At 67.7% G+C, this 57,671-nt stretch carries 44 protein-coding genes and 1 tRNA gene; 16 read left to right on the top strand and 29 right to left on the bottom strand.

Annotation, left to right across the window (positions count from 1 at the left end):
- Nucleotides 1–35 precede the first annotated feature (35 nt).
- A complete protein-coding gene (locus ABD747_RS22200; protein ID WP_344808872.1) occupies nucleotides 36–713 on the top strand; it encodes a Crp/Fnr family transcriptional regulator in 678 nt (225 codons plus the stop codon).
- A 72-nt stretch (nucleotides 714–785) separates the two neighbouring features.
- On the opposite strand, the gene ABD747_RS22195 is transcribed toward ABD747_RS22200, so the two are convergent.
- Genes ABD747_RS22195 through ABD747_RS22170 form a run of 6 tightly spaced genes read right to left on the bottom strand, consistent with a single transcriptional unit; the run spans nucleotide 786 to nucleotide 4,713 of the window.
- A complete protein-coding gene (locus ABD747_RS22195; protein WP_344808754.1) occupies nucleotides 786–2,141 on the bottom strand; it encodes a trypsin-like peptidase domain-containing protein in 1,356 nt (451 codons plus the stop codon).
- Between the two features lie 57 nt (nucleotides 2,142–2,198).
- A complete protein-coding gene (locus ABD747_RS22190) occupies nucleotides 2,199–2,975 on the bottom strand; it encodes an MBL fold metallo-hydrolase (protein ID WP_344808752.1) in 777 nt (258 codons plus the stop codon).
- The gene (locus ABD747_RS22185; RefSeq protein ID WP_344808750.1) at nucleotides 2,975–3,643 is read right to left on the bottom strand and encodes an NUDIX hydrolase; all 669 of its coding nucleotides are present in this window, start codon (nucleotides 3,641–3,643) and stop codon (nucleotides 2,975–2,977) included. The genes ABD747_RS22190 and ABD747_RS22185 overlap by 1 nt, the downstream gene beginning before the upstream one ends.
- A gap of 11 nt (nucleotides 3,644–3,654) precedes the next feature.
- The gene (locus ABD747_RS22180) at nucleotides 3,655–4,146 is read right to left on the bottom strand and encodes a RidA family protein (protein WP_344808748.1); all 492 of its coding nucleotides are present in this window, start codon (nucleotides 4,144–4,146) and stop codon (nucleotides 3,655–3,657) included.
- On the bottom strand, nucleotides 4,143–4,316 hold the full coding sequence (locus ABD747_RS22175; protein WP_344808746.1) for a DUF4177 domain-containing protein: 174 nt from the start codon (nucleotides 4,314–4,316) through the stop codon (nucleotides 4,143–4,145). The genes ABD747_RS22180 and ABD747_RS22175 overlap by 4 nt, the downstream gene beginning before the upstream one ends.
- A gap of 4 nt (nucleotides 4,317–4,320) precedes the next feature.
- Entirely contained in the window at nucleotides 4,321–4,713 is a 393-nt protein-coding gene (locus ABD747_RS22170; RefSeq protein WP_344808744.1) for a VOC family protein, read from the bottom strand.
- A gap of 260 nt (nucleotides 4,714–4,973) precedes the next feature.
- Here ABD747_RS22170 and ABD747_RS22165 point away from each other — a divergent pair, with 260 nt between their 5' ends.
- Nucleotides 4,974–5,981, top strand: coding sequence for an ArsA-related P-loop ATPase (locus tag ABD747_RS22165; RefSeq protein ID WP_344808742.1), 1,008 nt, complete (start codon nucleotides 4,974–4,976; stop codon nucleotides 5,979–5,981).
- Entirely contained in the window at nucleotides 5,981–7,126 is a 1,146-nt protein-coding gene (locus ABD747_RS22160; RefSeq protein WP_344808740.1) for an ArsA family ATPase, read from the top strand. Before ABD747_RS22165 ends, ABD747_RS22160 begins: the two co-directional genes overlap by 1 nt.
- Here ABD747_RS22160 and ABD747_RS22155 read toward each other — a convergent pair.
- Nucleotides 7,064–7,348, bottom strand: a complete 285-nt coding sequence (locus tag ABD747_RS22155) for a WhiB family transcriptional regulator (RefSeq protein WP_344808870.1) — start codon at nucleotides 7,346–7,348, stop codon at nucleotides 7,064–7,066. The genes ABD747_RS22160 and ABD747_RS22155 overlap by 63 nt on opposite strands.
- 219 nt (nucleotides 7,349–7,567) lie before the next feature.
- Here ABD747_RS22155 and ABD747_RS22150 point away from each other — a divergent pair, with 219 nt between their 5' ends.
- A complete protein-coding gene (locus ABD747_RS22150) occupies nucleotides 7,568–10,015 on the top strand; it encodes a transglycosylase domain-containing protein (RefSeq protein WP_344808738.1) in 2,448 nt (815 codons plus the stop codon).
- Between the two features lie 8 nt (nucleotides 10,016–10,023).
- Here the strand turns inward: ABD747_RS22150 and ABD747_RS22145 are convergent, their stop codons facing one another.
- On the bottom strand, nucleotides 10,024–10,494 hold the full coding sequence (locus ABD747_RS22145) for a GatB/YqeY domain-containing protein (RefSeq protein WP_344808736.1): 471 nt from the start codon (nucleotides 10,492–10,494) through the stop codon (nucleotides 10,024–10,026).
- Between the two features lie 72 nt (nucleotides 10,495–10,566).
- Here ABD747_RS22145 and ABD747_RS22140 point away from each other — a divergent pair, with 72 nt between their 5' ends.
- Nucleotides 10,567–11,493, top strand: a complete 927-nt coding sequence (locus ABD747_RS22140; protein WP_344808734.1) for a metallophosphoesterase — start codon at nucleotides 10,567–10,569, stop codon at nucleotides 11,491–11,493.
- 24 nt (nucleotides 11,494–11,517) lie between these two features.
- Here the strand turns inward: ABD747_RS22140 and ABD747_RS22135 are convergent, their stop codons facing one another.
- From ABD747_RS22135 to ABD747_RS22115, 5 genes are all read right to left on the bottom strand, one after another.
- The gene (locus tag ABD747_RS22135; RefSeq protein WP_344808732.1) at nucleotides 11,518–13,626 is read right to left on the bottom strand and encodes a beta-galactosidase; all 2,109 of its coding nucleotides are present in this window, start codon (nucleotides 13,624–13,626) and stop codon (nucleotides 11,518–11,520) included.
- 25 nt (nucleotides 13,627–13,651) lie between these two features.
- On the bottom strand, nucleotides 13,652–14,557 hold the full coding sequence (locus ABD747_RS22130; protein WP_344808730.1) for a carbohydrate ABC transporter permease: 906 nt from the start codon (nucleotides 14,555–14,557) through the stop codon (nucleotides 13,652–13,654).
- Complete coding sequence (locus ABD747_RS22125; RefSeq protein WP_344808728.1) at nucleotides 14,554–15,507, bottom strand: carbohydrate ABC transporter permease; 954 nt, start codon at nucleotides 15,505–15,507, stop codon at nucleotides 14,554–14,556. The genes ABD747_RS22130 and ABD747_RS22125 overlap by 4 nt, the downstream gene beginning before the upstream one ends.
- A 63-nt stretch (nucleotides 15,508–15,570) precedes the next feature.
- Nucleotides 15,571–16,950, bottom strand: a complete 1,380-nt coding sequence (locus tag ABD747_RS22120; RefSeq protein ID WP_344808726.1) for a type 2 periplasmic-binding domain-containing protein — start codon at nucleotides 16,948–16,950, stop codon at nucleotides 15,571–15,573.
- Nucleotides 16,951–17,031: 81 nt separating this feature from the next.
- Nucleotides 17,032–18,057 (bottom strand): LacI family DNA-binding transcriptional regulator, encoded by a 1,026-nt coding sequence (locus ABD747_RS22115; protein WP_344808724.1) that lies wholly within the window; start codon nucleotides 18,055–18,057, stop codon nucleotides 17,032–17,034.
- Nucleotides 18,058–18,268: 211 nt separating this feature from the next.
- Between ABD747_RS22115 and ABD747_RS22110 the strand changes: the two genes are divergently transcribed.
- Nucleotides 18,269–18,345, top strand: a tRNA-Pro gene (locus ABD747_RS22110).
- 834 nt (nucleotides 18,346–19,179) lie between these two features.
- Here the strand turns inward: ABD747_RS22110 and ABD747_RS22105 are convergent.
- From ABD747_RS22105 to ABD747_RS22065, 9 genes are all read right to left on the bottom strand, one after another.
- Nucleotides 19,180–20,295 carry a tyrosine-type recombinase/integrase gene (locus ABD747_RS22105; protein WP_344808722.1) on the bottom strand — a complete coding sequence of 372 codons (1,116 nt, stop codon included), beginning with the start codon at nucleotides 20,293–20,295 and terminating at the stop codon, nucleotides 19,180–19,182.
- Nucleotides 20,296–20,405: 110 nt separating this feature from the next.
- The gene (locus ABD747_RS22100) at nucleotides 20,406–20,633 is read right to left on the bottom strand and encodes an excisionase family DNA-binding protein (protein WP_344808720.1); all 228 of its coding nucleotides are present in this window, start codon (nucleotides 20,631–20,633) and stop codon (nucleotides 20,406–20,408) included.
- 1 nt (nucleotide 20,634) lies between these two features.
- Nucleotides 20,635–22,020 (bottom strand): DUF3631 domain-containing protein, encoded by a 1,386-nt coding sequence (locus tag ABD747_RS22095; RefSeq protein ID WP_344808718.1) that lies wholly within the window; start codon nucleotides 22,018–22,020, stop codon nucleotides 20,635–20,637.
- On the bottom strand, nucleotides 22,017–23,006 hold the full coding sequence (locus ABD747_RS22090; RefSeq protein WP_344808716.1) for a bifunctional DNA primase/polymerase: 990 nt from the start codon (nucleotides 23,004–23,006) through the stop codon (nucleotides 22,017–22,019). The genes ABD747_RS22095 and ABD747_RS22090 overlap by 4 nt, the downstream gene beginning before the upstream one ends.
- Nucleotides 23,003–23,407: a hypothetical protein gene (locus tag ABD747_RS22085; RefSeq protein ID WP_344808714.1), complete on the bottom strand. Its 405-nt coding sequence runs from the start codon at nucleotides 23,405–23,407 to the stop codon at nucleotides 23,003–23,005. The genes ABD747_RS22090 and ABD747_RS22085 overlap by 4 nt, the downstream gene beginning before the upstream one ends.
- A gap of 172 nt (nucleotides 23,408–23,579) precedes the next feature.
- Entirely contained in the window at nucleotides 23,580–25,871 is a 2,292-nt protein-coding gene (locus ABD747_RS22080) for a cell division protein FtsK (RefSeq protein WP_344808712.1), read from the bottom strand.
- Nucleotides 25,868–26,380 (bottom strand): hypothetical protein, encoded by a 513-nt coding sequence (locus ABD747_RS22075; RefSeq protein WP_344808710.1) that lies wholly within the window; start codon nucleotides 26,378–26,380, stop codon nucleotides 25,868–25,870. The genes ABD747_RS22080 and ABD747_RS22075 overlap by 4 nt, the downstream gene beginning before the upstream one ends.
- The gene (locus ABD747_RS22070; protein WP_344808708.1) at nucleotides 26,380–26,583 is read right to left on the bottom strand and encodes a hypothetical protein; all 204 of its coding nucleotides are present in this window, start codon (nucleotides 26,581–26,583) and stop codon (nucleotides 26,380–26,382) included. Before ABD747_RS22070 ends, ABD747_RS22075 begins: the two co-directional genes overlap by 1 nt.
- A gap of 135 nt (nucleotides 26,584–26,718) precedes the next feature.
- On the bottom strand, nucleotides 26,719–27,402 hold the full coding sequence (locus ABD747_RS22065) for an HAD family hydrolase (RefSeq protein ID WP_344808706.1): 684 nt from the start codon (nucleotides 27,400–27,402) through the stop codon (nucleotides 26,719–26,721).
- Between the two features lie 75 nt (nucleotides 27,403–27,477).
- Between ABD747_RS22065 and ABD747_RS22060 the strand changes: the two genes are divergently transcribed.
- Nucleotides 27,478–28,233: an XRE family transcriptional regulator gene (locus ABD747_RS22060; protein ID WP_344808704.1), complete on the top strand. Its 756-nt coding sequence runs from the start codon at nucleotides 27,478–27,480 to the stop codon at nucleotides 28,231–28,233.
- Nucleotides 28,234–28,252: 19 nt separating this feature from the next.
- Here ABD747_RS22060 and ispF read toward each other — a convergent pair whose 3' ends face one another.
- From ispF to ABD747_RS22045, 3 genes are all read right to left on the bottom strand, one after another.
- Nucleotides 28,253–28,750, bottom strand: a complete 498-nt coding sequence (gene ispF, locus ABD747_RS22055) for a 2-C-methyl-D-erythritol 2,4-cyclodiphosphate synthase (protein WP_344808702.1) — start codon at nucleotides 28,748–28,750, stop codon at nucleotides 28,253–28,255.
- A 281-nt stretch (nucleotides 28,751–29,031) separates the two neighbouring features.
- A complete protein-coding gene (locus tag ABD747_RS22050) occupies nucleotides 29,032–32,475 on the bottom strand; it encodes an NACHT domain-containing protein (RefSeq protein WP_344808700.1) in 3,444 nt (1,147 codons plus the stop codon).
- Between the two features lie 892 nt (nucleotides 32,476–33,367).
- Entirely contained in the window at nucleotides 33,368–35,299 is a 1,932-nt protein-coding gene (locus ABD747_RS22045) for a hypothetical protein (RefSeq protein WP_344808698.1), read from the bottom strand.
- A gap of 696 nt (nucleotides 35,300–35,995) precedes the next feature.
- On the opposite strand from ABD747_RS22045, the gene ABD747_RS22040 reads away from it, so the two are divergent.
- A complete protein-coding gene (locus ABD747_RS22040) occupies nucleotides 35,996–36,838 on the top strand; it encodes a DUF2306 domain-containing protein (RefSeq protein ID WP_344808696.1) in 843 nt (280 codons plus the stop codon).
- 663 nt (nucleotides 36,839–37,501) lie between these two features.
- Here ABD747_RS22040 and ABD747_RS22035 read toward each other — a convergent pair.
- Complete coding sequence (locus ABD747_RS22035; protein ID WP_344808694.1) at nucleotides 37,502–38,500, bottom strand: hypothetical protein; 999 nt, start codon at nucleotides 38,498–38,500, stop codon at nucleotides 37,502–37,504.
- Nucleotides 38,501–38,610: 110 nt separating this feature from the next.
- On the bottom strand, nucleotides 38,611–38,940 hold the full coding sequence (locus ABD747_RS22030; protein ID WP_344808692.1) for a VOC family protein: 330 nt from the start codon (nucleotides 38,938–38,940) through the stop codon (nucleotides 38,611–38,613).
- Between the two features lie 92 nt (nucleotides 38,941–39,032).
- Here ABD747_RS22030 and ABD747_RS22025 point away from each other — a divergent pair, with 92 nt between their 5' ends.
- Nucleotides 39,033–39,896: a sigma-70 family RNA polymerase sigma factor gene (locus ABD747_RS22025; RefSeq protein ID WP_344808690.1), complete on the top strand. Its 864-nt coding sequence runs from the start codon at nucleotides 39,033–39,035 to the stop codon at nucleotides 39,894–39,896.
- A 7-nt stretch (nucleotides 39,897–39,903) separates the two neighbouring features.
- Here the strand turns inward: ABD747_RS22025 and ABD747_RS22020 are convergent, their stop codons facing one another.
- Nucleotides 39,904–41,136, bottom strand: coding sequence for an FAD-dependent monooxygenase (locus ABD747_RS22020; protein WP_344808688.1), 1,233 nt, complete (start codon nucleotides 41,134–41,136; stop codon nucleotides 39,904–39,906).
- A 69-nt stretch (nucleotides 41,137–41,205) separates the two neighbouring features.
- Between ABD747_RS22020 and ABD747_RS22015 the strand changes: the two genes are divergently transcribed.
- Nucleotides 41,206–42,102 (top strand): TetR/AcrR family transcriptional regulator C-terminal domain-containing protein, encoded by an 897-nt coding sequence (locus ABD747_RS22015; RefSeq protein ID WP_344808686.1) that lies wholly within the window; start codon nucleotides 41,206–41,208, stop codon nucleotides 42,100–42,102.
- A gap of 15 nt (nucleotides 42,103–42,117) precedes the next feature.
- Here ABD747_RS22015 and ABD747_RS22010 read toward each other — a convergent pair whose 3' ends face one another.
- Nucleotides 42,118–43,356 (bottom strand): M23 family metallopeptidase, encoded by a 1,239-nt coding sequence (locus tag ABD747_RS22010; RefSeq protein ID WP_344808684.1) that lies wholly within the window; start codon nucleotides 43,354–43,356, stop codon nucleotides 42,118–42,120.
- A 217-nt stretch (nucleotides 43,357–43,573) separates the two neighbouring features.
- Here ABD747_RS22010 and ABD747_RS22005 point away from each other — a divergent pair, with 217 nt between their 5' ends.
- From ABD747_RS22005 to ABD747_RS21980, 6 genes are all read left to right on the top strand, one after another.
- Nucleotides 43,574–44,938 carry a substrate-binding domain-containing protein gene (locus ABD747_RS22005; RefSeq protein WP_344808682.1) on the top strand — a complete coding sequence of 455 codons (1,365 nt, stop codon included), beginning with the start codon at nucleotides 43,574–43,576 and terminating at the stop codon, nucleotides 44,936–44,938.
- Nucleotides 44,939–44,963: 25 nt separating this feature from the next.
- A complete protein-coding gene (locus tag ABD747_RS22000; protein ID WP_344808680.1) occupies nucleotides 44,964–45,908 on the top strand; it encodes a carbohydrate ABC transporter permease in 945 nt (314 codons plus the stop codon).
- A gap of 1 nt (nucleotide 45,909) precedes the next feature.
- Complete coding sequence (locus tag ABD747_RS21995) at nucleotides 45,910–46,857, top strand: carbohydrate ABC transporter permease (protein ID WP_344808678.1); 948 nt, start codon at nucleotides 45,910–45,912, stop codon at nucleotides 46,855–46,857.
- Nucleotides 46,858–47,023: 166 nt separating this feature from the next.
- Nucleotides 47,024–53,776: a DUF5979 domain-containing protein gene (locus ABD747_RS21990; RefSeq protein ID WP_344808676.1), complete on the top strand. Its 6,753-nt coding sequence runs from the start codon at nucleotides 47,024–47,026 to the stop codon at nucleotides 53,774–53,776.
- A 45-nt stretch (nucleotides 53,777–53,821) separates the two neighbouring features.
- Entirely contained in the window at nucleotides 53,822–55,663 is a 1,842-nt protein-coding gene (locus ABD747_RS21985; RefSeq protein WP_344808674.1) for an alkyl/aryl-sulfatase, read from the top strand.
- A 20-nt stretch (nucleotides 55,664–55,683) separates the two neighbouring features.
- Entirely contained in the window at nucleotides 55,684–57,522 is a 1,839-nt protein-coding gene (locus ABD747_RS21980) for a SulP family inorganic anion transporter (protein WP_344808672.1), read from the top strand.
- The last annotated feature ends 149 nt before the right edge of the window (nucleotides 57,523–57,671 follow it).

The raw sequence follows: 57,671 nt of genomic DNA, 5'->3' as shown, positions 1-57,671 counted from the left end.
CCACGCGCCCAGCGATCAAGACGTCGGGTGGATCGGTGGACCCGGAGGTGCTGAAGAAGGCGCCACTGTTCGCCAATCTCGACGACGAGGCCGCGACCGCCCTGTCCCAGACGATGGGGACGATCAAGCTCAACAAGGGCGAGGTGCTGTTCCACGAGGGTGATGCGGAGGACCGGCTCTATGTGGTGATCAGCGGCAAGATCAAACTGGGGCGGAGCGGTTCGGCCGGGCGGGAGAACCTGCTCGCCATTCTCGGCCCCGGCCAGATGTTCGGCGAGCTGTCGGTGTTCGACCCCGGGCCGCGCTCCTCCACCGCGACCGCTGTCACGTCGTGCGTGATCCGGACCCTGGAGCACGAGGAGCTGATGGGCTGGCTCACCGGCCGGCCCGAGGTCGCCCTCGGCCTGCTCGCGCAGCTGGCCGGCCGGCTCCGCCGGGCCAACGACGTTCTGGCCGACCTGGTCTTCTCCGACGTACCCGGCCGGGTGGCCAAGCAGTTGCTGGAGCTCGCCTCCCGCTTCGGCGACCGGCGGGAGGACGGCATCCACGTGCACCACGACCTGACCCAGGAGGAGCTGGCCCAGCTGGTCGGCGCCTCGCGCGAGACGGTGAACAAGGCGCTGGCCGACTTCGCCGCCCGCGGCTGGATCCGGCTCGAGCCGCGATCGGTCACCATCCTCGACGTCCAGCGGGTCGAGCGCCGCGCCCGCTGACCCCACCCCCACCGGCAGATCAGCCGCTCGGCACCAGCTGTGATGCCGAGCGGCTGACGGAGTCGTCGGGTTTCAGGACAGCGAGCCGAGGGTCACGTCCGCGGTCTTCGTCGCACCGTCGCGGGTGTAGGTGACGGTCACCTTGGTGCCCGGTGCGTAGAACCGGGTGGCGGCGATCAGGCCGTCGGCGCTGGTGGTCGGGAAGTCGTTCACCTTGGTGACCACGTCACCTGCCTGCAGGCCGGCCTTGGCGGCGGCTCCGCCGGCGGTCACGTCCTGCAGCGGTACGCCCGTGGCGGTGGACACGGCCGAGTCGCCCTGGCTGCCCAGCGAGACCCCGAGTGCGGAGTTGGTGTAGGTGCCCTTGGCGATGATCTCCGAGGCGACCCGGACCGCGATGTCGGACGGGATGGCGAAGCCGATGCCGATGTTGCCCGACTGGCTGCCGTCGCTGGAGGAACCGGTGCTCGCGATCGAGGAGTTGATGCCGACGATCTGACCGTTCAGGTCGACCAGCGGGCCGCCGGAGTTGCCGGGGTTGATCGCCGCGTCGGTCTGCACCGCCAGATAGACGGCGTTGCCGTCGTCGCCGGAGCGGACCGGGCGAGCGGTGTTCGACACGATGCCGCTGGTGACCGACTCCGACAGCCCGAGCGGCGCGCCGACGGCGACGACCGCCTGGCCGACCTGGACCGAACCCGACGTGGCGAACGTGGCCGGGGTCAGGTCCTTGACGCCGTCCACCTTGATCACCGCGAGGTCATTGGTGTCCGACGTGCCGACGATCTTGGCCGAAGCGGTCCGGCCGTCGTTGAAGGTGACCGTGATCGTGCCGCTGTCCTTCGCCGCCGCGACCACGTGGTTGTTGGTGAGGATGTGACCGTCGGTGTCGAGCACCTCGCCGGTGCCGATGTCGCCGGAGTTGCCCGACTGGACGGTGATGGTGACCACCGACGGCTGGATCTTCGCCGCGGCCGCGGTGACGGTCCCGTCCAGCTTCGGCGAGTTGGCCGCCTGCTGGGTCGTCACGGTGATCGGGGACGCCACGCTGCCGCCGCCGGTGAAGTACGCGTACGAGCCGATGCCCGCGCCGACGCCGAGCACGGCGGACAGTGCCGAGGCGACGATCACCGCGCCGAGCCGATTCGACTGCTTCGGCGGCGCCGCCGGCGCCGGCGCCGGCTGCAGGGTGGTGACCCCGCCCGGTGCCGGGAAGTCGGCGCCGGTGTAGCCGGGGATGCGACCATCCGGGCCGGCCGGCTGGTTCGCATCGGGGTACGACTGCGAGGCGCCCGGGTACGGCTGGGAAGGACCCGCGTACGGCTGGGAGGCACCCGTGTACGGCTGCGCGGAATAGGTGGGACCGGCGGGTGTCCCGAAGTGCTGGCCGCCGAACGGAGGGGTGTTCAACCCGGACTGATCGCTCATGAGACTCAAGGGTCCGTGCCAAGTCTGTGCGTCCCCTGTGCGATCTCGATGAGGTGGCTACGAGGCAGTTTCGGCCAGGAACTGGAGCTGAGCGGCGACCGAGCGCTCGGCCGCGGGCCAGACGGATCGGTCGACGTCGGCATAGACCCGGGCCACTACCTCGGCCGCCGTGGTGTCGCCGGCGGCCAGGGCCTCCCGGACCTGCTCCAGCCGCTCCCGACGGTGCTGCCGATAGAAGGCGAGCCAGCCGGCCGGGTCGTCGACCACCGGTCCGTGCCCGGGCAGCAGCCGCTCGACCTTCTCGGCGGCCACGACCGCGGTCAGCCGATCGATCGAGTCCAGGTACGACCCCAGATGACCGTCCGGATGCATGATCACGCTCGTTCCGGTGCCCAGCACCGTGTCGCCGGTCAGCAGCCACGCGCCGCCGGGGGTCCGGACCAGCAGGCAGACGGAGTCCGCCGTGTGTCCCGGGGTGGCGATCACGTCCACGGTGCAGCTGCCGGCGTCGATCGAATCACCGTCGGCCAGACCCAGCTCACCCAGCCGATAGCGCTCGTCCACTGCTCGCACCGGGCAGCCCAGCCGGGCGGCGAGGTCGGCGGCCGCCTCGGAGTGGTCGTGATGCCAGTGGGTCAGCACGATCGTGCCCGCGCCGCGCGGGCAGGCGTCGACGATGGCCGTCAGGTGCGCCTCGTCGAGCGGGCCCGGGTCGACCACGACCGGCCGCTGCTCGGCGGCGCCGACGATGTAGGTGTTGGTCCCGGTGAGGGTCATCGGGCCGGGATTGGCGGCCCGGACGAGGCTGATGTCGTCGATGATCCGGTCGGCCACTAGGCATCCTCCGCTGATGGGTAGCTGAATCTCCAGCCGTCGCCGTCGCGGACCAGCCGGGGACGCACGGTCAGCACCCGCCGGTCTGCGGCGCGCTGGAGCAGTTCGGGCACGGTCCCGGCGTCGGCCAGCTCGACCAGGATCGACAGGGTCGGCGGCATCAGTCCGATCTCGCCACGTTCGGCGGCCGCCAGCGCGTCGGCGGGTGTCGTCCAGGCCGCCCGCTCGGTCTCGCCGGACACGTCTCGCGCCCGCTGACCGGCCGGCAGCACGCCCAGGAAGAACCGGGTGTCGAAACGCCGTGGCTCCACCTGCGGCGTCACCCAGTGCGCCCAGTCCCGCAGCGCGGCGGGCTCCAGCCGGACCCCGGTCTCCTCGAGGGTCTCGCGCACCGCGCACGCTCGGATCGGATCGTCGGCTCCCTCGTCGACCGGGTCCAGGCCGCCGCCGGGAAAGACGACCATCGACGCGGCGAACGCCATCCGGGCGTGCCGGTGCAACAGGTACACCTCGAGCTCGTCCGATGCCTGGCGGACGAGCACGACACTGGCCGAGAGCCGGGGCGCGACCGGCTCGCGGTCGGCGGGCCAGCTCGCCGCCTTGGCCGCGAGCGCGGCCGGCACCGCAGGGCTCAGCCGGGCCAGGACGTCGACGGACGTGGTCGGCACCGCCGAGATCCCTACAGCGGGTGGATCGTCGGCGTCGAGTGGACCTGGACGACGAGCTCGACCTCGACCGGCGAGTTCTTCGGCAGCACCGCCACCCCGACCGCGCTGCGGGCGTGCCGACCCGCGTCGCCGAAGATCGCGCCCAGCACCTCGCTGGCCCCGTTCGCGACCGCGGGCTGATCGACGAAGTCGGGCGCGCTGGCGACGAACACCACGGCCTTGACCACCTGACCGATCGCGTCGACCCCACCGGTCAGGTCGGCGACCGCGGCGACCGCGTTGATCGCCGCCGTCCGGGCCAGCTCGGCGGCTCGCTCCGCGGACACGTCCGCGCCCACCAGACCTGTCTCGGTCAGCTCACCGTTCACGAATGGCAACTGACCCGCGGTATAGACCAGGTCACCGACCCGGACCGCGGGGACGTACGCCCCCGCCGGTGTCGGCACCGCGGGCAGCACCACCCCCAGCTCGGCCAGCCGCTCGGACGGCGATCGGTGGCTCACGCATCGCTCCCGGGCGCCGGGATCGGCCGCTTCAGGTAGGCCACCAGGTTCTCCGGGTTCATCCCCGGCACCACCTGCACCAGCTCCCACCCGTCGGCACCCCAGTTGTCCAGGATCTGCTTGGTGGCGTGCACCAGCAGCGGCACGGTCACGTACTCCCACTTGGTCATGCCGCTAGGGTATTTGCCTGCGCTCCGGCGCCAGACACAGGCAGAACGGATGGCCGCTCGGGTCGACCAGGATCACCACCTGCTCGTCGTCCGGCACCCCGGCGGTCCGGGCGCCCAGGTCGAGGGCCCGCTCGACCGCGGCCGGCAGATCCTGGACGTAGAAGTCGAGGTGCAGCTGCTGCGGGACGTCCGGATCGGGCCAGGTCGGCGGCCGGTGTCCGATCGAGAACTGGAACGCGATCTCGAGCCCGCCCGGTCCGGTCAGACAGATCCAGGTCTCCTCCTGCCGATGCACCGGCCACCCCAGCAGCGCGGCATAGAACGCGGCCAGACCAGCCGGATCGTCGGTGTCGATCACGGCCGACCCGAGCCGGACCGCCCCCTCGGACTCGCTCATCTGGCCATCGTGGCACCCAGCACCGACAGGAACCTTCCGCTCGCGCACTCCGCGGCAGCCCGCCCCGCTCCCGCTCCCAGCCTGACTCCGCACCTTGGAGATCGACTCCGCACCCCGCACGCAGGGTGCGGAGTGCACCTCCGCGGTGCGGAGTGGCGCCAGCTCTGCCGGGCCGGGTGCGGAGTGGCGGCATGCCCCACCCGAGTCGATCACGCCGCACCCGCCCGGCGCGCTTCGGGCTGCTGGCTACGATCACCAGGGTGAACGCCGCACGGGCCAAGACGGGAACCGCGCTCGCCGCGGCGGGCCCGGCTCCGCGGCACACGCTGCACATCGTCAGCGGCAAGGGCGGCACGGGCAAGACCACGGTCGCGGCCGCCCTCGCCTGCGCGCTGGCCACCGCCGGCCGGCGGGTGCTGATCTGCGAGGTCGAGGGCCGGCAGGGCATCGCCGAGCTGTTCGAGGTAGCGAGCCTGACCGGTCCGACCGAGCGCCGGCTGCTGCGCACCGCCGACGGCGGCGACCTGTTCGGGCTGTCCATCGACGCCGAGGACGCGCTGCTGGAATACCTGGACAGCTTCTACCACCTCGGGCTCGCCGGCCGCGCGCTGGACAGGGTCGGCGCGGTGGACTTCGCGACCTCGATCGCGCCCGGGCTGCGGGACGTCCTGCTCACCGGAAAGGTGTACGAGGCGGTCAGGCGGCGGGAGAAGGGCCTGCCGAACGCGTACGACGCCGTCGTCCTGGACGCGCCGCCCACCGGACGGATCGCCCAGTTCCTCAACGTGCACGAGGCGGTCTCCGGACTGGCCAAGATGGGCCCCATCCGGAACCAGGCCGAGTCGATCATGCGGGTGCTGCGCTCGGCGAGCACGGTGGTCCACCTGGTCACGCTGCTGGAGGACATGCCGGTGACCGAGACCGAGGAAGCGGTCGAGGACCTCGCACCCACCAAGATCAGGGTCGGCACGGTGATCGCCAACATGGTGATCGCCAGCCCGCTGACCGACGACGAGCTGAGCGAGGCTGCGGCGGACGGTTACGCGTTCGCCGTGCCGGGCCTGACCAAGGCGCAGAATGCGACCCTGGCCAGGGAGTATGCCGCCGACGCGGCCCGAGCACTGGAGCAGCGCGCGCGGCAGGAGCGGCTGGCCGGTTTGGGACTTGCGATGGCCGAGCTGGCGTACGACCCCGCGGGCGTCGACCTCGGCGCCCTGCCTCAGCTGGCCGTCCGGCTGCGCGAGCAGCTGGCGTTGGAGGTGACCTGATGCCGGTTCCGGCGCTGGACGTCGACGCCGTGATCGCCGATCCCACCACCAAGATCGCCATCTGCTGCGGGTCGGGCGGGGTCGGCAAGACGACGGTGTCGGCCGCACTCGCCCTGCGCGCCGCCGAGGCCGGTCGCAAGGTCGTGGTGCTGACCATCGATCCGGCGAAGCGGCTGGCGCAGTCGCTGGGCGTCGGCCAACTCGACAACACTCCCCGCCGGGTGCACGGGTTCGACCCGAGCAACGGCGGCAGCCTGGACGCGATGATGCTCGATATGAAGCGGACTTTCGACGAGGTGGTGCTCGAACACACCACGCCGGAGAAGGCCGATGCTATCCTCGCCAACCCGTTCTACGTCGCCCTGTCGTCGTCGTTCGCCGGCACCCAGGAATACATGGCGATGGAACGCCTCGGCCAGCTGCACGCCGAGGCGGAGGCCACCGGCAGCTGGGACCTGATCGTGGTGGACACCCCGCCGGCTCGCTCCGCGCTGGACTTCCTGGACGCGCCCGAGCACCTGAGCTCGCTCCTGGACGGCCGGTTCCTGCGCATCCTGCTGGCCCCGACGAAGGGTCCGTTCCGCCTGATGAGCGCCGGCTTCGGGCTGGTCTCCTCGGCGCTGAACAAGGTGCTCGGCAGCCAGATCCTGACCGACGTCCACACGTTCGTCTCGGCGTTCGAGGCCCTGTTCGGCGGCTTCCGGCAGCGCGCGATGGAGACGTTCGCGCTGCTCTCCTCCGAGCACACCACATTCTTCGTGGTGGCCGCGCCGGAACACGACGCGCTGCGCGAGGCAGCGTTCTTCGTCGACCGGCTGAGCGAGGAGAAGATGCCGCTGTCCGGCGTCATCATCAACCGCGTGCACACCTCGGGCGTGCCGCTGTCGGCGGAGCGCGCGCTGGCGCTCGCCGAGGACCTCGGCGGCCGGCGGCCGGTCGAGATCGAGGCGCTACGCCGTCACGCCGCCTTGCAGCGCACGATCGCGCGCGAGCAGCTGCTGCTCGAACGCTTCTCGGCGACCCGTCCCCGGGTCCCCCGCACGCTGGTCCAGGCGATGCCGAGCGACGTCACCGACCTGGCGTCACTTCGCCGCGTGGGCTCGCTTCTGGCCGGTCAGGACGTCGCTCCAGGAGACGATGTCTGAGCGCTGACGAAGCAGCTGACGCCGCTCGCGCTCGGTCATGCCGCCCCAGACGCCCCACTCGATGCGGTTGTCGAGCGCCTCCGCGAGGCACTCGAAGCGCACCGGGCAACCCTGACAGAACAGTCGGGCCCGCTTCTGGTCTGCTGCTTCCGGAAACAGCGCGTCCGTGGTGCCCTTGCACTTGGCGCGCGCGGTCCAGTCTTCGTGATGAATAGCAGTCATCACTGCTCCCCTTCCCCCTACCGCGGCGGGCTTTCCCCGGCCCGTACTCCACGGCAGTTCGTATCGTACGGATAGCATGGGAATCGCGCCAGTCCAGACCTGGTCGTTTCTCATTCGTGACCTAGCCGACGCCCAGGTTTCGGGTGTAAGAATGGACACGCAGGCCCCTCGAGCCGCTAAATTTCGGCGCGCCCAGTTCCGTCACGTAGCCTGTCGGTCATGCCCTTCAGCCCCAAACGTGCCGGGAGCATCGCGTACTCGATGGCGATGTTCGCCATCGTCAGCGTGCTCGCGGGCGTCCTCATCGCAGGACTCTTCGTCCCGGTGGCGGGCCTGATGGGGGTCGGTACGAAGGCGGCGGCCGACGAGCTGAACAACCTTCCGGCCGAGCTGGAGACGCCGACGCCGCCGACCCGGTCCCGAGTGCTGATGGCCGACGGCAAGACGCTGGCCTTCTTCTACGACGAGAACCGGATCTACGTCTCACTGCCGAAGATCGCCCCGGTGATGCGTCAGGCCCAGCTGGCGATCGAGGACCACCGCTTCTACGAGCACGGTGCCCTCGACATCAAGGGCACGCTGCGCGCGCTGGTCCGCAACAGCACCAACGACGGGGTCACCCAGGGCGGCTCCTCGATCACCCAGCAGTACGTGAAGATGGTCCAGATCGAGGCCTGCCAAGCCAAGGGTGACGAGGCCTGCACCAAGGCGGTGCAGGCCCCCACGATGGAGCGCAAGGTCCGCGAGCTGCGCTACGCGATCGCGCTGGAGAAGCGGCTGACCAAGGACCAGATCCTGGAGCGCTACCTCAACATCGCCTACTACGGCGAGGGAGCGTACGGCGTCGAGGCCGCGGCCCGGCACTACTTCTCCACCTCGGCGGCGAAGCTGACGCTGGCCCGGGCCGCGATGCTGGCGGGTCTGGTGCAGAATCCCGACGCCAACAACCCGGTCCGCAACCTGGGCGCCGCGCTGGACCGGCGCGACACCGTGCTGAACCGGATGGCCGAGCTGAACATGATCAACTCCGACCAGATGGCCCGGGCGAAGAAGGAGACCTTCGACGAGAAGAAGGTCAAGCCGACCCGCAACGGCTGCGTCGGCACCCGGTATCCCTTCCTCTGCGACTACGTCTACCGGACCCTGCTGAACACTCCGAGCCTCGGCGGCACCGTCGAGGAGCGGGAGAACATGATCAAGCGCGGCGGGCTGACGATCCAGACCGCGATCGACCCGAAGACCCAGGACCTCGCCCAGAAGCGGGTCAGCTCCGTGGTCGGCGCCAAGGATCCGCTGATCTCGACCATGAACATGATCCAGCCGGGCACCGGCCTGATCGTCGCGATGGCGCAGAGCCGGCCGGTGATGGGTTCGGACGTGAAGAAGGGCCAGACCTACTGGAACCTCGCCGTCGATCCGGCGATGGGCGGCATCCAGGGCTACCAGGCGGGCTCGACGTTCAAGGCGTTCACCGCCGCGGCCGCCCTGGAGAAGGGCATCCCGCTGAGCAAGCGCTACAACGCGGCGGCCTCGATGAACTTCTCCGGTCGTTCGTTCGAGTCCTGCTCCGGGCGGACCCACGTCTACGGCAACTGGCGGGTCGGCAACTCCACCGGCCACAACGGCAACATGGACATGTACAGCGGCGCCGCTTGGTCGGTGAACACCTACTTCGTCCAACTGGCCCTCGACACGGGCATGTGCAACGTGACCAAGATGGCCGAGAAGCTGGGCGTCAAGAGCGGCAGCCGCGACCGCGACATCGTGGACTTCTACAACGACAAGCCGGCCTTCACGCTGGGCTCGGTCGAGGTCAGCCCGCTGTCCATGGCCGAGGCGTATGCGACCTTCGCCGCCCGCGGCATCCACTGCAACCCGGTGATCGTGTCCAAGATCACCACCAGGACCGGTAAGGACCTCGCGCCGCTCGACGCCGACTGCAAGCGGGTGATCTCCAAGGACGTCGCCGACGGTGTGAACCGGCTGCTGACACGGGTGATGACAAGCGGTACGGGTGCGCGCGCGCGGATCCCCGACGGCCGGGCGCAGGCCGGCAAGACCGGCACCATCGACAGCAACGAGGCGGTCTGGTTCGCCGGGTACACGCCCGAGATCGCCGGCGTGGCGATGATCTCGATCGACAACCGGAAGAAGCCGTTCATCCGCGGCAAGTACCCCTACAAGCGCAGCGGTGTGAAGGGGTATCGGGTGCCGTCCTCCGGGATCTATCTCGAGGGATCCGGCTCGGGCGACGCCGGGATGAAGATCTGGAAGCCGGTGATGTCCAACTACCTGGCCGACAAGCCCCGGACCAGCTTCAAGACCCCGCCGAGCAAGATCCTGCACGGCAAGATCACGCGGGTGCCCTACCTGGGCGGGCTGAGCATCGCTGCGGCGACGACCAAGCTGCAGCAGGAAGGCTTCAGCGTCGTCAGGCAGTTCGTCTACAGCAACACCACGCCGAAGTACGGCTTCGTCGGCTGGTCGCCGGGGTCGTACAGCCGGATCTCGGAGTTCGGCACCGTGACGGCGTTGTTCTCCAAGGGCCGCGACCCTGCCGACGTCGCCGCCGAGCGGGCGGCCAAGAAGAAGGCTGCGGCGGAGAAGAAGAAGGCCGCCGAGGAGAAGAAGAAGGCCGGGCAGGACGGCGGCAACGGCGGCGGCTGACCCGCTGCTCAGCCGCTCAGCTGCCGGCGTACCTCGGCGGCAACGGCGGCGCCATCGGCCTTGCCCTTGGTCTGCGGTGTGAGCACGCCCATCACCTTGCCCATCCCCTTGAGCCCGAGCTCCGCCGCACCGGTCTGCTCGATCGCGCCGGCGACGAGTCGCTGCAGCTCGTCCGGGCTGAGCTGCCGGGGCAGGTAGTCGCTCAGCACGGCGGCCTCCGCGCGTTCCTTCTCGGCGAGCTCGCTGCGGCCGGCCGCCAGATATGCCTCCTCGGCCTCGCGCCGCTTCTTGGCCTCCCGGACCACGACCTCGAGCACCTGGGGCTCGCTCAGCTCGACGGCCTGCTTGCCGGCCACCTCCGCCTGCGAGATCGCCGTCAGCACCATCCGGATGGTGCCGGCGCGAACCTTGTCGCGGGCCTTCATCGCCGTGGTGAGATCGTCGCGCAGGCGTTCCTTCAACGGGGTGGTCTCGGTCATGTGACCAGTCTGTCAGTCTGCGGCGGGCCGTATCGGCGAGTATCGCTTCGGCCGGCGTATAGCCTGCACGTCATGTCGACAGCCCGTCCGCTGCTCCGTCGCACCGCCCAGGTTGCCGGCGGGATCGCCGCCCTCGGCGCGGGTTGTCTGGCCTATGCCGCCCTGTGGGAGGTCGACGCGTATCGGTTGCGCCGGGTGTACGTTCCGGTGCTGCCGCGGGGCGCGCGCTCGATCCGGGTGCTGCAGATCTCCGACATCCATATGACGCCGCGCAACATCGCCCGGCAACGCTGGATCGCGTCGCTGGCCGGGCTAGAACCGGACCTCGTCGTCGATACCGGCGACAACATCTCGCACCCGGACGCGGTCGGGCTGGTCACCGGCAGCCTGGGCCGGCTGCTGGACCTGCCGGGCGTGTTCGTCTGGGGCTCCAACGACTACTACGCCCCCAGCTTCAAGAACCCGCTCAGCTATCTCGTGCGGCCCTCGAACGGTCGGAGCCCGGCGAAGGAGACGCTGCCCTGGGAGGATCTTCGCGACGCGTTCGCGGCGGCCGGCTGGACCGACCTCACCCATGCGCGCACCGTGATCGAGATCAAGGGTGTCCGGATCGAGCTGCGTGGAACCGATGACGCGCATCTCGGGCTGGACCGCTATGCCGAGGTCGCCGGCCCGGTCGACCGGGAGGCTGTCGACCTGGCCATCGCCGTCACCCACGCGCCGTACCGCCGGGTGATCGACGCGATGACCTACGACGGGATGGACCTGATCATCGCCGGGCACACCCACGGCGGCCAGGTCTGCGTGCCCGGCTACGGCGCGCTGGTGACCAACTGCGACCTGGACACCCCCCGGGTGAAGGGGCTGTCGAGCAACAGCAGCGGCGGACGGACGTCCGCGCTGCACGTGTCCGCCGGCCTCGGCACGTCGCCGTACGCGCCGATCCGCTTCGCCTGCCCGCCCGAGGCCACGCTGATGACGCTGGTGCCCCGCCGCTGATCGCGCCCTGAGGCCGTCGAAGGGCTACTCGCCGAGCACCCGTACGTCCCATGGCCCGAGGTCGAGCGTGTCGGCCCGCTCGGCGTCGTCGCCGGCCAGCAGATCGACCAGCGACTCGGGCAGGTCCACCCGGGCCGGCGCCCAGGACCAGTTGTGGATCACGTGGACGCGTCGCCCGGCACCGTTGGTGGCCGAGTGGACCGTGACCGAAACCGGCAGCCCGGGCCACGCGGAGTCCGGGGCGAGCCAGCGGACCAGGTCGGCGGCCAGCGACTCGTTCGGCAGCGTGCCGACCGTGGTGATCCGGCCCTGCCGGAAGTCGGTGGTCACCACCGCCGGGAACTGACCGAAGTGTGGGTGGTCGTAGCCGAGCACGACCTTCGCGCCGTCGCTGATCAAGCCGTCCACCCAGTCCGTGGCTTCCGCGCCGGCCGACGGGTCGAAGCCGTCGGTCTGCGGCAGCACCGGCAGCGGTGCGGAGAGGTTCGAGAACTCCTGGTAACGAACGCCCGCCGCATCGGCCAGCCGGGCCGGCTTGACGTCGGTCCGGGCCCGGCCCTCGGGGTCGCCGTAGGCGGTCCGCGGTCCGATCACCAGGTGACCGCCGGCGGCCGCGTAGTCGCGGAGCCAATCCAGCAGCGCGTCGTCGGCGACCAGCAGACCCGGGACGATCAGCACCGGCAGCTCCGCCGCCAGCTGGTCCGGTGTCAGCCCGTCCGGTCCGCCCAGCTGCTCGTCGTGTATCAGCCGAGCCGGTACGCCCGCCGCGAAAGTGCCGCGATAGAAGGCCTCGAAGATCCGGTGGTACGACCGCTGATCGACATCGGCGGGCGAGCCGACGAAGTCGGCACCCGGCCGTGGAAATGCCGCCTGGAAGGCCAGGCCCCACTTGGAGCGGGCCGAATAGAGCAGGCCGACCCGGGCGTCCGGGCGCAGCCCGACCACCTCCCGACCGGCGCGGCGGAAGTCCTCGCCCAGCCGGGCCAGCTCGCGATAGACCCGCCCGGGCTGCTGGTCGTGCGGCAGGATGCCGATCCAGTAGGTCTCGGTGCCGAAGTGGTTCGTGTGCCAGTGCCAGTACTCGATCATCTCCGCACCGCGGCAGACGAACGCCCAGGCCGCCTGCCGCCACTGGCCGTCGTAGGCCGGGAAGTTGCTGGCAGAACCGCCGATCGCCCCGGCGTTGGTCTCGGTGACCAGGAACGGCGCCTGCTTGGAGGCGAACATCCGGTCCGCGCTGAGGAACAGGGTCCAGGCTCCGGCCGTGGTCCAGGCCTGGTGGGCGATCGACCGGTTCGGCACGGCGAGCGAATCCTGCATGCCGTAGTAGGGGTTGCCGGCGGTGACGTCCAGCGCCTTCGTCAGCTCCGCGTCGTCGATCCCCGGACGCTCGTAGGCGATGCAGGTGGTGACGAACTGGTCGTCGCGAGCGTACTCGCGGACGATCCCGGCCTGCCAGGCGATGAACTCAGTGGTCAGCTTGGCCTGGAACCTGCGCCAGGCCAGGTCGTATTGCGGCTGGCAGTTGCCGTCCGGGGTCCACAAGTCCGCCCAGGTGGACAGCTTGTGCGACCAGTAGACCAGGCCCCACGCCTCGTTCAGGGCATCCACGGTGCCGTACGTCGCTCGCAGCTCGTCGACGAAGCGCTGGAACACCCCGTGGTTGTGGAACAGCATGATGCCGGGCTCGTTGTCGACCTGGTAGCCGATCACCGCCGGGTGGTCGGCGTACCGAGCCACGATCTTGCGGATCACCCGCTCGGCGTGGAACCGGAAGGCGGGATGGCTGTAGTCGATCTCCTGCCGGCCGCCCCAGGGGACCCGGACACCGGTCGCGCTCTCGGCCGCGATCTCCGGGTAACGGCGGGCCAACCACGGCGGCGCGGCGTAGGTCGGTGTGCCGAGGATGATCTGGATGCCGCGCGCGTGGGCACCGTCGAGCACCGGCTGCAGCCAGTCCAGATCGAACCGGCCCTCCTCCGGCTCCCAGGTGGTCCAGACCGACTCGCCGACCCGGATCACCGAGAAGCCGGCCTCGACCATCAGGTCGAGGTCGGTGTCCAGACGAGGGCTGGGTTGGTACTCGTGGTAGTAGGCGGCGCCGAACAGCACGCGCTCTGCCGGAAGATTCATCACAGCTGATGGATTCCTTTCGGGGTCAGGCCTTGACGCCGCCGGTTGCGAGCCCGGACTGCCAGTAGCGCTGCAGGAACAAGAAGGCCGCCACGAGCGGAAGAATCGAGATCAACGAGCCGGTGATCACGGCGGAGAACAGCGCCTGGGCGCCGGAACCGGCCGATGCGGTCTGCTGCCACAGGGCCAGACCGACGGTGAGCGGGAACTTCTCGGTCGAGTTGAGCATGATCAGCGGGAGGAAGTAGTTGTTCCAGGTCGCGACGAGCGCGAACAGCAAGACGGTGATCGTGCCTGGCAGCAGCAGCCGGAAGGCGATGCTGAAGAAGATCCGGAGCTCCCCCACGCCGTCGACTCGACCGGATTCGATCAAGGCGGTGTCCACCGCGTCCGCGGCATAGACGCGCATCAGGAAGACGCCGAACGGACTGACCAGCGAGGGCAGGATGATCGCGGCGTAGGTGTCGGTCAGACCGGCGCGGGCGAACAGCAGGTACGTCGGGATGGCCAGCGCGGTGAGGGGCACCATGATCGAGCCGAGAACGATCGAGAACATCGCATTGCCGCCAGGGAACTTGTACTTGGCGAACGCATAGCCGGCAGCCGTCGCGAGGAATGCAGCGCCGACCCCGCTGACGAACGCATAGATGAACGAGTTCGCCAGCCATCGCGCATAGATTCCGTCCTGGATCGTGAAGACCGTCTTGATGTTGTCGATCAGATTGAAGTCGGCGAACCACAGACCGAAGCTGCTGAACAGATCCGCGTTGGACTTGGTGGAAGCGATCACCAGCCAGTAGAGCGGCAGCAGGAAGTAGCTGACGAACAGCAGAACGACGACGGTCAGCAGCCAGCTGGTCCGCCTCTTCGCCGGCTTCCGCGTGTGGTCCTGGTCGGTGACGGTCGCGATCTTGGCGACGGATGCACTCACGAGCGGCGCTCCTTCCGTGAGGTGCCGAGCTGGAAGATGTAGGACAGCACCGCAATGACGAAGCCGAGCAGGAAGGCGATCGCGGCGGCATAATTGGTGTCCTGGTTGATGAAGGCCAGGTTGTAGGCGTAGAGGTTCGGTGACCAGTCCGTGCCGATCACCGTCGGCGCCAGGGTGCTCATCAGCTTCGGCTCGTTGAACAGTTGGAAGGTGCCGATGATCGAGAAGATCACGGTGAGCAGGATCGCCGGCCGGATGGACGGGATCTTGATCGACCACGCCACCCGCACCTCACCGGCCCCGTCGACCCGGGCGGCTTCGTAGAGCTCGGCCGGAATCGAGCGCAGCGCGGCGTACAGGATGATCATGTTGTAGCCGATGAACTCCCAGTTCACGATGTTCATGATCGAGAAGAACATCCCGCGGGTCGAGAAGAACTGCGGCGCAGCTGCGCCGAACCACGCGGCGATCTGCGCGAACGGGCCGAAGTCGGGGCCGTAGAGGAATCCCCACATCAGCGTGGCGACGACGCCGGGGACGGCGTACGGGACGTAGATCGCGAGCCGGCTGAATTTCGCCAGCCGCATCATCCCGCTGTCCAGGGCCAGGGCGAAGAAGATCGCCAGGACCAACATCATCGGAACCTGGATGATCAGGAACAATCCCATCCGCCCGACGCCGGAGAGGAAGCTCGGATCGGTGAGCGCGCGAGCATAGTTCTCGAGTCCGGAGAAGGTGACGCCGCCGATCAGCTTCTTGCGGAAGAGGGACAGATAGCCGGAGTAGAAAAGCGGCACCACGATCATCGCCAGGAAGATCACGAAGAACGGCAGCACCAGTGCGTACGCCGCACCCCACTGTCGCCGCTGGGCGGCGGTCGCGCCACGCCGGGGCAGGCGTTTGCCGGCAGCGGTCGCCGATCCACCGGTCGCGGTCACGGTTGCGGACATGAGAAGCCCTTTCGTGTCGGAGGTCCCTGCCCGCCCGGCGGCGGACAGGGACGCGGGCAGCAGTCAGGAGACGGTGAAACCCTGATCCTTGGCGTACTTGGCGCAGGAGTCCTGCCAGGCCTGCAGCCCCGCGACGGCGTCGGTCTTGTTCGCGAACGCCTTGCCGAGCGTCTCGTTGAACTGCGAATAGACGTAGTCCATGAACGGTAGCCAGCCGAAGTCGGTGCTGACGGTCTTCGAGATCTTGGCGAACAGCTCGTTCACCTTCTGGCCGCCGTAGAACTTCGACTCCTGGCCGGTGAACGACGGATCCTCCAGGATCTGGTTGGTGGCCGGGAAGAGGAACTGCTCGGTAGCGAAGCTCAGCGTGGACTGCTTGTTGGTGTTGATCCACAGGGCCAGCTGGGAGGCGGCGATCGGGTTCTTGCTGGACTTCAGTACGGCGTCGGTCGAGCCACCCCAGTTGCTGGACACCGACTGACCGGTCTGCCATTGCGGCAGCTCGGCGGCCCGCCACTTCCCGGAGGTCTTGGCGGCGGATCCGGCGAGGAAGACCGGACCCCAGGCCGCGGCCGGCCAGCTCGCATACTTGCCGCTGGACAGGCCCTGGTACCACTGATCGGTGAAGTCGGTGTCGACCGACGCCACGCCCGAGGTGACCAGATCGCCCCAGTACTTGGCGATCTGCTTGCCCTGCTCGCTGGCGAGGTCCACGGTGACGGTCTGCTGGCCGTCGAATTTGAACGGCCGCGCGCCGAGCTGCCACATGTAGGCGATGATCTGGCCGGCCTGGCTCGGAGCGACGTTGACCAGATAGCTCTTGGGGTTCTTGGAGTGGTAGGTCTCCGCCGCGGACGCGAACTCGTCCCAGGTCTTGGGCGGCTGGATGCCCGCCGCCGAGAGCAGATCGTCGCGGTACAACAGGCCCATCGGCCCGGTATCCTGCGGCACTCCCCAGAAGCCGTTGTTGGCGTTGACCTGACCCCAGACCCACTCCGGGAACATCGACGAGACGTCGGCGGGCGCGTACGGGGTGAGGTCGAGCAGGTTGCCCTCGCCCAGAGTGAAGGAAGGAATGTACTGGAACTCGACCTGGGCGACGTCCGGTCCGCCCTGGCCGGACTGGATCGCGGTGCGCAGCTTCTGGTAGTGAGGCGCGCCCTGACCGACGTTCACGACGTCGACGGTGATCTTGGGGTACGCCTTCATGAACATCGCGACCTCGTTCTTGATGTTCGGTACCCAGGTCCAGAACGTCAGCTTGGTCTCGGTGTTCATGGCCTGGTCGATCTCGGACTGCGGGATCGCCGAGGCGGACGCGGCCGGCGACGAGCCGCCGCCGCCGTCGCCGCTACCGCCTCCGCAGGCCGAGAGCAGCCAGGCGCTGGAGGCCGCGGCGGCCGTACCGAGCAGGAACTTGCGTCGGGTGAACGGTGAAGACATCGCTGTCCCTTTCGTAGTGAGAAGGTGGAGATGGAGTCGAGCTGTGGTCTGGTGGACGGGTGGTCTCTGGATGGACGGACGTCAGCGGCTCGGCGGCGGCCCCGAGGAGCGGCGGAAGATCAGGGAGAAGCCGAGATCGATCTCGGCCTCGGGCGGCTCGTCGCCCTCGATCAGGGCGACCAGCTCGGACAGCATCCGTTCGGCGGTGCCGGACTCGTCGGAGCCGACGGTGGTGAGCGGCACCATCTGGAACTCGGCCTCCGGGACGTTGTCATAGCCCATCACCGAGATGTCTTCGGGAATGCGGCGACCGGTCTCGGCGATTGCCCGCAGCAGGCCCATCGCCATGTGGTCGTTCGCCGCGAACACCGCCGTCACATCGTCGCGACGGGCCAGCTCGAGCCCTCGCTGATATCCCGCCCGCGCCGACCAGTCTCCGTAGAAGACGGGGGGAACGCGACGACCGGCATCCCGCAGCGCCGCCCGCCAGCCGGTCAGGCGCTTCCGGGCCGCGTCCCAGTCCCGCGGCCCGGCAAGGTGCCACACGGTCTCGTGACCGAGACCGAGCAGATAGTTGGTGGCCTGCCTCGCCGCGTCCGCCTGATCGGTGTCGATCACTGCCTGGCGGGCCACTCCGGCGATGCGGCCGGCGCTGGTCACCACCGGGAGGTCGAGCCGGCCCAGGTCGAGGTCGACCAAGTGGTTCGGCACCTCGACCACGATCCCCTCGACACCGCTGCCCAGCAGGTCTTGGACGCCGGCGGCGACGGTATCCCGCTCCAGGTCGGGCAGTGACGCCAGCGCGAGCCTGAAGCCGTGCCGGCGGGTCGCCTGCTCGATCGTGAAGACCCGCCGGGCCGGACCGTAGAGATCGGAGGCGATGGCCAGCATCCCGATCACGTGGGTTCGATTGCGCGCCAGCGCCTGCGCCGCGACATTCGGGTGGTAGCCGAGCTCCGCGATCGCGGTCATCACCCGATCGCGGACCCCGGGCCGGACGTGCGGAGCGTTGTTCACCACGCGCGAGACGGTCTTCTGGGAGACGCCGGCCCGCTTGGCCACGTCCACCATCACGACGCCCCTGGCGTTCGCTACGGCGTACGGCATCGACGGTCCTTTCGGATTGACTACGCAGTCAATCGCTCGCGATGACTCCGTAGTCAATATGGTTAACGTTCACATGTCAAGGGTGGTTCCGGCCTCGATTCGGCGTCGAATCGGCGTCGGCCCAGTCGCCGTGCGGCCGTGGTGAAACGGATGTCACCCCCACCGCGTCGATGGGCTAGACTCTCCGAGGCCCGCGGGACACCCGGGCCAGCGGGGTGTGGCGCAGCTTGGTAGCGCGCTTCGTTCGGGACGAAGAGGTCGCAGGTTCAAATCCTGTCACCCCGACCAGCAAGACACCTGGTCACAGGCGGTTTCGGCCGCGTGCCAGTGTGTAGCTCAAGGTCAGTACAGCAGCAAAGTACCGCAGTAGTTACTCCGACAGTTACTCCGATCAGCTGTTGTGCAGTTGGTCCCAGAGTGCCGCTCGCAAGATGAGTCGGAACGGTTGATCGGTCCGCCCGATACGGCATCCAGAACCTTGGAACCCCGAACCGTGGTTCCGGAACGCGGATACTTGTGCCATGAGTCGGCCGGCAGCATTTATTCCGCTGCGCGTTGTCCTCGCGCTCGGCGCGTTCACAGCTTTGCTCACCTTCATGCTCGTCACGTCCGACTCGTCATCCTGGCCCGATTCCGCAACGACGACGGGCCAAGTCACCCATATCCAAAATCGATGGTCGAGCAAAGGGGGCAGCGCGCTCGTCCGATATGACGTCGGAGGCGCGACATATGAGCGATTGCTCCCAGACGTAGCGCCGACAGGCAAGCTCCAGGTAGGGGATCCCTACCTGGTCGAGTACCGGGCCGCCAATCCGACGGATGCACGCGGCGTTCTCGCGAATCAGCAAGATGCCCGCTTCGAACGGATGCTGCCGTGGCTGGTTGGGCTCGCCGGGGCACTCACGCTCGGGGCCGGTGTCCTCCACTACACGTCGAGCACAAGCCGTCCCCCGGGTCCTGTGGCGCCTCGGCGTGCGTCATGAATGTAGGCGAGCGACTGACCATCATTTGCCTGTGAAAGGTGGGCGGACGGCGCCGCGGCGACTCTTCGTCACCGCGTCCGCCCAGCAGCCCGTAGCACGCACCGCACGCTTGCAGTTAGGCGAGTTGGCCGTTTACGACTCAGCCGAGGCTCTCCCCAAGCCGGCGGAGCGCGTCGCGGGTCTTGTCCGAGCTGGCCTTGGCGTAGATGTTCATGGTGACGCTTTGGTCGACATGCCGAAGGATTCGCATGATCACCCGCGGATGCACGTCCAGGTCGACGAGCAGCGTTGCACAGGTTCGGCGAGCATCGTGGACCGTCATGCGCCGGACGCCGGCAGCCGCGCACCGGGCGGTGAACGCGCGATTGAGAGTGCGCGGGTCGATGGGTGTGCCATAGCGACCGGTGAACACGAGCGCGACCTGGCCGTCGTCGACGAACTCCTGCCACGCCTCGCCGGCGGCGGCCCGGGCCGTCTCCTGCTCGGCTCGGCGATGTATGAGCGCAGCCGTCACGATGTCGGGCAGGGGCAGGGAGTCGTCGGAGGCTTCGGTCTTGGTCACGCGGTAGAGCAGCTCGCGCCTCACGCGCTGGAGCTGGCGATCGATGATCAACTCACCGGCATCGGTGTCGATCGCATCCCAGCGGAGTCCGAGGACTTCGCCTTTGCGCATCCCGAGCACGAGCACCAGGACGTAGGCGGCATAGAGCCGGTCGCGGTCCGAGCGGGCCGATTCGAGGAAGTGGCGTGCCTCCTCACTGGTCCAGGGCACGACCTTCCGACTCCGCTGCTTCGGTGTGGTGACGAGCTCGGCGACGTTCCGCTCCACCAACTCCTCGCGCTTGGCGGAGGCGAGCGCCGACCGGAGAACAGCTCGCACGTCCTTGATCGTCCGTGCCGAGATGGTGCTGTGGCAGCACTTGCCGATCGCGCAGCACCGTCGTCGTTCCGCCGACCTGCGGGCGTCTTTGCCCTGGGCGCAGCACTGGCACACCTTGGGTAGCCCGTTGAGCCACGCCTGCACGTTGGTCACTCGGAGTCGGTCCAGCCGGAGGTTGCCGAGGGCCGGCTCGATGTAGTGGCGAACATGACTCTCGTAGGTCGCGTGGGTCAACGGCGCGAGGTTCGGAGCGACCGTGTCCTCGAGCCAGCGCTCGAGGAACTGGCTGAGGGTCGGCACCTTCGTCAGCACCGGACCTTTGGTGGCCTGTCGTGTCAGCTCGACCCACTTGCCATGGACGATCTCACGCGTCATGCCGTAGACATATTTGCGCTGGCGCCGGCCGGCAGGGGTCGTGATCCACGCGTACGCGGCGAACCCGTTCCGGTAGGGGTAAATAGACCCCTCGCCATTGTGCCGGCGGCTCACTGGGACCACCAGCTGGTCTCGGCCTGGGATGCGCGCATCTGGACGTACTCGTCGACCCACTCCGGCAGAACTCGGCGCGATCGACCGTCTTTCAGCGATCGGAGGTCGCCGGCGATGATCAACATGCGCACCTTGGTCTGTCCGTAACCGAGCAGCTCGGCGACCTGGGCGACGGTGTACCAACGGGGCGTCAGGGCGACGCCCGGCGTGCTGCCGACAGTCATGTCAGGACTCCTTTGTCGAGGTGGTGCAGGTGGGGTGGGTGTGGGTGCCGTCGTCGTCGCTGAGGGGTTGGCGGCAGCTGATGCACACGGCCGCGTGGGGTTGTTGCGGGAGTGCCGTTCCATCCGTCCCAAGCGTCCCGTCCCTAGTCAGCCCTGGGACGGTTGTCGGCGCTGGGACGCTTGTTCCGTCCCAGAGTTCGTAAGCGTCCCGGGCCTGACTAGGTGTGGGACGCTTGGGACGATTGGAACGGGGGGTGCCCGGCCCTGGTTCGGGCGGGCAGTATCGGCGCCAGGCGTCGGCGAAGTCGGACCGGTCGAAGCCTTTGGTTTGGGTGCCGTCTTCCCATCGGTGGTTGCTGGAGCTGACGTTGAATTCGCCGAGCATCAGGCCGAGTCTTCGGGCGGTTAGGCCGTCGGCGCCGAGGTCGGCCCAGGGTGCTTCGGTGTCGGCCCTGAGCCGGTTCAGCAGTGCGGCTGAGGCGAGCGCGTGGGCTTCGCCGAAGGCGGTGCGGCAGTCGATGAGGAGCCGGATCCGGAGAGACACGTGGTCGACGTCGGGGGCCCCGGCGGCGAGGGCTTCGGCCGCGTCCCGGGCGATGGTGGGCCAGTGGCCGCCGGCGAGGTCGGCGATTGCGATGAGCGGTTCCCAGGTGTCGGCGGCGCGGTCCTCCAGCGGCATCTCCGGTTCGGCGTCGGTCAGTTTGTCGAGGTGGGCACGGACCCAGGCATGCAGCTGAGCTCTGAGGGCGTCGAGGGCTGGACCATCGCGGCGGGCTCGGTAGGGCTTGACGGTTTCGTCGGGTGCCCGCCGGCGCATCTTGATGATCACGGCCCGATCTTCGATGGTGTCGGGCATGTTCCCGATCCCGGCGAGCCCGACCATGGCGAAGGTGGCGATGAGTTCGACCTGGCGCCGGCCGGCGTCCCAGCGGGCGGTCGGCCGGTTGCGTTGGTGGCCGGCGTTCAGCAGGCCGCGAAGGTCCTCGTTGCCTTCGCCGACCTTCGGCCCCCAGATGGTGTCGGCCTCGTCCATCAGCGGTGTGGGCGGGTCGCTCGGGTCCTGCCCGATCGAGCGGTAGACCGCCGACGGTGAGGCGTTGGCCGTCATCAGCGGTCGGTAGCACAGCGCCTCGATCAGGTCGAGCAAGCGGGACTTCCCGCACCGCTTCTCGGGGGCTTTGATCACGAGCCGCGGGGCGGTGTTCCAGGCGGGCACGGCGTGGGTGGCGGCGATCCAGAGCACGGCGGCGACCGCAGCATGATCGGACGGCAACACGACATAGGCACAGATCGCGGCTTCGATCTGGTCCAGCAGCTCGGCACCGTCGACCAGCTCGGCGCCGGCGGTCAAAGTGACGACGTTGTTGTCGGGCTTCTTGGTGTTCATGCGACTCTCCTCGGTTTGCGGGTGCGGGGTTGGGTCTTGCCGCGGGTCAGGCCGGAGCTGATGGTCGTGCTGGCTTCAGCGGCGGTGAACCCGTCGACGCCGATGTGGCCGGTGCAGGCGGCGAGCAGCAGGTCACGCACCGTCTGCTCGTCGACGAGATCGGCGCCGACGAGCTGGCCGAGCGCGACGGCGGCGCAGAACAGAGCATGATTGCGGCCACCCGGTTGGGCATCGCGGACCTGGGCGGTTTCGGCGGCCAGCGCGGCTCTGACGTAGCCGGCCGGTCTCCGCACGCCATCGGGCGCCTGCGGCCGGTGCGCGGCCGCCTGCGGGCTGCTGGTGGCCGGCTGAGCGCTCCTGTCGGGGCGGGTGAGGAGTTCGACGAGCCAGTCGGGCAGCAGGGCGGGGTTGGGGCTGTCGAGGCGGGTGTAGCGGCCGGTGAGGAGCCTGGTGGGTGGGGCGACGACGTAGCCGCCGCGGCCGCGGGTGTCGATTAGCCAGCCGAGCCGGCCGGCGGTGTTACCCAGCTCGACGCCGGCGGGGATCCGGTAGTAACGGTGGAACCCACCGGACGGCGTGGCCACGGTCCACGTGGGCGGGAGGTCGCGGCCGCGGGCCAGCTCGGCGAGCACGGCGTCGCCGGAGCGGATCTTGTGTGTGGCCCACGGTTCGGGACCCGTGACGCCGGGTTTGGCGCGGTCGGTGTCGATCACCGCCAGCCGGGACGGGCCGCAGGCGATCCCGATTCCGTAGGGCCGGGTGGACCAGGCACGCCGGATCCGGCCGGGGTCGCGGGTGGCGCGCTGCTCCCAGCTGGTGTGCCCGTTGCGGCAGTACGGATCGGACTTGTTGCACCGGTTCGCGGTGTGGGCGGGGCAAGCGGGCACCTTGCTGCCGGGGACGGTCGGGAACACGTGCCAGCCACGGGCGGCGTAGGCGAGGGCGGCCTGGATCAGCTGGACCAGGCGGGGGTCGAGGGTGTTCATCGGTTTGCCCCGACCGTGCCGTCGGGGTCGGCGGCGTAGCGGAGGCCGGTGATCTGTGCGTGCGCGGACGCGATCATTAGGCTGGTCCGGTAGGCGAAGGTGGCGGCGTCGTCGAGCCGGTCGGCGGCCCGTTGCGCGGTGTGGCCCGGGTCGGCGTGCCGGTCGTAGTCGTCGACCTCGGGGACGCTTGCGCCGAGCAGCACGGAGCCGCCGAGCTGGCGCAAGGTGCGGTCGAGGGTGTCAGTGAGTTCCTCAAGCCGGGCCAGGATCGGCAGCAGTGACGGAGCCGGAATGGTCGGGCCGGGGAGGGTGTCGGCGGCGATGCCGGTCAGGTGTTCGCCGGCGGCGCGGGCATGCTCGTGGAGCCGGTCGGCCAGCACGCTGCTGGTGGGGTCGGGCATGGGCGTGAACCTTTCTGAGGGTGTGCGGATCCGCGGCCGCCGCTTCGGTAGCGGCGGTCGAGGACTGCACGGGTGGGGGATGGGGTTGAGCGCGGCGCAGCTGGCGCCGGCTCGGGGGTGCTACCGGGCTACTGCCCTAGTGGGGCTGGTAGTCGGGCCGGTAGCGCGGCTGCTACTGGTAGCCCGGGTCAGGGTCGGGGGTAGCGGGCGAATGCGGGGTGGTGTCGTCGACCACGGGAGGGGTGTAGGTGGGCCAACGGGAGTCGCGGCCAGCGAGATGGTCGGGGTTGGCGGCGCGTTCGTCGAGGACGGCCTGGAGGGCGGCACGGGCGAGGCCGCGACGGTTGAGTTGTTTGCCGTCGACGGTGCGTTTGATCTGGATCGAGCGGAGCCCGTGTGGCCGGACGGCGGCGGTGACCTGTTCACCGGTCCACGCGCCGTAGAGGCCGGGGAATGCGCCGGCGAGGCGTTCGGCGAGGTCGTCCCACCAGACCTTCTCCTCACCGACCGGCCACACCGAAGCGAGGTGGTCGAGGATCGAAGCCGTGGAGTCGTCGGGGTCGGGGTCGATCCCGGCGGCGTGCCCGGTGAGGAGCCCGGCGGCGAGGCGGGCGGCTCGGGCGCGGGCGGCGACGGCTTCGGCGGCGGGGGCGTCAAGGTAGGCGGTGCGGACGATGGTCGGTTCGTCGCCTTCTCCGGCGAGATACCCGACACCACGGTCGGTGCGGGCGAACATGGTGGCCCGGATCCCGGCCTTGTACATCGACGTGCCGAGGACCATGTCGTTCTCGACCTGCCCGGTCACCTTCAAACAGAACCGGAGGACAGCGTTCGAGCTGATCCCGGTGGGGAGGGACTTGGCGTCGACGCGTTGGGTGGCGAGCAGGAACATGATCCCGGCGGCCGGGCCGCGTTTGCCGAGGTCGGTGACCATCTCGACCAGCTCGGGGTCGTCGTCGAACGCGACCTGGACCTCGTCGATCACGACCACGATCGGCCACAAGCCGAGGGAGCGTTTGTCGGCAAGTGCGCGGGTGACCTTGCCCTCCGGGCAGATGTCCCTCGGCAGGCTGCGGATGGTCTTGTAGCGGCGGGCCATGTCCCGTTTCAGCTCGCGGATATCGGCTTTGAGGTAGGCGAGGTCGTCGGTGTCGTCGCCGGTGCGGAACCGGTGCGCCACTGGCTCCAGCGGGAGCAAGTCGGCGCCGCCGCGGAGGTCGTAGACGTGCAGCTCCGCCGACGGATCCAAGGCGGCGGCCAACGCGAGGAGCCGGAGGAGGAACGTCTTGCCCATCCGCGGGATCGCGCCGATGACCATCAGCGCGAACATCAGCGTGATGGTGACCGGCCGGCCTTGCGGGTCGGTGCCGATCGGGAACGGGGCGAACAGGTCGACCTTGCCGGTCTTGGCCAGCGGCCACGCCACGGGCTTCGCGCGGCTCATGGGTTTGTCGCCGCACCAGATGTGCAGCCGGCCGGCGTGGGTGTCATGGTCCGCCGACGGCCAGACACTGGAGAGGGGCCGGCGGAGTCCGGAGGCGAGGCGGTCGCGGCGTTCGATCACATCACCAGCGGTGACACCGGGCGGGAGGTCGACCTCGGCGCGGAAGCCGGGGCCGTCGCGCATGATCGGTGACGGGAACCGCACACCCAGCTCGACACCGGGCTTGAGGGACTTGTTCAGCTCCGCGATGCCCAGCGAGCCGAGGGCGGTGACGATCAGGTCCGCGGTCAGCCGCGGCACCGCTTCGGAGTCGATCGACCGGGACGTGACCGGCCGATCCGCTGACCGACCGATCCCGCCCAGTACCGCGAGAACGGCGATGGTGGTTGCGGCGATCACGCCGGGGGAAGTCGACGTGATCACCGACCAGCCCACGAACGCGGCCAGGGTCGCGACGATGGAGGTGACGAGGAGCCGGCAGCGGACCATCTGCCGGTGCTGCTCAGTCAGCCTGACGAAGACCGAGGGGTCGGCGCCGGCGGTGTTCATCGCCGACCGCATCTGCCGCCCGTCCGGGTCGGTCGACCACCGCCATACCACCCCCAGCAGCCGGGCCACCCCGAACGGGGACCGGCCGACCAGCCGGAGCCAGTACAGCGGGAGCCGGATCCCGTGGAACGCCACCACATGCCAGCAGTGCCGCAGCCACCAGGACGCGGCGTCCAGGAACGCCGGCCAGGACTTCACCCAGGCCGGCAACACCGGCCGCGGTGCCGCCGACGGCCGCACCGCGGGCAGCTCCTCGACCAGGGCGTCGACCGTCACTGGCCGACCCTCGTCCTCGTCTTGGTCCGCGTCTACGAGCTGGCCGGCGTCGTCGTCGACCGGGCCGGCGCCCCGCTGCTGGTCCAGCCGGTCGAGCACCGCCGACGCCGGCACCTCGACCAGCTCGCCGGCGGACGGCTCCGGTGTCCGGTCCCGATCGTCGTCGGGGTCCTGCATCGCCAGGGCCGTGGTCACGACGCCCTCCGCCCAGCGCCGGAGTCGGTGTCGGTCCAGGTGGAGGCGGTGTAGCGGGAGCGTTGGGCGGTGATCCAGCCGGAGACGGCCCAGGGGTCGCCGTTGAAGGCGTAGAGGGCGATGTCGCGGTGCCACCGGGAGGCGCGGGTGAACGCGTCCAGCACGAGCTGCACCGTGCCGTGGTCTAGGCGTTGGAGTAGCTGGGCCAGGTCGGGGACCCGGCGGCCGCCCAGCAGGGCCTCGACGATAGGCAGCAGGGTCAGGTCGCCGCCGACACCGTCGAAGCCGGCCATCGGTTCGGGGTCGAGCCAGAACACGCCCAGCTCGTCGGCCTCCCGGACCCACGGCCAGCCCGGATCGGCGAGGCTGCCGTCATAGGCGGCGATTACCAGCTCCACTGCGGCCGCGGTCAGATCCGCCTCAGGACCCTCCAGCGCAGCCGGCCACTCCCGGAGGCCGGCGCACACCATCCGCTTCTCGCTGAGCCAGGCATCGCGTGCGGTGTCCATCACCGCACCGCCGAACTGATCGCAGCGACGACGGTCTTTGACGCCGACGTGACCGCGTGCAGGATCGGCGGACCGACCATCGTCGTCGCCAGCGCTAGGCCGAAGAGAATGCCGACCAGCACACCCGAGACCTTCTGCTTGCCCCACTTCACCAGCCCAAAGGCCAGCAAACCGAGGACGATTACCAGCGGCAGTGTCAGCATCGCCGTTGCCTTCCCGTGTCAATGAATCGGACAGATTCATCAGACCCGTATCGGTAGGGACGCCTAAACCGTCAAGACGGACAGCTGGGACGTCTGGGACGCGGCCGAAACGTCCGTCCGCGTCCCCCGTGATGCTCAGACGTCCCAGGCGAGGACGAACGCGAGAGCTGCGGCCGTATCGGACAGATCGGGCAGCGTCATATCGGCGCCGGCAGCGCGGAGGGTCGATTCGGAATGCACACCCGAAGCCACCGCGAGGACGCGCGCGCCGCCGCGGTGCGCGGCCTCGACGTCACGCGGGGTGTCCCCAATCACGGTGGCGTCGATCCGCGAGTGGGCGTACTTGCGGGCTGCGCGACTCTTGGCGAGTGAGACCAGCTCGGCTCGATCTCGACTGTCGGAGCCGTATCCGCCGATATCGAGGTCGAGCCAATCTAGCAGCCCGAACCCAGCCACCTTTACCTCAGCGTTGGCCCTGATGTTCCCGCTGACGATGGTCTGTGCAGTGCCGGCGTCGGCCAGGGCGATGAGCAGCTCGTGAACACCGGGGAGAACCCAGCCGCGATCGGCGAGCGCCTGGCGATGTCGCGCGCCGGCGTACCGCAACGCTGTCTCCACCCGATCCCATGCGACCTCCGGGGATGCGTGCGACCGCAGCAGGTCCGCCATGATGTCGGGGTCGGTCCGGCCTTCGGTAACCGCCGAGTGCGTTGGCGCGATGCCCGTTAGCTCCAGGTACGCCGCGGCGTAGATCTCCTTGCTGACGCCGGCGTTCTCAATCAGCGTGTGGTCGACATCCCACAGCACGAGGCGCACCATGCCGCCACGATACGACAGCGGAATTGGTCCTGCAGAGTCCTTGACATGTCCAAAAACGTACCGTGAACTAATGCCGTGAACGAACGACTGCGAACGGTCATGCTGCAGCGGGGCTACACGCCTGGAAGGCTCGCGAGGGCCTGCGACGTCAACTCGAAAACCGTCGAACGGTGGCTCAGCTCAGGCCGCATCCCTCACCGCGAGACGCGGTGGACCGTGGCTCACGAACTCGACGTCGACGAGGTCTATCTCTGGCCAGAACTGCTCGCAGAGCGCGACGCCGACGAACGACAGGACGCCGTGCAGTCGGAGTTTGTCGGCGTCTTCCCGGACCGCGCCTCCGTGCCTCGAGATACCTGGCTGCAGCTGGTGGGGAGCGCGACGCGACACATCGACGTCCTGGTCTACTGCGGAACCTTCATGGCGAACGTGATGCCGAGGATCGCCGACATGCTCGCCGAACGCGCCGGTGCCGGCGTCCAGGTCCGCCTCTGCTGGGGCGACCCCACCAGCGCGGCTGTCGACATTCGCGACCGCGAGGAAGGTCTGCGCGGAGCACTGCCGCACAAGATCCGTGCCGCACTCACCTACTACCGCAGCCTCGTCGACGTGCCCGGGTGCGAGGTTCGGCTCCACGCGACAACGCTGTACGCATCCCTGTTCCGCTTCGACGACGTCATGCTCGCTAACCCCCACATGTGGGGTGCGCCCGCCTCCGCGAACCCGCTTCTGCACCTTCGCCGGCTAGAAGGCAGCACCTGGTTCGACGGCTACCGGCGCAGCTTCGATGCCGTGTGGGAGACCGCTCAGCCCTGGGACCAGTCCGTCTAGGGATGACCCTTTCGGCGGATCAGTCGGTGGTTCGGTAAACCAACACACTCGCCCACGCTGCGCAGGCCGTGCCTTCCCCCTCGGGTCCTATGCCGTCGTTCGATCGAGCCTTGACCGAGACATCGGCGAGGTCCATCCCAAGCGCCGTCGCTAGGTTCTTTCGCATCTCTTCGATGTGCGGTCGGAGTCGGACCGTACCAAGCGAGATGAAGCTATCAACGTTCGCGACGGCGTACCCACGCTCGGCGAGATAGCCGGCGAACTCCTCGACAAAACCTAAGCTTCTCGCGTCGATTGCGTCTGGATCGTCCTCCGGGAAGTGTGTTCCAAGGTCACCGTCCGCGACTGCTCCAGCGAGCGCATCGAGCAATGCATGGCAGAGGACGTCGCCATCAGAGTGCGTGTCGAAGCCAACCCCTGCAGGAATGGTGACGCCACCAAGCACCAGACGATGACCGGGCACCAGATGATGGATATCGTGCCCGATGCCGGTACGAATAGACGGGTATGCAGACATCGCTTGCGACTCTAGTCGCTGGACCGACCCAGCTGTCACCGACCCAACCCTGGTGGACTACGGACGACTCAGCGACGTACCTCGACGTCGCTTCGCAACCGTTCGCGCATACCTTGCCCGCCGCCCATATTCCCGAGGCCGGGCGTCGTATATAGACGCATGCAGTTGTGGTGCCCAAAGACCATCACCATCGGAACGATACACGCCCCTCGATCGCACCCAAGCGCTGATCAACAACAATAAGCGCCGGCGCGCATTGCAAATTCACAACTTAGTGTCGATCAATCGTCATCCTCGTCTTCCACATAAGCCGTTGCAAAAATATCGTTCTGTGCGCGCAGCTCGTCAGTGATCAAGCGACTCAACTTTCTGTCCAGCAAGATCCAACAATCCTCCACGCCAATCAGTGGGTCCAGCGAATCGAGCGGGCAACCCGATAGCGACAGCATGCCTAAGCTCGGATGCTGGTCGCCAATACCCGTGAGATCGGAAATACCCGTATCCGAAATTTCCAGGAATTGGAGTTTAGACGCAGCACGTAACAGCTTCAAATCATTGAATCCCTTGCACCCACGCAAATTCAGGTCGCGCAGCTCAGTCAACGTCGCGAGGAAGCGAAAGTCTACTAGCTCCGCCGCATCCCAAAGGACGAGTTTCTCAAGCTTTGACCCCGCGAGCTGACTCGCGTCAGCAAGATGCACACAATCATGCAGGACAAGAGTCGAGATTCCTGCAGCGATGCCTTCAAGGCTGCGCATATCTCCACTCACTGGGCTCAATTCAAGCGTGTGAAGGTCATCATGCCGCTTCAAGGCGTTACAGGAATGGCCCGCGCCCAACGAGAACCCGAATCTACGGCCCTCTCCCATAATTGATCGAAGCTTGAGCGAACGCAGGCGGCCATCTCGCGGAAGCCAATCGGGCGCCCTAACAGTTGCTCTCGCTCGCAACGAGAGGTCCAGGTCCGTAAGCCGGGTGTCCGCGAGAGGGCTAAGGTCAATTTCCGCCGCTGGCTGCGTGATCTGTAGAGAGCGGATGGAAGGGTGATGCCTCAGTGCTGATATGTCGGCCAATTGCCGACATGATTCAAGCTTCAGCGTTTGCAGCGAATCCGGGAGTATGGGGAGAGATGTCATCTCAGCCTGATGAATCAATAGGGATTTAAGAGATGTCATGCCCTCGATTGGCTGCAGATCGGCTATCTGTGAACCATTTGGGAGGTTTAGCTCAGTCAGTTTATCGATATTTCGCAGACGCGACAAGGACCTCAAGCTGGACGATCCGGTGAAGGCGACGCTAGACACATTCTGCAAGTGATCAACAGCGTCGAGCGCCTCGAGATCGTTTAGCTCTAGAGTGCCTTCCAGTTTGGCGTGACTCAAAATCTCGCGCGCGTACCGGTCGCACTCAAAGTTGTCCCATCCGCGCAAAAGTTCCCGCACAACAGTTCGGCGAGAATCAGCTCGATACGCTTTCAAAACCTCGAGCGCCCCGTCAGTACCAATGAGGCAGAGTGCTCTAACGCACGCGGCAGCAACCGATGCTCGCCGCCCAACGAACTGCGCCAATAGCGTTGCCGTCTCTGACCCGGCCGACGCCACGGCTCGCGCTTCCGTCATATTGATTGGGGGCAATGCCTGCGCAAGTGAGGCATGGACCGCGGCCGTCGTATCCGGATTCAGTTCCACCGCGGTTTCCAAACATGCTCCCGCCAACAGGTACAGTCGATGTCGATTGCTATTTTCCTCACGGCCCCGCTTCAATAGCCCACGTAGCAGAGAATCGCGCTGCTTTGGACTCGCATGACCAACACCAAGTATGACCGTTTCTCTCCACTGATCATCCGTTGCCTTCTCGATAAGAAGGGGTATATTCTCCTCCGTCACTACTCTAGCTGCGGCGAGATACTCCTGGAAAGTGCGGTGTATAAAATCGATCCTGCCTTCGACTGGCTCTCGTATCAGACCGCTGCGCACTAAGAGATAGTCAAATACGTCGCTGGGGGATGCCTCAATCGCCGGGAGGTACGGTAAACGCAAAGCGACGCGAGAGATGGCAACGTCCCGTTCGAGATCCGATCGGGAGTTCAACAGCAACCAAAATGCTAGATCCTGTAGTAACATTTCCTTTTCGCGTAGGCCCAGGTCGATGTCTGCGACCGCGATTTCTCGTTCAATATCCCGTCGTTCAAGGAGGCTCTCAAGCGCAATTCGGTAGAGCTCCATTCGATCTCGAGGCAGCTTGGTACGCCGATCGCGATTGAGGGCGCACAGCATCGCACAGAGCAGTGGCGTCGACGCCAGCCCACGCAGGCTGGGAACTTCGCGAATCTTCGCTATTAAATCGCGTTCAAAGCGTGCCAGTTGCATGTCTTCGGCATTGGTATTAAGCCGTCGCGCCGCGGCGTACCAATGCTCGACGAACGCAACGATGTCGGCAGTCCCCATAGGCGTAAGTTCTGACACAGCGAAGCCAGCTTCGGCTAGCCAGTCTTCGGGCACCGCAGGAGGACGGGTGGTCACAACAAATCGGCACTGGGGGAATTGGATCAACAGTTCTTGGAGCCAATCTCGCGCTGAGTCACGCTGGTTCTCGGGTAACTCGTCAACCCCGTCCAGCAGCAGCAGCACTCGACCCGCGTCCATCTGCCGATGCACCCAGCCCGGAGGCATGATGCCGACGATGTTGCCGGCAACATGATGCAAAAACTCTTGTGGCAAGGGTAGCTGACTATTCGCGTACCGCCGCAATTGTAGAAAGATGGGGATCATGCGGGACCACGATTCAAGTGGTCCCTCAAACGCATCCCGCGCAGCGGTAACGGCCAACCACTGGAGAAGCGTCGTCTTTCCCGACCCAGCCTCGCCTCGAATAACGTGCCGATTGCTTGAGGCAAGAACCTCGTCAACCGGGAAAACTGCGCCTTCGTCCGATGATCGATCGACTTCAGCCTCATCGTCATTATCGGTCTCGTGACCTGCGGTCGGGACAAAATGCTGGGACATCGACGCGGTAAGCGTGATGTAGGCAACACTCAACTGATAGCGTGCGGATGCTTCTGAAAGACTGAGGCCGAAGAGTTCCAGTTGATTCAGAACTCGGGATACCTGTCGGCGGTAGCGCAATTCGAACTGCTGATCTTCGGATTCACGCTCCACCTCGGGTTGTGGAATTTGTGACAAAATGGTTTCTACTACATTCTGAATATGAGTTTCTCTTCTGAGTAATTCAACTAGAGCTGAACTCGTGAAGCTCGGCAAACCGGCTGCAAGTTCTACGACATAGCTGCAATTCTCACGAAGGAGTCGATCAAAGAGATACTGTGCGGGCGGATTCAAATCGTCTCGCTCTTTCATGGACGGCGACTCGGTGAGCAAATGTTCGAGCGCAGTTGGATCGAGGTCGATCGCAAATAGGTTGCTGGGGTCCAGGTGTTGTACCGTGCCAATGACGTTCGTGACGGCCACCAGCGTCGCGAGCTTTTCATTTTCGGCAAGGCCGCGATATTCGTTATCCAGGAGCGGCGCGAGTTGCTCTGCAATCCGCTCAGCCATCACCGCGAACTGACGCGAAGTACGCCGTCGTTCCGTGATACTCGAGACGCGGCCCGATAGCTGATCGATCACGCCGTCCGTCAGGGTGATTGCAACCTCGCTCTTAATCCACATCTTAGCGACAGCCTTTGCGGCCGACGTTCCCAGCTGGAGCAGAAGGGTCTCAAGCATTAGCCGACTTTCTGGTTTGTGGACAGCTGACTTAGCGATCTGCCTCGATCCCGCGAGACGGGCATTGGGCGAGCCGCCGGTATCGGACAGGAGTTAGCATTTCACCACACAGCTTGGAGCGCGTGTGTGCCGGAACACAAGCCGCCAGGGCGCGACAGAGACGTGTTGGCGCGGGCCGGTGAGGTGTTCGACCTGCACCCGTTGCGAACCGTCGATCCGGCTCAAGTTGGCGTTGCGGCGGGCATGTATGCGTCGAGGCGCCGCGGTGATCGACGGCAACCGGTACCTGCGACGGTTGATCAGCCTGGCCCGCTGGGCGTTCCCGGATCTGTGGAACGCGTTCGGTGGGTCGTTGCCGACCGCGGTCGGAGTGCTCGGCCGCTGGCCGCACCTGGCCCGGCTCGCCGCCGCGCGGCGTTCCACCTTAACCGCGATGGTCGCCCTGCACACCCGTGGCGTCTCCGACGTGCCGGCACGAGTGGAGGCGATCTCGATCGGCCGCGGCCGCCTGGGCTGTGTTCTGGGACGGTCACCTGGACTTGGACGCGCTCGGGTTCGATGTCATCGAACACCTTCAGGACATGGCCGACGCGAAGGCCCGGACCGAACGGGACGATACTGCGAGATCTAGAGTTAGTCTTTGGAACTCGGCAGCTTGGGTCCCTTCACGCGCAACAAGCCGAGTGCCCTTATGGGCACGGTCGTCGGCAATCCAAAACTATTTGGCGGGCTTCTATCCAAGCACCTCGCCGGCCCGCCTCCGCGACTGCGACGGTTGTTCTTTGCGCAAGAGGACTACAAAGACTTTTGGCGACGGCCACTCGCACCTGCCCCACAGCAACCGAACATGACAGCCGGCCGCATCCACGTTGGCAATTTGCTCCGCGGGAGATCATCCCTTGGGCCAGATCTTTTCGAACTGCTTGTCGAGTTTGTCACCGACCTTACTCAACTCCGGATTGAAGGAGGCAAACACGGCCAGTACCGCGGCGACTAGGAGCGATACACGCACACTGGTCGCCGTTTGCGAATCGGCCGGAACGCCAAGCGCCCATGGAAGAAGAAAAGCCGAAGCCGCGAGCACCACGGGCGGCAAGGCCTGTTTGACGATTCGGAGGACAGTCGAGCGAGCAGGCGCCGCGGCCTCCTCCGACAAAAGGTCTTTCCATTCTCCCCTTAGCGCCGCTTTAAGATGACGGGTCGCACCTGCGCCAACTTGCTTCGCGCTCTTAGGGTCCTTCAACAAATCATGCTTATACGATCTAATCGTCCTAGCAAGCCTATGGGAGGAATCAACTGCCCAAGTGGTATCCGCCGCATTACCTCGCAGCGCACGGCCGAACCACCCTCCCAATTCACACTCCGAGTCACAAGCGGCAAGTTCAATCTCGATCAAAGCGCGGCGAAGATGGGTATCAGGGCCCATGCTTTTTTGCCGATCCGCATGGCCAATCGAGTCGTCTTGCTGCAAGTAGTAACAAATGTTTAGTAGATTGACACTTGTGCAATCGAGTGGGTATTCCTTTCCGGACAACCATCGCCTCACATGACTCCGACGCATAAATGGGAAGCGTACAACTAGCGGCGTCAATGCAGAAATAGCGATCGGCCCGAACGCGGCGATCGTCAGCACGTCTAAAAGGCTAGACACATGTTGCATAAGAATATAGACGACTATATAGGCCAACGCCGCAAGGATTGCGACTCGCCTAATGCTGACGCGGTCTGCAGCGACTGGACTGGCCACGAAAGCCAGAGCAAGCGCACTGCCAATAGCTGCACATAGCGTAACGTCCGTAAGATATCCTCCGACCAAATCTACCGAGAAAGCTGCCGGCAACGCAATGTAACCGGCTGCGTACAGGAGAATCTTAGCTGAGCCGCGGCGGGGAATTTGCCAAAGTGTAAGGTAGTCGAGACTTGCAACCATAAGTACTACGAGGAGGCTCACGAAACACATGTCAAAGAGGGCGGATATGTGTCGTTCCATTAATGCTGAGGATGGACGAGCCAAGAATATCGCCAATACGACAACGCCCATGCCTAAGATGACTGCCATTCGAGGACGACTCGTCGACCCACCTTCGTTTTCGAGTGTTATCGCGGCATCCCACAGTTCTAGGTCGCCGGTACCGCGCTTTTCAACAGGTCGGGTGCGCCAGCTCGCTGCGGGACGACTCGAAAGTAGCGCCATCGCAACTATTGCTGCAAATGACAACAACGATATCGCGGTCCACTTGGGCGCGAGCAGTAATGGCAACGAGACGAACCACATGCATACTAACGCCGGAATCAGCCCCGGCTGTCTTGGTGCGATCTTCGCCGCATCGGATCGCTTCGGAGCGAATTTCGCATACGCCCAAAGAAAGTCCTCTCTTGCGACCTTCTCGCGCGGCAGAATGGTTATCAGGTATGTTATGCTTCCGGCCACGAATGCGAGCGTTGTCGTCAAAATGTACTTATCCGTCGCCTCGCCCAGATCGCTCGTATTGCCGAACAGGCCAATCAGTAAGATTGGCGGCAAGGCTATCAGTAGCACGTAGGCGATAGCGTCAAGAAGCTTGCCACCATCCATGGCCAAGAAGCTACGATCAATTACCGCCGTCATGGCGGAGCGCATCTCCTCGTATTCGGAATGGTCGATCTCTGGAAGAGATTGCAGCATACTGGCAGCCGAAGTGTCCAACCACTCAATGTCCGCCGGCTTCTTCGGGCGCACTGCATCAAGCAAGTGCTCGCCCCCGGCCTCCAGCGTTTGCCGAGGCGCGTCCAGAGCCTCTCGCGGCGAGTGCCTCAGCTTGTCGTCAGGCTCCGATTCGTTCAATAACCCGCCCTGGAAAGCCCGCGACGTCAATGCGACCCCCTAAGCTGACCAAACCTAGTAGATGGCGCTCGGAGGTTTGATTCTGTCACGCTTCTTGGGGGCTCGTCCACTTAGATTCGGTGTCGAATCGCTGTCTGGGTTGCACGGCCGATGACCCCAAACGGGCTCGGGCGACTGCCAGCCGGTTGCCGCCCTCGGACGGTCGCTCGGCCCTGGCGCCAACCCGGATATTGGAAGATGCCGAACTGGGCCGTCTCCAATAGTGACTGGTCTCTCACTTAATTCGCGGGTTCTGGGCTCAAGTTCCCACGGGCCCACTGGGCGGCCGGGCACGGTGGAACCATCTTGCTCTTATAAGGGAGCGGTCCATCGCACGCCCTGAGGCGGACGATCCGCACGAGCCCGCTCGGGGTCGGGCACGGTACAGCAGCGAAGTACAGCAACAGTCGCACCGCTCGTTGTGGTTGTTGTCGTCCGTGCCGACTCGGGATCGTCCGCGCGGAGGCCCGCGCCAGCCGTGCGCCAAGTTCGGGACGAAGAGGTCGCAGGTTCAAATCCTGTCACCCCGACCGCTGCGACAAGGGCGATCACGTCGCTGGCGTGCGCATGATTCGCGCTGCCTGATCCGACATTCGCGTGACGTCCTGGTCGAGTGACGCCATCCGCATCGTGCCCCTAGCGGCGCTACCATTCCCCATGGCCGTCCCCAATGCGGAACTCGACACACCGAGAGCCGGACTGAACGGTCGCTCGGCACTGCGGCGGGTCTCGGTGGCCCTGGTCGCGACCGTCTGGCTGAGCACGGCGTTGTTCGGCGTCTACATCTTGATCTACTACGCCGGAGCCGTGGCCGATCGACAACTCGGTGACTGGAACGCCGTGCTGCCGCGCCTCTACGAGCGGTCCGCGCCGACGGCGACGGCCTCGATCGGCCTGCATTTCGCGGCCGGCGGCGTGATCTTGATGCTCGGCTGCATCCAGCTCTCCCGCCGGCTCCGCGACCGCCACCCGGCCGTGCACCGCGGGCTCGGCCGGGTGTACCTGGCCGCATCGTTCCTGGCCGGCATCGGCGGCCTCGGCTTCATCTTGATCAAGGGCACCGTCGGTGGTCCGGTGATGAGCGTCGGGTTCGCCGGGTATGGGATCGCGCTGATCTTCTGCGCGGTGCAGGCATACCGCAATGCCCGAGCCCGGCGGATCGAGATCCACGAGGCATGGGCGTTGCGGTTGTTCGCCCTGGCCATCGGCTCGTGGCTGTATCGGATGTACTACGGCTTCTGGTTTCTGCTCACCGACCGGCTCGCGCATACCGAGGACTTCCACGGCGGCTTCGACCGGGTGATGGCGTTCTTCTTCTGGGTGCCCAACTTGATCGTCGTCGAGCTCTACCTCCGCGCGCGGCGGCGATCGTCGTCCGCGATCACGCGGTGGGCGGCGGTCGTGCTGCTGGCCGTCGCGACCGGTTTCGTCGTGTTGGCGACCTACTTCTTCGCCGTCGAGTTCTGGTTCCCGGCGATGGCCGGGCGCTTCGCCGCCTGATCACTCGGCGCGACCACCAAGGTCAGGTGCTGACCCAGATCACGACGATGATGATCGCAATCAGGGCGAGAGCGATCGCGACGATTCCCAGCCAGAGACAGCCCGGGCGACCTCTCTCTCCACCCTGCGGCTGTTGCGGCGGGCCATATCCGCCGGACGGTGGTTGCTGTCCATAGGGCGGTGGCTGCCCGGACAGTTCCGGCGGTCCATAGGACGGGCCTTCCCGAACCATGCTTCAGGAGCCTTTCGACAACAGCGCGAACACGAAGACTGCCGTCTCCACGACGAGGGCAACAACAGCACCCTGGAGATAGCGGAACTTCCGCACGACGACTCTTTGGTTGCGTCCGTGTGCTGCGGAGAGCTCGTCGATGAGATAGAGCCGGACGGCATCCGGCGCCGGGTCCTTCGCGCGGGCTGGCCAGCACCTTCCGGGCGTCGACGCCGAACGCCAGCCTCGCCGGCCACGTCACCGCGAGCGAGAGAACGCGGACGACCACGAGGAGACCCAGTAGTGCCCATCCAGACCATCCCGGCAAGGGGGTGCCTTTGCCGGGATCCGTGCTGAACATACCGAGGCCGGCCAGAGCACAGCATCGCAGGCCACACAGAACTGCGGGAAGGGCTGAGCCGCGCCGGCGATACGCCTGAGCGGGGCCGTACTCAGGATCTGTCGGTGTGAATCCCGCGGTCGCGGGGCTGGGTGAGCACCTGCCCGGCGTACGGCCCGTCGATCCAGGTGCTGGTGCCGAGGCCCTGCACCTGGTCCGTCTTCAGATCGTCGAACCGGATCCAGTAGCCGGCGTGGGCGCCGGGCTGCTGGGCGACCGCCCGATAGTGCCGGTTCGCGTTCAGCGTCAGGCCGATGTCCGGCTTGACGGCCAGCTGGGCCAGTCCGCCGCGGAGGGTGCAGGAGTCGATCATCAGGTTGCGGATCGGGATACCGGTGTTGTTGACCATGACCACACAGTTGCCGTTGGCCCACCCCTGGCCCAGCAGCCACGGCTTCGCCGGGTTGGCCCCCGAGCCGGCGATCGCGGTGGCGGTGGCCTCCAGCTTGAGCCGTCGCAGCGTGATGTCCCGGCCGCCTTGGATCTCGATGCAGTCCGGGTGGGTGCCGTCGGCGTGGCTCGGGGTGACCAGGTCCGGGTAGTAGTACGTCAGGTCGTGGATCCAGGTGTCCTCGATCACGACCCGAGCCGACGACGAACCGGTCTGAGCGGTGGCATAGATCCCGGCGCCGTCGATCGTTCCGGTGATCTCGGAGCGATAGACCTCGTACTGCCAGCCGAGGATCCCGTCGAGACAGTTGAACGGGAGCTGCGGCCGGATCGTGCACTGGTCCAGCACGGCCTGACCGACCCGGCGGTTGTAGCAGCGGACGCAGGCCTGCTGGCCGCTCATCGGCTGCGCCGGGCCACGGAACAGCGAGCGCGTGATCCGGGCGCTGCCGGCGAAGGTGATCACGCCGTGGAACCGGAGCCGGTCGCCCACGAACCCGTCCGGGAGGACGACGACACCGGACGTCGAGGGCGGGTTGTAGTCCGTCAGCGGGGTGCCGGTGGGGACGCCGTACGTCGCCGCCGCGGCCTGGGACGTGGTCAGCACACCCATCCCGGCCGCAGCGGCCAACGTGGCCAGAACGGTACGTCGGCTGATCACCGGGCGGCCGATCCGGCTGGCGCCGCGCCATCGACGCAGACCTGCTGCTCCCCCACGCCACCAGTATGACGATCGACCCAACGAGTTAGGCCGAATAGCGCAGGAAAGGGCTACTTGCCGCGAAGTCCGATCGGGTTGCCGTCGGGGTCGTCGACCACGCTGACCCGGGACTCGGGTGCGACCTTCATCGGTGCGGTGCGCTCGGTCCCGCCGGCCGCGATCAGCGCCGCGTGGGTGGCGTCGAGATCCTCGACGTCGGCATAGGCGACCGGGCCGCCGGAGACGTCGCCGGGCGCCAGGGCGACCTCGAAGCCGTCGACGTTGTAGCCCACGTAATAGGCCGTGTCGGTGTGCGGATCGCCCCACAGGGTCGTGTAGATCGCCTTGGCCGCGTCCAGGTCGGACACCGGGATCACCAGGCTCTGGATCGGTGCACTCATGCTTTTCCCTCCTCGGGAAGTCGTGGCGGTCACATCGGGGGCCGCACGTTCGTCGATCAGATGACGGATCGACCGAGCAGAATGTGACAGCCATGGATGACCGGACCGAGATCTTTGAACAGCAACGTACTCACCTGCGCGCGGTGGCCTATCGCCTGCTCGGGTCGGTGCACGAGGCCGACGACGCGGTGCAGGAGACCTGGCTCCGGCTGCAGCGCAGCGACGTGTCCGCGATCGACAACCTGCCAGCCTGGCTGACCACGGTCGTGTCGCGCATCTGCCTCGACCAGCTCCGCGTCCGCACCGCACGCCGCGAGGACCTCGATGCCGAGCCCGGCGACCTGGCCGATCACGCCGGATCCGACCCGGCCGACGAGGCGGAGCGGGCCGATGCGGTCGGCCAGGCGCTGATGGTGGTGCTCGACTCGCTGGTGCCTGCCGAGCGGCTGGCGTTCTGCCTGCACGACCTGTTCGGGCTGTCCTTCGACGAGATCGCGCCGACTCTCGGCCGCAGCAGCACCGCCTGCCGTCAGCTGGCCAGCCGGGCCCGGCGCCGGATCCGCGGCCAGGGAGAGGACGTCGAGGTCGATCGGGTCCGGCAGCGCGAGGTGGTCGACGCCTTCCTGGACGCGTCCAAGAACGGCCGCTTCGACCGGTTGATGGAGCTGCTGCATCCCGACGCGGTGGTCGCCGCCGACGCGGCCGCGGTCGCGATGGGCGGCCCTCCGCCGCGGCTCAGCGGTGCCCGAGAGGTGGCCGAGTTCTGGAACGGTCGCGCGAAGGCGGCCCGGCCGGCCGACCTGGACGGTTTCGCCGCCGCCATGTGGAGCCTGCGCGGCGAGGTGAAGGTGGTGTTCGCGTTCACCGTCGAGGACGGCCTGGTCCGCGAGATCGAGATCCTGGCCGGCGACCTGGACCGGCTGGACGTGCACGGGCGCAAGGTCCGGTCCCGCTGACCGCGGATCACCGGCCCACCGGGCCAGCCGGCGGAACCGAGCGGCGCGCCGTGGCGACGAGGTCGTAGTCCGGCAGCACGACGTCGGCCGCCTTGCCGAACTGCTTCTGGAGCATCGGCCGCATCGGCCAGCGGGTGGCCAGCCGCATCGACAGCGTCTGCAGCCGGATCATCGCCTCGCTCATCGGTGCGAAGCCCGCGGCACCGCCGGGCGGCATCTCCTGGGCCCGATCGACGTAGGGCCGGCAGACCTGCTCGTAGCGGGCGAAGGCACGTCGGTGGTCACCGCCGGCCGCGGCCAGCTCGCCGGCGAGGACGTACGCCTGGACCAGGGCGACGCTGGTGCCGAGCCCGGTCAGCGGGCTGGGGCTGGCCGCCGCGTCGCCGAGCAGCACCACCCGGCCGCGTGACCACGACGGCAGGTGGACCTGGCCGATCTCGGCGAACGCGAAGTCGTCCGCTGACTCCGCCGCGGACAGCAGCTCGGGAACCCGCCAGCCCAGGCCGGCGAACCGCGACCGCAGCAGCGACCGCTGCTCGTCGCGTCCGCTCGGGAACGCGGTGCCCGGCGCGATCCGCAACCCCAGCGCAGCCTTCGCCTCGCCCGGCAGCCGGCCCGGCCGTAGTGAGGCGTTGCGCCCGCCGCGGGCGAGGTACATCTCGTACCAGCCGTCCAGGTCACCCGGATCGGGCGCGGTGAACCAGGCGATCAGACAGCCGAGCGAGCGCATCCCGCCCTCGCCGAACTCGAGCCGGCGCGTGGTCGAGGCCAGCCCGTCCGCACCGACCACCAGATCGAAGCGGCGCCGAGGACCCGACTCGAAGGCCACGTCCACGCCCTGGTCGTCCTGGCGCAGCTCGACGACCGAGTTGCCGAACTCGTACTGCACCGCCTGCCGGGTGGCGTCGTACATGATCTGGGCGAGGTCGCCGCGGAGGATCTCGATCTCGGAGATGAAGCCCTCGCCGGCGAACGCGTCCACGCCCATCCGGGCCCGGGCCCGGCCGCGGGCGTCCACCCAGGACATGCCCCGCTGCCGCAGCGCCAGCGCGCGGACGGCAGGCATCAGGCCCATCGCCTCGACGACGGTGCGCCCGGCACCGCGCAGGTCGACGGCCTGTCCACCGAGCCGCAGCCCGGACGCACGCTCGATCAGGCTGACCTGGTGACCGGCTCGGACGAGCAGCAACGCGAGCGCGGGTCCGGCCACGCCGGCTCCGCTGATCAGAATGTGTGCCATGCCTCGACGGTACGGCGTACGCTTGAATCCGACCGGACTGTACTACTCGGGTACTAGTACAGTGAGGGAATGGCCGAGTCGACCTCGCAGCGCATCGCCGACGAGTTGGAGCGCCGGATCGTGGCCGGTGAGCTGGCCCCCGGCGACCTGCTGCCGAGCGCACGCCAGATCACCCGGGACTGGCACGTCGCGATCGCCACAGCCACCCGGGTGCATGCCACCCTGCGGGCCGCCGGGCTGGCCGAGACCCTGCCGGGCCTCGGCGTCGTGGTCCGCCGCCCGTCGCCCCGGCCGGTCCCGGCCGACGGTCTGCAGGCCCGGGTGATCGTGGCGACGGCGCTCGGCATCGCCGACCGGGAGGGGCTGGAGGCGGTCTCGATGCGCCGGCTCGCGACCGAGCTGAACACGGCCCCGACCACGCTGTATCGGCACGTCGCCGACAAGGACGACCTGCTGCTGAAGATGCTCGACACCGCGATGGGCGAGTGGCGGCCGCCGCCGCGGGAGGGCGCGGGCTGGCGGGAATGCCTGGAGGCGGCCGCACGTGGGCTGTGGCGGCAGTTCCGGCGGCACCCCTGGCTGGCCGCGGCCCTGTCGGTCAGCCGGCCGCCGGCGGTCGCGGGCGGCATCGGCTGGACCGAGTGGGTGCTGGACGTGCTCACCGACGAGGTCACCGACCTCGGCACGCGCTTCGACATCCACCTCACCCTGTTCAGCTACGTCCGCGGGATGGCGGTGAATCTCGAGGCGGAGGCCGCGGCCACCGCGCTGACCGGGATGGATGCCGACGAGTGGATGGACACCCAGCTACCGGCCCTGAGAGCGATCGCCGACCAGACCGACTATCCGCAGTTCACGGCTCTGGTGCACCAGCCGTACGACTTCAGCCTGGACCGCATCTTCGAGCAGGGGCTGGGTTATCTGCTGAGCGGGCTCGCCGCCGAGCTGGCGGGCACGACGGTCTGACCGAGCCCGGACCGATCAGCCGAAGGTCACCAGATCGAGGTTCAGCGGCATCACCCGTTCGTGCGGCCCGTCGCCGGGCAGCGGGGTGGTGGGCAGCGGCGTCGTGGTGTTCTCCAACGTGTCGAAATCCTCCTGAGTCGTGATCCGGCCGGTCGTGGCGAAGGAGTCGATCACGTACGGCACTCCCTCCGAAGTCATCGGGGAGGGCCCGTCCATCACGTGGAAGTGCAGGTGGGGCGCTGAGGAGTTGCCCGAGTTGCCGACCAGCCCCAGTTGCTCGCCGCGGCGCACGTGCTGACCCACCTCGACGGTCACGCTGTCGCGCTGCAGGTGGGCATACAGCGCGTACAGGCCGCCGCCGATGTCCATGATCACGCTGTTGCCGTCGGCCTCGGCCGGCGACAGGCCGGCGGGCAGCTTGCCGGGTGTCTGGTCGGCCAGGCCGTTCAGCACGTGCACCACGGTGCCGTCGGTCGCGGCGAGCACCTTCTTGCCGTAGACGGCATAGTCGGCCGGCTTCGCCGGGTCGGTGCCGGTCACGGTCCGGTTGCGGTCGTCCAGTTGCTCCCAGTCGACGGCGAAGCGCTGGGCCAGCCACTGTCCGTTCGCGATCGGCAGCAGGGCCCGCCGGTGCCGCGAGCTGTCGCAGCAGCTGTCAGCGGCGATGTAGCGCGAACCCGGCTCCAGCGGCGGGCCCACCACCGGGACCCGGAGATCGGAGACGGGGACGACCGCCACATCGCTGGTGTACGTCCCACCGTTCGGCAGACCGCTCACGGTGACGCGATTGCCGAGCCGGCGCGGAACCCGGGCCCGATCCTCGAACTGGACGGTGACATACAGGGTCGCGACCTGGCCCTCGGCCAGGCGATCGACGCCACCGCGCCGGGACGGCAGGGCGAGATCGGCGATCACGGTCGAGCGGTCCATCCGTTGCACGACCTGTCCGGAGAGGTCGAGCACCTCGGCAGAGACGGGGCTCAGCGTGAACGGCGTGACATTGGCGAGCTCGAGCTCGTAGGTCACCGTGACCCGGCCGTCGGTCCCGTCGAACGGGATCGCCGGCTCGCGCGGGCTGACCAGCAAGGCGCTGAGCGAGGTCACGGTCGGATCGGTCCGCGGGCGGCCGTCCACCGGGCTCGTCCGCGGGCCTTCGCCGTCGTGCCGGCTCGACCCGGGCGAGCCACAGGCGGTGAGCGCGATGCTCGCCAGGCAGGCGGACGCGATCAGCAGTCGGCCTCGCCAGCGCGCCATCTCACTCCTCCATCGCAGCGGCGCTCGTCACGCTACTGGGACGGCGCAGATGCCGGAAGTGCGGCCACGATCGAGCACGATCGGGGCCCGAAGAAAACGAGTTCTCGCCACTTCAACGTTGAAATACAACGTTGGATCTGCCTAAGGTAGCGCCGACCGACTTCGCCGGCAGGTCGTGGTCGAGCGCAGCACAGATCTCTCCCCCCGGAGGTTGCAGATGGCAGGCCCAGGATTCCGCTCGCAATCGGTGAGCCGACGTACGTTTCTCCGCGGCGCACTCGGCACGGCCGCGGGCATCTCGCTCGCCGGCGGGCTGTCCGGCTGCGGTACGGCGGTCGGGGCCGGGCTCTTCGGCTCGGAACTGTCGCCCGGCACGGTGACCTTCTGGAACCTGTTCGGCGGCGGTGACGGCGCCCGGCTGCAGACGATGCTGCAGACGTACGCGGATCAGCACGGCGGTCCGGACTCGCTGCAGGCGGCGACCTTCACCTGGGGCAATCCGTACTACACGAAGGTCACCCTCGCCACGATCGGTGGTGCTCCGCCCGACGTCGCCGTCTCCCACTTGACCCGGGAGAAGAACCTCGCGCGGGCCGGGCTGCTGACCGAGATCACCGACGACATGCTCGCCCTGGTCGGGTTGAAGCCGAGCGACTTCAACGCCAAGGCGTGGGAGAACCAGAAGGTGGACGGCAAGTCCTTCGCCATCCCGCTGGACACCCACCCCTTCGTCCTGTACTACAACACCGACGTCTGCGAGAAGGCCGGCCTGCTGAACTCCGACGGGAGCCTGAAGGAGATCAAGGGCACCCAGGGCTGGGAGGATGCGCTCAAGGCAGGCAAGGAGGTGACCGGCGCATACGGCGCCTCGGTCGCCACGGTGAGCGAGCTGGCCACCCCGTGGCGCTGGTTCCAGACGCTCTACTCCCAGCGCGACGGCAACACTCCGTGGCTGGGCGACGGCGGGCAGAAGCTCACCTACAACAAAGAGCTGACGCTCGACACGATGCACTGGATGCAGAAGCTGACCACCAGCGGGCTGATGCCGACGACCACCGACTACGCGGGCTCGCAGACCCTGATGTTCACCGGCCAGTCCGCCTTCTATCTGCAGGGCGAGTGGGAGATCACCACCGCGCAGAGCATCAAGGGGCTGAACTTCGGCATCGTCCCGGTTCCCACGTTCTACGACACCCAGGCCGAGCAGGCCGACTCGCACACGTTCGTCCTGCCCAGGATGGATCGGACCGACGACCAGGTGCTGCGCGCGATGACGTTCATCAAGTCGATGCTCGACCAGAGCATGACCTGGGCGCAGGGCGGCCACATCCCGGGCTACCTGCCGACGCTGAACAGCGCGGAGTACAAGGCGCTCAGGCCGCAGTCGAACTACGCGCGAGCCGCCGACACGGTCGTCTACGACGCCGAGGCCTGGTACTCCGGCTCCGGGTCCACGTTCGAGAACACCGTCGGCGCCCAGCTCGGCCTCGTGCTGCAAGGGCTGACCAGTCCCGAGGACGGGCTGGCGACGGCGCGACAGCTGCTCACGACGTACACCAACACGCCGAGCCCGTTGACATGACCGCCGCACGAGAGGAGCGCCGCTGATGTCGGCTCAGACCCTGGCACCGAACTCCACATCCGTGCCCGACGCGCCCGAACCGCCCCGCGGGCCGCGCAAGGAAGCCGGCCCCGCCTGGCTGTTCATCGCCCCGTTCGGGATCTTCTTCGTGCTGTTCTTGATCTGGCCGGTGATCTACATGTTCATCACGAGCATGTTCGACACCACCCTGGTCCGGCCCGGGTTCGGCAGCTTCGTCGGCTTCGCCAACTACGCCGAGATGTTGTCCCGCGCCGACTTCTGGGAAGCGTTGTGGCACACCATCCAGTTCACGATCTACACCGTCCCACCGCTGGTCGTGCTGGCCTTCGTGTTCGCCGTGCTGGCGAACCGGGTGGGCCGGGGTCAGTGGTTCTTCCGGCTGGCCTTCTTCGTGCCGTTCATCCTGCCCTCGGCCGCGATCGCGCTGATCTGGAACTTCATCTTCACCCCGACCACCGGGCTGTGGAACTCGTTCCAGACGCTGCTGGGCAACGAGGACCCGAGCCCGGTGCTCGGCACCCCGGATCTGGCCATGATCGGCATCGCCATCACGACGATCTGGTGGACGATCGGATTCAACTTCGTGCTCTATCTCGCCGGCCTGCAGGACATTCCGCGCGAGCTCTACGAGGCCGCGTCGGTGGACGGCGCCACGCCCTGGCAGCAGATCCGCCACATCACGATCCCGCTGCTCAGCCGGACCACGACGCTGGTGATCTTGCTCCAGATCATCGCCAGCCTGAAGATCTTCGACCAGGTGTATCTGATGACCGCGGGCGGCCCGGGCACCTCGACCCAGGTCCTGCTCGGACTGGTCACCAACACCGCCTTCACCGATTACCGGGTCGGCGCGGCGTCGGCAGCGTCCGTGCTGCTGTTCATCGTGGTGGTGCTCGTCACCGTGATCCGACAACTCGTGCAACGTGCCCAGGAACGGAGGGCTGCCTGAGATGACGCAGTCGACCGACGTCACCGACCGGCGCGACGACGCCACCCCCGATCGCTCGCGGCGCGGCTCGACCGGCGTCTCGATCGCCGCTCCGCCGCCGCGCAATCCGGAGACCGAGAACAAATCCTCCGGCCGCGGGTTCACCATCGTCTCCTGGGCGTTGCTGCTGATCTTCGCCGTGCTGTGGTTGATCCCGAGCTTGTGGGCGATCAAGACCTCGCTCACCCCCAATGACGTGACGGCGCTCGGCGCCGGCCCGATCCTGAAGGACTGGCAGCTCACGCTCGAGTCCTACGTCACGATCTTGACCGGCGGCGACATCTGGAACTGGTACCTCGCCAGCGCCGTCACCTCGGTCGTCACGGTGGCCCTGACCGTGCTGTTCGCGTCCATGGCCGCGTACGCGATCTCCCGGCTCCGGTTCCGCGGACGCCGGCTCGTCTTCGCGCTGATGGTCGGCGGCATCATGATCCCACCCCAGGTTCTGATCGTTCCGGTCTTTCAGATCCTCGGCGCCGCGAGCCTGCTGAACACGTACTGGGCGGTGATCCTGCCGCAGATCCCCGCGGTGATCGCGCTGTTCGTGTTCAAGCAGTTCTTCGACGGCCTGCCGCGGGAGTACGAGGAGTCCGCGCGGATCGACGGCGCCGGCTTCTGGACGATCTATCGCACGATCGTGATGCCGCTGTCGAAGCCGATCATCGCGGCGATGGCGATCGTCACCTTCGTCGGTGTCTGGAACAACCTGATCCTGCCGCTGTTCGTGCTGTCCAATCCGGACCTGATGACCATCCCGGTCGGCCTGGCGACGGTCCAGGGTTCGTACGGCCAGAGGCTGTCCGACATCCAGGCGTCGTCGATCCTGGGCGCGCTCCCGCTGGTCATCCTGTTCCTGATCTTCCAGCGCCGCATCGTCGAGGGCTTTGCCGGCAGCGGCCTGAAGGGATGATGCCGACCTCATCACACGGGGATGATCTTTTGCCCCGGCTGAGAGGTAGCTGTGGAAACGGCGGGGAGGGTATGACAAGGTAAGGGCCTGACGGCCGACCGACACGCCGGTCGGCTCGTCACACTTCGCCAACAGTTACCGGTCCCCCCGCCGGAAGGAGCAGTCGGTGCCGCCCCACGCCGACCGCAGGATCAGCCGCTCACCGCTACGGTCGCGCTGGCTGATCGCGCTGCTCGGACTCGTGCTGCTGCTGGCTCCGAACCTGATGGTCCTGCCCGCGTACGCGGAGGGCGACGCCGAGTTGGCCGTCACCAAGACGGTCACCGGCTGGACCGACGGCCACGTGGTCCAGCCGGGTGAGACGTTCGACTACACCATCACCATCACCTGCACCGCCGTCGACGTCGGAACAGGGTGCACCAGCGCTCAACTGACCGACCCGTTGCCCGAGGGTCTCTCGCTGAACGCCTCCGCGGCCGACATCGCGATCACCCCGGCCGGGGCCGGCACCGCCTCCGCAAACGGCGACGACATCACGATCAACTTCACCCAGCCGCTGGACGATCCGGTCGGCGGCCAGGGCATCCGGGCCGGCACCGACATCCAGATCACGATCCCGGTCCAGGTCGACGACGACATCTCGCCGGATCTCGACGGCCGGAACCTGACCAACACCGCGACGGCGGACGCGACCAACGCCCCGCCGGACTCCGACAGCTTCATCGTCGTGCCGAACGTCCCGACCAATCTCGCGGCGTCCACCGACAAGGTGTTCGATCCCGACAGCTCCGTCGCGAACCCTGGCAACGAGACGACCATGACGCTGACCGGTGGCAACGCCTCGAATGTGCCGGTTGACGAGATCGTGCTCACCGATCCGACGAACCCGCCGAACGACGCATTCACCTACCTCGCGCTCAACGGCGACCTGGACGTCACCCTCCCGGCCGGGGCCGAGCAGGTCCAGGTCGATTGCTACACCGGCGGTGACTGGGTCGAGGGAGATCCGTCCGCGCCACCGGCCGCACTCCCCGCCGGCGTCGACCCGGCCGACTGCCAGGGCATCAGGGTCCACTTCATCTCCACCGACGGGGCGAACATCGCCCCCGGCGCGTCCGGCAGCATCGACGTCGGGATGGAGCAGCGGGACAACATCGCCGACGCCGGAACCGGCGCGATCGGCAACACGGTCTCCACCACGGTAGGTCGTGGTGGGGACACCTCCGATCCTGCGACCGCCAGCGACGACTACACCATCGAGTCCGGCGACATCGATCTCGACGCGAACAAGACGTTCGATCCGGCGACGATCGCGGCCGGATCGGACAGCAGGGTCACCATCGGCGCCACCAACTCCAGCAGCCGGACGCTCGACTCGATGACCATCACCGAGCCGGGCGCCGACCCGAACATGTTCACCGACGGCAGCAACCCGGTGACGTTCGGCGGCTTCGACAACCCGATCCAGCCGCCGAGCGGCGCGACCGGCGCGACGGTGACGTACACCTATTCGGACGGAACGAGCGAAACCCTCACCGCAGACTCGCCGAACACGCTGCCCGACCCCGACGCGAGCAAGACAGTCAGCGGGTTCACGGTGAAGTTCACCGGTCCGATCGTGCCCGGCGCGGAGGCGTCGATCCCGTTCGCGGTCACCGCCGATCCCGATCAGACGGTGGACTCGCTCGACCACCCGAACACGGTCGACGCCGACTCCACCGCCCCGGGTGGCTACCACGGTCACGACGACGCCGACGCGACGCTGACGACGCTGAAGAAGCGGATCGCGATCGACACCGGCAAGACGGTGCTGCCGTCGCGGATCTTCTCGATCCCCGGGCAACGGGTCCTGGTCCAGCTGAGCGCTCACGTCGAGGAGTTCCCGGCCTCGACCACCGACGCCAACGACATCATCGTGCAGGAGCCGGCTGACCTCGACGGTGACACCTGGTTCGACAGCTTCGCGCCGAGCGGCGTGGTCAACACCCCGATCCCGGCGGACTCGACGCTCACCGTGCAGTACTGGGACGGCACCGCGTGGGTCGAGGTGCCGGGCATGGTCGACCTCGCCGGACCGCAGATCTTCACCGGCGACTTCCCCGATCCGGTGCCGGCCGACGCCCAGGGGATCCGGTTCGTCTACCACTCCGACAATGGGTTCCCACCCGGCACGACGGTGAATCCGAACCTGATCTTCGATCTGAAGCCGGAGGCGGCCGACCAGAACCTGACCATCGACGACTGCGCCTCATCCAGCGCGGCCGCCGACGGTGTCGACCCGGCGCAAGGCGCACCTGCCTGTGACGACATCCACATCGTTCCGCCGACGCCTGGGAATGCCGACTTCATCGACAAGTCCTGGGACGACCCGGCGGCGGTCGGCGAGCGGACCCAGCAGGAGAAGGGCGCGACCATCGCCTGGTCGACCGACGGTGCGACCGGGATCGACCGGATGGTCATCTCCGACACGCCGGACACGCCGCCCCCGTCGCAGGCCGACCTGCCGTCCAGCGTCTACGACAGCTTCGATCTGGTCCGGATCGATCCGATCAGTGCGACCGACGACCCGCGGCTGAAGTACGACCAGGTCCTCTCGGTCGAGCTGTTCAGCGCGTCGCAGGGACGATGGATCGATGCTCCGGGCGACCCCTGCCCGGCTGCGTGCGACAAGACGTTCCCCGGCTACAACCTGAGTGCGGCGTCGCAGCAGGACACCATCGCGTTCCGGCTGACCTACGCGGAGAGTCCGACCCGGGTGGTGGACGCTCCCACCGCGCCGCCGATCGGCAGCGGGGTGGCCGTCTCCATCGACAACCAGCGGCACCTGCATCCGGTCTTCCGGATCCGCGACGAGCTCCGCTCGAACCCCGACGATCCGGTGCTGGCCGAGGACATCTACAACACCGCCGATCCCGGCGTCGTCCAGAACGTCGCGCAGGCACGCCTGGTGGTCGACGACAACGACGACTTCTTCCACGAGGACGCCTTCGACGACATCGTCATCACCCCGGTCAACGTGACCGCCGACATCACCAAGGACTGGACCGGCGGTCCGATGGGAGTTCCGGCGCCCGGCACGGCGCGGTTCCCGGACCAGTACCCGACCGGCACGGTCACGCTGAGGGGCAAGAACACCACGCCACGGGTCGTGGACCGGCTCACCATCACCGAGCCGGCCGGCGGCACCGATCCATTCGAAGACTTCAACCTCGCCGACTTCACCGACATCACCGACCCGGCCACGATCGGCGCGACCGACCTGACCATCACACTCCAGCTGGCCGGCGGCGGCACCCGAACCCTGACCAGGGACGAGGCCCTGGCCGCGAGCGAGTCCGACCTGGCCGACGTCGTCGGCTTCACCGCCGTCTACTCGGGCCGGATCACCTCCAACGGCACCGGCGTGATCATGTTCACCACCCGACTCCGGGACGGGCTGCGTTCGGATCCGGACACACCGGTCCCGGCGCCCGCCACCGTCGACGACGTGGCCACCGCCGAGGCGGCCGATCTGGTGAACTACCCGGACGTCGATCCGCGGACCAGCACCGACGCCGACGACGCCGGCATGCAACTGGAGGGTCGCGGCATCGGGCTGCAGGCGACGAAGACGATCAGTCCCGACTCCCAGACCGAGCCCGACGACTCGCCGGTCAACGTGACGCTTTCCGGCCAGCCCTCGGGACCGTCGCGGACCGTCGAGATGACCCTCACCGACGACGACACGACATTCTTCAACGCCTACGACTTCGTCGGCTTCGGCTCGTTCGCGTTCACCGCCCCGATCGACCAGGTGCGCGTGGACGCGTACGTCGGAGGCACGTTCACCGCGGGGCCGGGCAACACCGTGCTGCGGACCGGCGGCACCTGGGTCACCGGTATCCCCGCCACACTCGCTTTGCCGGACGGCGTCACCGCCGACCAGGTCCAGGGACTCCGCTTCACGTTCACCAGGGCGGACGGGTCGATCTGGGAGAACCCGTCGACACCGACCCAGCCGGTCACGTTCCAGGTCCAGCGCCGGACGGACCTGCGGTCCGGCGGCCCGGTGCTGAGCGACCTCGCCGGCAACGACCCGATGCCGGGCGAGGACGACCCGGGCAGGTCGAGTGACACGATCCAGGGCGACAACTACGCCGCGGACACCGTCGACGGCGAGCCGCTGCACGGTCACGACGAGGCGACCGACGACATTCTGTACCGGCACGCGAACAACGCGGTCGTGGTGTCCAAGACACCGAGCGGCGCGGAGCCGCCGGGCGCGAACATCCCGTACACCTTGACGTTCACCAACACCGGCGCGGTACCGATCACCAATCCGGTGATCACCGACAGCTGGGGCTCCGACGCCGACGGGCCGTTGCTGCAGTACGACCCGGCCCGAGCCGGCGCCGGCACCGGCTACAGCTATGCCCTGGCGGGGGCCGCTCCCGACCCGGCGAACGGGCCGCAGCTGCCCACCGGCTCCGATCCCGCCGCCGTCACCGTCGCCGAGACCGCCACCCGGATCACGTTCACGTTCCCGGCCGGGACGGTGCTCGAGGTGGGCCAGACCTACACCATCACCACGCCACTGCAGTTCCGCACCGGTCTGCCCGGCAATACCAACGTCACGAACACGGCCGGCATCAGCGGCGACCGGGCCTGGGATAGCTGTGCACAGACCCTCGACGACGACACCGGCGAGTGCACGGCCAGCACGACGGTCTACCCGGCTAAGGGCGGTGCCCTGCGCGGTGTGAAGTCGGTGAAGGCGGCCGCCGGCGACGGGCTCGGCGTGACCAACACGACCAACGGCGACCAGGCGTGTGTGCCGGACGCCAACGGCTTCTACGTCGGCGGCTGCGTGCCGGTGACCAAGCCGGGCGGCGACGACATCTGGCGGCTGACGTTCACCAACACCGGGAACCTGCCGCAGGACCGCGTGTATGCGATCGACCGGCTGCCCACCCCGGGCGACACCGGCGCGATCACGTCGCTGACCCGCGGCTCGCAGTGGACACCGATCCCGCAGTCGATCAGCTACGCCGGGGTCACGGGTGGTACGGTCAGCGCCGTCCGGCTGTACTACGACACGGATGAGCGCCTGTGCACCGCCGACCTGAACCTGGGTGAGAGCTGCCCGAGCGTGAATCCGGGCGATCCCAACCCGGACGGCGACTGGGTGCTGATCGGGGAGATCGCGAACCCGTCGCTGGGAGGCTCCATCCCGATCCCGGCGAACGCGAAGGCGATCAAGATCGAGGCGGACTTCTTCGACCAGATGTTCCAGCCGGCCGGTACGGTCAAGGTCGACGTGACCACGACCGCCCCGGCGCAGTCCCCGACCGCCGGACCGGACACCATCGCCTGGAACACCGTCGCCGCGGCGGCCCGTACCGACGACGACGGCACCAAGGGGCTGTCGCCGAAGTCGGAAGGCAACAAGGTCGGTGCCGCGCTCGCGACCGGTCCGTTGTCCATCCTCAAGCAGGTCGCCGGGCCGGCATCGGAACATGCACCGACCACGTTCGACCTGACCGTGCACTGCACCTCGGTCGGTGAGGACGTCGACCTCGGCGACGACGCGAGCATCACGGTGACCGCGGGCGAGCCGTACGAGATCGACGACCTGCCGTGGGGCTCGGAGTGCACGGTGTCGGAGGACGACCCGGACGCGGCCGGCAACCCGGACTTCGCAGCTACTACGGTCACGGTCGGCCGCGACTCCGACGAACCGGTCCAGATCGTGGCGACCAATACCTACCTGGATGCCTCGCTGAGCATCGCCAAGGACGTCGCGAACTCCGCAGTCGATCAGGACGGCAACCCGATCACGTACGGACCGTTCACCTTCGACGTCAGCTGCACGTTCCTCGGCCAGCCGGTGTACGCGGCCGGCTACGGTCCGTTGCGCCCGATGACCGCGACGTTCGACAGCGACGACCCCCCGGTGGTGTTCACCGAGCTGCCGGCGGGATCGGCGTGCACGGCGACCGAGAGCGACAGCGGCGGGGCCGGCAGCACGACGTACGCGATCAACGGCCAGCCGGCGCAGCCGGGCACCGCCGCGGATCTGGTGCTCGACCCGGACGGCGACGGCGGCGCGGTGACCAACACGGTCAGCTTCACCAACACGTTCCCGACCGGCAAGGTCAGGATCGCGAAAGCCGTCGAGGGTGAAGGCGCCGAGCTGTACGACGTCGGCCCGTTCACCGTCCATCTGCACTGCGTAAAGGCCGACGACACGGGGGAGGACGGGCCCACGACGACGTACGACAAGGACTTCGTCCTCGGCGGCGACCAACCGCTCGGCGTCGTCGTCACCGGTCTGTACGTCACGTCGGTCTGCGAGGTGACCGAGCCCCGGACCGGCGGTGCGACCAGTTCCGTCGTCGAGCCGGACGGCCCGTTCCAGGTCACCGCGGACTCCGCCGAGTCCCCGGTCGTCGTCACGGTGACCAACACGTTCGACGTCGGAGCCATCCGGTTGATCAAGAAGCTGGCCGGCGGCGGGGCCGGCGAGGTGCCGAGCGGCACCGAGTTCACCCTGCAGCTGAGCTGCCAGGTGCTGGTCGACGGAGAGATCGCGGACGTCGAGCTCAAGGACGACGGCCTCGTCACGCTGACCGCACCGGATGACCTCGAGGCCACCTACACCGGACTGCCGACCGGCGCGCACTGCACGGTGACCGAGCCGGACGACGGTGGCGCCGACGGCGTCTCGATCGAGCCCGGGGAGGTCGTCGTCGGCGACGGCACGACGGTGGACGTGATCGCGGTCAACGCCTTCGAGCCGACCCCGCCGCCGCCCACCCCACCGGGTCCGCCACTGCCCAACACCGGTGGCCCGGCGCTCGGGCTGCTGGTGGCCGGTCTCCTGCTCGCCGGCGGTGGTGCGGCGGCGATGATCGAGGCCCGTCGCCGGTCCCGGGGCTGATCGGGATCGGGGGGCAGGCTGCCACCATCATCGAGAGGACTCGACATGCCTCGGCCCGACCACGCCGACCTACCGTTCGATGACACCGCGGACTTCGACGCCGCCGAACGAGGATTCGTCGCCGCCGGCGAGCCGGTGATCCGCAACGCCGCCGGCACGGTGGTCTGGGACAACGGGTCTTACACCAGCTTCCTGACCGGCGAGGCTCCGGACACGGTGCACCCGAGCCTGTGGCGGCAGTCCACGCTGGTCGCCAAGCAGGGCCTGTTCGAGGTGACCGACGGGATCTATCAGGTCCGCGGCTATGACCTGTCCAACATCAGCTTCGTCGAGGGCGAGACCGGTGTGATCGTGATCGATCCGCTGATCTCGATCGAGACGGCGGCGGCTGCGCTGGCGCTGTATCGCGAGCACCGCGGCGACCGGCCCGTCGTTGCGGTGATCCACACCCACAGCCACATCGACCACTTCGGTGGGGTCAAGGGCGTCACCAGCAAGGAGGACGTCGACGCCGGCAGGGTGCAGATCATCGCTCCGGAGGGCTTCGTCGAGCACGCGGTGGCCGAGAACGTCTATGCCGGCACGGCGATGGCGCGGCGGGCGGGCTACATGTACGGCGCCGCCCTCGACCGGTCGGCGACCGGCGGCCTCGGTGCGGGTCTCGGTCAGACGACGTCCACCGGGACGGTGAGCATGCTCGACCCGACCCTGACCATCACCACGACCGGCGAGGAACACACCGTCGACGGAGTCCGGATCGTCTTCCAGATGGCGCCCGGGACCGAGGCACCGGCCGAGATGCACTTCCACTTCCCCGACAAGCGGGCCCTCTGCATGGCCGAGAACGCTACCCACACCCTGCACAACCTGCTCACCCTGCGCGGCGCGCTGGTCCGCGACCCGCACATCTGGGCCCACTACCTGACCGAGGCGATCGAGCTGTTCGCCGACGACTCCGACGTGGTGTTCGCCTCGCATCACTGGCCGACCTGGGGCACCGAGCAGATCGTCGAGTTCCTCTCCACCCAACGCGACCTCTATGCCTATCTCCACGACCAGACCCTGCGACTGCTCAACCGGGGGTACACCGGGCCGGAGATCGCCGAGCTGATCGAGCTGCCGCCCGCCCTTGAGAACGCCTGGAATACCCATGGCTACTACGGCTCGGTCAGTCACAACGTGAAGGCGATCTATCAGCGCTATCTCGGTTGGTTCGACGGCAACCCCGCCCGGCTGTGGCAGCACCCGCCGACGGAGAAGGCCAAGCGGTACGTCGCCGCGATGGGCGGCTCGCACGCTGTCGTCGCGCTGGCGCGGACCGCCTTCGACGAGGGCGATCTGCGTTGGGCCGCGGAACTGCTCGACCACGTCGTCTTCGCCGACCCGGATCACGCGGCCGGCAAGGCCCTGCTCGCCGACGTGTTCGAGCAGCTCGGCTACGGCTCGGAGAACGGCACCTGGCGCTGCTTCTTCCTCTCCGGCGCGACCGAGCTGCGCACCGGCAACTTCGGCACCCCGACAGTGACGTCGGCACCCGACATCCTGGCCCACCTGAGCCCGGAGATGCTGTTCGACGCGCTGGCCATCCAGGTCAACGGGCCGGAAGCCTGGGACCTGGACCTGACCATCGGATGGGAGTTGCCGGACCACCACAGCTCGTACCGGATGACGCTGCGCAACGGCGTCCTGACCTACGTCGAGGGCGGTGACAAGCCAGTCGCACTGACGCTGACCGTGCCGGCCGCCGCCCTGGCCGCCTTGGCCGGCGGCGACATCGCGGCTGCCCGCGCCAGCGGTCTCGCCGCCGACGGCGACCAGAGCCAGCTGACCGCCCTGTTCGGGGTGCTGCAACCGGGCGATCCCGACTTCGACATCGTGCTGCCCTGACGCCCGGGTCGGCAGCAGCGATGACGCCGCCCGAGGCCGGGGTTCGTGCGCTCCCCCGGCTCGGCCGGCCCACCGGGCGGGACGTGGTTGCCGGGTTCGTCACCGGCCTGTTCAGCATCCCCGAAGGCATGGCGTACGCCAGCATCGGCGGCTTCAACCCGGTGCTCGGCCTCTACTCCGGCATGGCGCCGACCCTGGTCGGCGCCGTGTTCGCCCGGACCGTGCTGATGACCACCACGCTGACCAGCGCGATCGCCCTGTCCAGCCAGAGCGTGCTGGCCCAGGCCGGGCTGGATCCGACCGACCTCGGCAACGTCGCCATGCTGACCCTGATGGTCGGTGCGGTGATGACCGTGTTCGGCGTCTTCCGGCTGGGCTCGGCGATGAGCTTCGTCTCGACGGCTGTGATGACCGGTTTCACCACGGGGATCGCCCTGCAGATCATCGCCGGCGTGCTGAAAGACGCGACGTCGTACGCCAGCGATCAGCACAACACCCTGCTCAAAATCGGCGACTGGGCGGTCCACGTCCAGCAGTGGGACCTCGCGTCCACGCTCGTGGCGGTGGCCACCGTCGGCGTCTGGTTCCTGGCCCGGCTGTTCCGGCCGCTGAAGGCGCTCGCGCTGCTGATTTCGCTCGCCGTCGTCACCCTGGTCGTGGTGATCGCCGGAGTCGACGTCGAGACCGTCGGCGACATCGCCAGCATCCCCAACGCGCTTCCACACCCGGTCCTGCCGAACTTCGCCGCAGCCCCCCACCTGATCACGGGCGCGATCGCGGTGTCGCTGGTCGCTCTGGCCCAGGCGGCGGGGATCGGCGCGGCCGTACCCAACCCGGACGGCACCCGGACCAGCGTGTCCGGCGACTTCGTGGCCCAAGGGCTCGGCAACCTCGCCGGCGGGCTGACCCAGGCTCTGCCCACCGGCGGATCGCTCTCGCGCACCGGGGTGGCGACCGGCGCAGGAGCCCGGACCCGGTGGAGCAACATCTTCGCCGGAGCGTGGCTGGCGCTGATCGTGCTGCTGGTCGGCAAGCAGGCCGAGGTCATCCCGATGCCCGTGATCGGCGGGCTGGTGATGGTGATCGGGTTGGAGCTGGTGCTGGGCCGAAGGAAGGACATCGCCCTCGTCTTTCGGACGGCTCCACTGTCCGCGGTCGCCATGGTCGTGACCTTCCTGGCCACCACCGCGCTGCCGCTGCAGGACGCGATCTTCATCGGCGCCGGGCTGTCTCTGGTGCTGTTCTGTGTGCAGGTCCAGCGACAGGCCCGACTCGTCCGGCTGACAAGACAGCCCGACGGCAGCTGGCGGATGTCGAAGCCGCCGGCCGAGATCCCCAGCGGCGAGGTGACCGTGCTCGGCTACAGCGGGGCCGGCATCTTCGCCGAGCTCGAACGGATCGACGAGCTGTGGCCCGACACGGCGCAGACCGTGAACGCCGCGGTCGTGCTGGAGGTGCGATTCGTCCCCGAGGTTCCGTCGGCCACCATGGTCGTTGCCTTCGGCCGCTGGGCCGACCGGCTGCGGGATCGTGGCTGTCGGCTCGTCCTCACCGGTGTGAACCGGCAGCTCGCGGAGACCCTCGACCGGTCCGGCATCACGGCCCGGCTCGGCCCCGAGAACGTCGTCCCGGCAACCGACGTCTTGCTGCGGAGCCTGGAGAACGCGTACGCCCTGGGCGAAGCCTGGGTCGCGCGCGACCCCGACGCCCCCTGGGGCGACGGGCCCAAGGCCGACCAATCGGTTGCCGATCAACCCGACGCCGACCGACCCGAGGCGGACCAACCCGAGGCCGACCAATCGGTTGCCGACCGACCCGGACCCGCCCAACCCGGATCCGACCGACCCGGACCCGACTAACTGGCCCGACTCACTGGACCGGACTGACTGGACCCCGGCGCTGACCCAAGTCGGACCAACCCGAGCCCCACCAACCCGAGCCCCACCAACCCGAGCCCCACCAACCCAACTCGGCCCGATCGCGGCGCGATGTGGGCGCAGGCCAACCC

Source organism: Microlunatus ginsengisoli, from assembly GCF_039537205.1.
Lineage (GTDB): Bacteria > Actinomycetota > Actinomycetes > Propionibacteriales > Propionibacteriaceae > Microlunatus > Microlunatus ginsengisoli.
Note: the sequence above shows the minus strand (reverse complement) of the source record. Positions and strands in the feature narration are given on the sequence as shown.

Bases quoted from the DNA above. Each gene is read 5' to 3' on its own strand.
- ABD747_RS22065 (WP_344808706.1), bottom strand. From the start codon at position 27,402: ATGGTGCGCCTCGTGCTGTGGGATGTCGACCACACGCTGATTGAGAAC.
- ABD747_RS22195 (WP_344808754.1), bottom strand. From the start codon at position 2,141: ATGAGCGATCAGTCCGGGTTGAACACCCCTCCGTTCGGCGGCCAGCAC.
- ABD747_RS22120 (WP_344808726.1), bottom strand. From the start codon at position 16,950: ATGTCTTCACCGTTCACCCGACGCAAGTTCCTGCTCGGTACGGCCGCC.
- ABD747_RS22040 (WP_344808696.1), top strand. From the start codon at position 35,996: ATGGCCGTCCCCAATGCGGAACTCGACACACCGAGAGCCGGACTGAAC.
- ABD747_RS22105 (WP_344808722.1), bottom strand. From the start codon at position 20,295: ATGACGCGTGAGATCGTCCATGGCAAGTGGGTCGAGCTGACACGACAG.
- ABD747_RS22025 (WP_344808690.1), top strand. From the start codon at position 39,033: ATGGATGACCGGACCGAGATCTTTGAACAGCAACGTACTCACCTGCGC.
- ABD747_RS22085 (WP_344808714.1), bottom strand. From the start codon at position 23,407: ATGCCCGACCCCACCAGCAGCGTGCTGGCCGACCGGCTCCACGAGCAT.
- ABD747_RS21995 (WP_344808678.1), top strand. From the start codon at position 45,910: ATGACGCAGTCGACCGACGTCACCGACCGGCGCGACGACGCCACCCCC.
- ABD747_RS22125 (WP_344808728.1), bottom strand. From the start codon at position 15,507: ATGTCCGCAACCGTGACCGCGACCGGTGGATCGGCGACCGCTGCCGGC.
- ABD747_RS22115 (WP_344808724.1), bottom strand. From the start codon at position 18,057: ATGCCGTACGCCGTAGCGAACGCCAGGGGCGTCGTGATGGTGGACGTG.
- ABD747_RS22075 (WP_344808710.1), bottom strand. From the start codon at position 26,380: ATGGACACCGCACGCGATGCCTGGCTCAGCGAGAAGCGGATGGTGTGC.
- ABD747_RS22095 (WP_344808718.1), bottom strand. From the start codon at position 22,020: ATGAACACCAAGAAGCCCGACAACAACGTCGTCACTTTGACCGCCGGC.
- ABD747_RS22020 (WP_344808688.1), bottom strand. From the start codon at position 41,136: ATGGCACACATTCTGATCAGCGGAGCCGGCGTGGCCGGACCCGCGCTC.
- ABD747_RS22155 (WP_344808870.1), bottom strand. From the start codon at position 7,348: ATGACTGCTATTCATCACGAAGACTGGACCGCGCGCGCCAAGTGCAAG.
- ABD747_RS21985 (WP_344808674.1), top strand. From the start codon at position 53,822: ATGCCTCGGCCCGACCACGCCGACCTACCGTTCGATGACACCGCGGAC.
- ABD747_RS22160 (WP_344808740.1), top strand. From the start codon at position 5,981: ATGCCGGTTCCGGCGCTGGACGTCGACGCCGTGATCGCCGATCCCACC.
- ispF (WP_344808702.1), bottom strand. From the start codon at position 28,750: ATGTCTGCATACCCGTCTATTCGTACCGGCATCGGGCACGATATCCAT.
- ABD747_RS22150 (WP_344808738.1), top strand. From the start codon at position 7,568: ATGCCCTTCAGCCCCAAACGTGCCGGGAGCATCGCGTACTCGATGGCG.
- ABD747_RS22050 (WP_344808700.1), bottom strand. From the start codon at position 32,475: ATGCTTGAGACCCTTCTGCTCCAGCTGGGAACGTCGGCCGCAAAGGCT.
- ABD747_RS22145 (WP_344808736.1), bottom strand. From the start codon at position 10,494: ATGACCGAGACCACCCCGTTGAAGGAACGCCTGCGCGACGATCTCACC.
- ABD747_RS21980 (WP_344808672.1), top strand. From the start codon at position 55,684: ATGACGCCGCCCGAGGCCGGGGTTCGTGCGCTCCCCCGGCTCGGCCGG.
- ABD747_RS22135 (WP_344808732.1), bottom strand. From the start codon at position 13,626: ATGAATCTTCCGGCAGAGCGCGTGCTGTTCGGCGCCGCCTACTACCAC.
- ABD747_RS22070 (WP_344808708.1), bottom strand. From the start codon at position 26,583: ATGCTGACACTGCCGCTGGTAATCGTCCTCGGTTTGCTGGCCTTTGGG.
- ABD747_RS22140 (WP_344808734.1), top strand. From the start codon at position 10,567: ATGTCGACAGCCCGTCCGCTGCTCCGTCGCACCGCCCAGGTTGCCGGC.
- ABD747_RS22170 (WP_344808744.1), bottom strand. From the start codon at position 4,713: ATGAGCGAGTCCGAGGGGGCGGTCCGGCTCGGGTCGGCCGTGATCGAC.
- ABD747_RS22015 (WP_344808686.1), top strand. From the start codon at position 41,206: ATGGCCGAGTCGACCTCGCAGCGCATCGCCGACGAGTTGGAGCGCCGG.
- ABD747_RS22100 (WP_344808720.1), bottom strand. From the start codon at position 20,633: ATGACTGTCGGCAGCACGCCGGGCGTCGCCCTGACGCCCCGTTGGTAC.
- ABD747_RS22175 (WP_344808746.1), bottom strand. From the start codon at position 4,316: ATGACCAAGTGGGAGTACGTGACCGTGCCGCTGCTGGTGCACGCCACC.
- ABD747_RS22030 (WP_344808692.1), bottom strand. From the start codon at position 38,940: ATGAGTGCACCGATCCAGAGCCTGGTGATCCCGGTGTCCGACCTGGAC.
- ABD747_RS22005 (WP_344808682.1), top strand. From the start codon at position 43,574: ATGGCAGGCCCAGGATTCCGCTCGCAATCGGTGAGCCGACGTACGTTT.
- ABD747_RS22090 (WP_344808716.1), bottom strand. From the start codon at position 23,006: ATGAACACCCTCGACCCCCGCCTGGTCCAGCTGATCCAGGCCGCCCTC.
- ABD747_RS22010 (WP_344808684.1), bottom strand. From the start codon at position 43,356: ATGGCGCGCTGGCGAGGCCGACTGCTGATCGCGTCCGCCTGCCTGGCG.
- ABD747_RS22000 (WP_344808680.1), top strand. From the start codon at position 44,964: ATGTCGGCTCAGACCCTGGCACCGAACTCCACATCCGTGCCCGACGCG.